The sequence below is a fragment of the Aquimarina sp. 433 genome, assembly GCF_054054605.1.
Window position 1 is genome coordinate 1 of record NZ_JBSWZK010000016.1, and the last position, 47,581, is coordinate 47,581.

Sequence of the window (47,581 nt, forward strand, 5' to 3'; positions counted from 1 at the left end):
GTGATCAATCAGGCTACAGTAACAGGTCAAGATCCAAATGGAGATGATGTGGTTGATGTTTCTGATGATCCTACCAATACAACAGATGTTGATACCGATGGTGATGGAGATGCAGAGGATGAAACCATCACCGCAATAACCTCAGATGAATCAGTAACTGTTTATACGGGAATTAGTCCAAATGGTGACGGGATAAACGACTCCTTGATCATTAGAGGTATCGAGAATCTAGAAAATACCTTAGAGATTTATAATAGATGGGGAGTTATTGTTTTTAGTTCCAGAAATTATGGAAGTAATGATAATTTATTTAGAGGTTTTTCTAACGGTAGAGCTACCATACAAGAAGATAAGCAGCTTCCGGTAGGTACCTATTATTATTTCTTAGAATATACGTTAGAAACGGGAGAAAAGAAAAATAAAACAGGTTTCCTGTATATAAATAGATAAATAATTGATCCGAACACAAATCGTCTATAATCAGGGCTCTTATGATCATTCTTTAAAAATTTAAATAAATGAGAAAAATATTTATACTATTCCTATCCTTTCTTTTGTGGTTTGGTTTTTTTAATAATATCCAAGCACAGCAAGATGCTCAATATACCCAGTATATGTATAATACGATAAGCGTAAATCCTGCATATGCGGGTAGCCGAGGTGTTATGAGTATTATGGGGTTGCATCGTAGTCAATGGGTTGGATTGGATGGAGCTCCAAGAACACAAACCTTAACGTTAAACACTCCAATAGGAGATAATAATCGAGTTGGGTTAGGGTTCTCTATCGTAAATGATGAAATTGGACCTACAGATGAAACCTACTTTGATATTGATTTCTCCTATACGATTCCTACTTCGGACACAGGAAAGTTAAGCTTCGGATTAAAAGCGGGAGGGCATTTACTAAATGTAGATTTCCAAAGATTGTCACAGTTCGAAATTAATGATCCGAATTTTGAGAATAATATCGATAATAAATTTAGTCCAAATGTAGGTGTTGGAATCTACTATCATACAGATAAGTTTTATGCTGGATTGAGTGCTCCTAATTTATTAGAGACAAATCATTTCGACGAAGATGCTACAGTAAATAGTAATGATTCATCAACATTTATTGCAGAAGAACGTATTAATTATTATTTGATAACAGGATACGTTTTTGAGCTAAATGATAATCTAAAATTTAAACCAGCATTATTATCTAAATTAGTATTTGGAGCTCCTTTACAGGTAGATCTATCTGCTAATTTTTTGTTATATGATAAATTAACACTAGGAGCAGCTTATAGATGGAGTGCAGCTTTTAGTGCCATGGCTGGTTTCCAGATTTCAGATTCTTTAATGATTGGATTTGCATATGATAGAGAAACTACCGAATTAGGAAGAACACAATTTAATGATGGAAGTTATGAAGTAATGCTACGTTTTGAATTGTTTAGAAAATATAACAGAATGCTAACTCCTAGATTCTTTTAACCAATAAGATTGTTATGAAAGTTATAAAAACCCTTATAAGTCTATCTTTATGTGTTATTGTATTTGGAGGAATAGAAGCACAGGAAAAAAGACTGGCAAGAGCAGATGAGACTTTTGCTAAATATGCCTTCGTAGATGCTAGAAAAATATATTTAGATGTAGCTGAAAAAGGATACACTTCTTCGGATTTGTATAAGAAAATTGGCGATTCATATTATTTCAATGGCGAATTAGAAAAGTCTATTGATTGGTATGAAAAACTAATGAAGGAGTATTCGGATGATATGGATGTGGAATATTTATTCAGATATTCACAAAGTCTCAAAAGCATAAAGCGTTATGATGATGCCGATGCTATCATGGAAATTTTTTATAAGAAAACAAATACCGATAAAAGAGCCGTTTATTTTGTGAGTACACGAGATTATTTGAGATTTATCGAGATGCAATCTGGAAAATTCACACTCAAAAAAATAGATATTAATTCAAGCGCTTCTGATTATGCTCCAAGTTTTGATAATAGAGGCAATCTTGTATTTGCATCCTCTCGAAGTCAATATAGTTCCATGTCTAAAATAATTCACGAATGGAACGAAATGCCTTTTTTAGATCTTTTTATTTCAGAAGTTGTAGAACCTGATAACGAATTAACTCAACCAAAAAAAATAAAAGGTAAAATAAATACTAAGTTTCATGAATCTTCTACTTCTTTTAGTCCAGATGGACAAACAGTATATTTTACGAGAAATAATTATACGAAAAGAAAAATAGGTTCTGATACAACAGGAACAGTGTTGTTAAAGTTATATAGAGCAACCTTAGAAGGTGATAAGTGGAAGAATATAGAGGAATTACCATTTAATGGTGAGGAGTATTCTGTAGCGCATCCAGCTCTTACTAAAGATGGGAAACAATTATACTTTGCTAGTGATATGCCTGGTACCAAAGGTATGTCTGATCTATATAAGGTAGATGTGTTACCTGATGGAACCTTTGGTACTCCAGTCAATCTCGGAGATAAAATAAATACCGAAGGAAGAGAAACTTTTCCTTATATAAGTGATACAGGAAGACTATATTTTGCAAGCGACGGCCATGTAGGGTTGGGAGGTTTAGATATTTTTGTTACGGTTCCAGAAGAAGAAGGTTTTTCAATTCCTTATAATATAGGAAGACCAGTAAATAGTCCGGATGATGATTTTAGTTTTGTATTAAATGAAATGACCAAAATAGGTTTCTTTGCAAGCAATAGAGAAGGAGGAAAAGGAAATGATGATATTTATAGTTTTAAACAAATAGAAGAGTTAATTACCAGTTGTAGACAGTACGTGTCGGGTGTTGTAACAGATGCCGAATCTGGAGTTATTTTGTCAGAAGCCGATGTGCTTTTACTAGATGAAGACGGAAATGAAATATCCAGAGTAGCAAGTGATGCTAGCGGGGTATATAATTTTGAATTGGAGTGTGAAAAATCATATGTTATTAGGGCGCTTAAAAACAGCTACAACCCATCAGAAAAACTTTTAGAGACCAATACTGCATTAGAGTACACTCATGATGTACCTCTGCAATTGTCTAAAGGAGGATTACAAGAACAAGAAGTGAAACCTGGAGATGATTTAGCTAAAATATTAGACTTGCAAATAATTTATTTTGACTTAGATAAATCTTTCATTCGTCCAGATGCGGAGATAGAACTTCAAAAAATTATTGCCACCATGAAACAATATCCAGAGATAAAAATAGATGTTAGATCACATACAGATAGTCGAGCTCCAGATAGTTATAATATGGCATTGAGTGATCGTCGTGCAAAAAGTACTATAAAGTATATTGTAGAAAAAGGAGGGATTGATAAATCCAGACTTACTGGACGTGGATATGGAGAATCAGCTTTGGTAAATAGATGTGATAATAATGCGCAATGTAGTGAAGCTGAACATCAGAAAAATAGAAGAAGTGAGTTTATTTTACAAAAATAAAATTGAGGCAAGTCAAAACTTGTAGTAGCTAAAAACATCCAAATGAATTGAAAATTAAGTGATTTGTTAATAGGAGCTGATGTAATTTCTAAAAAGGATTGTTTTTTTATTTTTATATGACGATGGGAATAAAAACGTTAAGCAAAATTTTCGTACAAGACTTTTGTGATCTTATATTAGTATAGACCTCTCTATGCGAATGGGTAACGTAAGAGAGGTCTTCCTTATGAAGGAAATAGTTTGATGATCTTTAAGACCATTTTCATTTATAAATTATCAATCTTTTATATTTTAGCACTCTTATGGTAGATATTCAACTATTAGAGTACTTAGAATCTTTTCTTACTCCACGACGTCAGAATCTTAACAAAAATATAATTGCACAAAGAACAAACTATTTTTCTGTAGCTGTAGAAGATGTATATCAGTTACATAATACAAGTGCTGTAATAAGAAGCTGCGATGTTTTTGGAATTCAGAATGTTCATGTAATCGAAGAGATAAATGCTAAACGTATTGATAGAGAAATTGCAATGGGTGCGCAAAAATGGGTAGATATCAATAGGTATACTACCACCCGAGAATGTATAAATACCTTGAAGAGTACAGGATATCAGATTGTGGCAACAACTCCTCATGATAGCTCTGTTGAGTTAAAAGACTTTGATATTAGCAAGCAATCAGTATTTTTCTTTGGTCAAGAACAAGAAGGTCTTAGTGATTTAGTACTAGATGAATCGGATGTTAAATTACATATTCCTATGGTTGGTTTTACCGAAAGTCTTAATATTTCAGTTTCTGCGGCGATAATTTTACAGCATGTAACTTCATTATTAAGAAATTCAGATATTCCTTGGCAATTATCGGAAACAGAAAAGATGGAAAAAAGAATGGATTGGGCCAAAAAAGTGATAAAAAGTCACGAAAAAATTATTGCTAGATACAAAGAAGAGCATAAATAACAAATACTAATTGGTTGATTACGAATAATTAAAAATAGTATTCAAATTCTATAATTTTGCTGTTTTTTTATGTCGTAGTTTATGGGTGAAAAAAGGTTTACACGTAAAAGGTTAATGTGCTTAAATCAAACGATTTAAAATTTAATTCCCTATATTTGAGTAACTTAATACTGTTAAGTACCCATAAAACATCTTTGTCATGAGCAAAAAAAAGTCTCCTACCAGCAAAATGAAAGCACTTATAAAACAAGTGAAAACAGGTTTAAAATCTAATAAAACAACCATCAATTATACATCTGAAGTTGTTCACGATATTTTTCATAAAGGAACAACTACTTCGTAACTAACTAATCCATTTTCCAGGTATTTTTTTAATGTAACGATTTTGAAATACCTGGAATAACATTAAGATTAGTCAAAAATTATTTTTTGACTAGAAAGATGTTTTCTGTAAAATAATTATTGAAATCGTAATTTTCTTTTACCAGGATATTTCTGGAATATGATTGATATCTATAATCATTTACTCTTATCTCCCAGTTTCCTTTTGGTAATTGAAGCGCATATAATCCACTCTCAGACACGTCAGTAAATCGTCTGATACCATTTTTGAATACTTCAATAGTAATCGGAGTAGTGATTTTCTGTAAAGTTGTTTTATCCATAATCTGCCCTTTTACATTATAAAAACTTTGTAACACTGGTTCCTTTTTAGAGGTTTTTGTGCCATTCCAGGAATACCAATAAGAAGAGTTATTCCATACCCATTCACCAGAAAAGGAGTTATTAAAATTAGGGTTATTCATTTCAAAACGAATAATACCATTTTTGTTCATTCGATAATTCTCAAAGGTGCCTTCAAAATATTCCTTCCCATTGATATAATGTCTATATCCATAGATGACACCAATATCACTATAATCTCCATAGATAAGCTGTCCTTTTTCCACTAGTCTTAATTCTCCATAGGTAGAATTCCAGGTTCCAGTCCATTTGATATTGGGATAGAGATTGCTTTTTTCTAATACTTCTGTTTCGTTTAGAAAGATTTCATCATCTTCTTTAGAACAGTTAGAAAAAGAAAAGATGATTAAAAATAAGCTTAGTAATTTTAAGAGTTTCATGCCTTTAGTATTTATTTGAATTACGATACTTAGTGTTCAATATATCTAAAGGTTAACGTATTAGTTAATTTAAATTCTTTTGTAGTTGATCTGGATTATAAAATGTAATTTGAAATATATTTCTAAAACTTGAATTATGGTTACTTGGTTTGAAATTCCGGTTACAGATATGAATCGAGCAAAAGCTTTTTATGAAAAAGTTTTCGATATAGAAATTTATCTTGTTGAAATGGATGGTGTTAAAATGGGGTGGTTTCCTAACAAAAATCAGGTAGGTACGGCTACTGGTACGTTGATTCTTTTAGAAGAGGATTATAAGCCTTCTGCTGATGGAGTAGTAGTATATTTTTCTTCAGAAGATGTAGCTAACGAGATTGCTAGAGTTAATGTCTCAGGAGGAAAAGTACTTATAGATAAAAAATTAATATCAAAAGAAAACGGATTTTTTGCCCAATTTATAGATTCTGAAGGGAATCGTATTGCGCTACATTCTCAGAAGTAATACTAATAAGGATTATTATTTCCTGTCCAGAACTTTATATTCCTCGTAGCAATCGCTAATAGCATCAAGGATTTGAAGATCGTTAGCAAATTTTATAAAATCTACTGAGTAATTACAGTTGCGTAAAATTTCATCAATGTCCAAACGTTCTACTTGCAATAACGCCATAAGAGTAGCACGATCAAATTTAGACTCTAAGAGATTTCTTATTTCATCATCTTTCTTCATCTTTCTAAGTTTCCGAAGTTCATTTGATCGTTTACTAAAAATATTATATAGAAAATCTGCAGGGTTAAAAATAGCACCCAGAACCTTATTTACCGCTCCTGGTTGTTTGCTTCCTCCTTCATAACCAGAATTTAATCCCGAAATACTATATCTATAATTGTTGTAAACCGGGATTTTTTTAGCATCAATCTCTAAATAACCAGTTAACTGAACATCCGCCACTACAACTTCTTCTAGAGCTATTCCAAGTTCTGTCATTTTAATTTTAACATCCCCAAATTTTTTCCAGTCATTCGTTACTCTAACTCTAAGCGCTTTGTATCCTATATAGGTAAAATATAAGGTGTCATTAACTTTTGCTTTAATCTCAAAATTTCCTTCTTTGTCAGAGATAGTACCTATTACCTGACTTAAATTTACTACGTGAACATTTTGTAATTTAATATCCGTAGAGGCATTAAGAACTTGTCCGGATACAGTTTCAGGATCAGTTTCCTGAGCATATATTCCAATACTTAAAACAAGTGTTATGTAGAATAAAATTTTTTTCAAAAGCTCCCTTTTTTTAATAATTAATGATCAACTCTATCTAATATGACGGCTGTTCTATACGAACATAACATAAAAATAGGACCAAAAATCATATAGTTTAGTTAATTCATAAAAAAATTACCTTCGATCACTACGTTTTCTTCGATCTCTTCTTCCGTTATTATTTCCTTTATCACTGCTTTTTTGGTCACGTCGATTTCTTCCTTTAGGTTTAAAACCTTCGCTTCTTCTTTTTCCTTTAAAACCTCCTCCATTGTTATCTCTTCTTCGCTTTCCTCTATTTCTACCAGAATCTTTAGAGATCTCTACGTTCACTTTTCTGCCCTCCATTCTAAAATCTTCAAAAACAGCAAGAATCATATCTTGATGTTCAGAATCAGTATTGAAGAATGAAAAACTTTCTTTTACATCTACGCGACTTACGCCATCTCTCCCTAATCCTAAAGTTTCTTTCAGAAAATCTTTTAAAGTCATCCAATCGAAACCATCTTTTTCTCCTACATTAATAAAGTAACGCGTACTACCATCTCTGCCTTTAGAACTGTCTCCACTATCTCTGGATACATTCAGATCCTTTGCCTTCTTGTAATAATTATGGAAGCGAGAGAATTCTACAGAGAAGAATTTTTTTACCAATTCTTCTTTCGAAAAATCTTCTAGTACTTCATTTATAGATGGCAAGTAGCTATCAATTTCGTGATTTATTTCTGATTTTGCAATATCGTTGGCAAGATGAAATAACTGTACTTGGCAAATTTCTTCTCCACTAGGTATTTCTTTTTCTTCAAACTTCTTTTTGATGATGCGTTCTACAGACTTAATTTTCCTAAGTTCACTTTTCGAAACGATTACCATAGAAACACCACTTTTTCCAGCACGACCTGTTCTTCCGCTTCTATGAGTGTAGGTTTCTATTTCATCTGGTAATTGATAATTAATTACATGGGTAACATCATCAACATCAATTCCACGAGCAGCAACATCCGTAGCAACTAACATTTGTATCTGGCGGTTACGAAAACTTTTCATTACCAAATCTCGCTGATTTTGGCTTAAATCACCATGTAATGCAGCAGCATTGTATCCATCTGTAATAAGATTTTCTGCGACTTTTTGAGTGTCTCTTTTGGTTCTACAAAAGATCACTGAAAAAATATCAGGATTTGCATCTGCTAATCTTTTTAAAGCAGCATAACGATCTCTGGAATTTACAACGTAATACTCATGAGATACGTTTTTAGATCCTGTGTTTTTATGTCCAACCGTTATTTCTTTTGGGTGATTCATAAAACGTTTGGCTATAGTAGCTACCTCTTTAGGCATGGTAGCAGAAAATAACCAAGTATTTTTGTCTTCTGGTGTATGCGCAAGAATGGAATTGATATCTTCATAAAACCCCATGTTTAGCATTTCATCTGCCTCATCTAATACGCAATATCCAATATTAGAAATATTAACCATTTTACGGTTAATCATATCTTGCATTCTTCCAGGAGTAGCAACAATTATTTGAGCACCACGCTTGATCTCTTTAGCTTGTTCCTGAATGCTGGCACCACCATAAATGGCAACGGTTCGTAGTCCGTCGCAAAATTTAGCGTAGTTTTTTAACTCGTTTGTAATTTGTAAACAAAGTTCCCGAGTGGGAGATAGGATAAGTCCTTGTGTAATTCTACTGTTTACATCGATTTTTTCAATTAAAGGAAAACCAAATGCTGCAGTTTTTCCTGTTCCTGTTTGCGCTAATGCGACAATATCAGTATCTTCACTAAGCAAAATAGGGATAGCCTTCTCCTGTACTTCACTAGGGGTCTCAAACCCCATTTCATTCACTGCTTTTATTATAGCTTCTCCGAGGCCTAATGCTTCAAATTTATTCATATATCTAAAATAAGCCGCAAAGGTACGGTTTATTATCTGTCTATAATAATAACGGAGTACTTATTCTGATGTGACAAAAATAATGTTTTTGATCACCAAGTAGGAAATCATTTTTTTATTTAATGATCTCTATTTCAAAAAGTTTGTCCCAGTTTTTTCCTGTAACAAATAATTGCTTTGTATCTTTTTTGTAGGCAATACCATTTAATACATCTAAATTTTCATGCTGACTCACTTTTTCCCTTAATCCAGATAAATTAATAACGGCTTCTAACGCTCCGTTTTTAGGATTAATAATAGCAATACCATCTTTTTGCCAGGTATTCGCATAAATTTTTCCGTCAATCCATTCCAATTCGTTAAACTTAGATTTAACCTTATTATGGGTAGTAACTTCGATATATGATTTTTCAGATAAGTCTTTCGGATCTAATACCCAGATTTTTTCGGTACCATCACTTTTGTATATATAAGTTCCATCATTACACAGTCCCCATCCTTCTTTACTTTTATTATAGGTAAACCCTCCCGTTTTATCTAAAGTACTAAGATTGTATATAAAACCTTCTTTGGACTGCCATGTTAATTGATAGATGTTGTCATTAATAATAGTAATACCTTCGGCAAAATATTTTTTGTCAATATCTTTCTTTATCAGTACTTCTCCAGTAGTATAATTTACTTTTCTCAAAGAAGAAAAGCCATTTTTACCAGTACTCTCATAAAGGGTATCTCCTACAAATTCTAATCCTTGGGTAAATGCTGTTTGATCATGAGGGTATTCTGCGATGATCTTATATTTGTATAGCTTAGGAGGTTTATTGTTGTAAAAGGTTAATTTTTTATAAATATCTTCTTCCTTACCTTCAAAATATACAATTGCTTTTAAAAGATGTTTTCCTAGTCTTTCATCATCAATTTTTTCTACTAATAATGTTTTATCAGTAGTAGTTAGTTTAGTGTCTTCAAAAAAGTAAGTAACGGAGTCAATTTCTAACTTTTTAGGATTAAGAATACTGGCTTTTATGGTTTCTCCAAGCTTAAATTTAGATGTATCACCATCAATTTTTATCGAAAATTGTTTTTTTTTCGCATCAGCATTACTTCCACACGCAAAGGTTAAAAAACATAATACTATGATGACGAATAGGTTACGGTTGTTCATGATATTGGAAATATTTAGAGCAAGATATTTATTTTAATTGGGTTTAAAAAATCATTGTTTTATATAGTAAAGATTGTATCTTTGCAGCGGCAAGTCCTACACAACCAGCTCCTGTTGAATCCTCCAGGGCGGGAACGCAGCAAAGGTATACGGTCGTAGCGGTGTGATGTAGGTAGCTTGCCTTTTTTTGTGCGCAAAAGTTACCTTTTCTAAATGTTTTCGTTTATTTCGTTCTTCTAAATTCATAAATCGTAAATCCAGATGTATATTTGCCAATATGAATACAAATCAAAACGCTAAAGTTGTTTTAATAACAGGTGGCTCATCAGGAATTGGAAAATCCATAGGGCAATTTCTTTCGACTAAAGGATATGTTGTTTATGGAACCAGTAGAAACCCTTCCCGTTACAAAGATTTCAATGATTTTCGCTTGTTACAATTAGATGTTGCTGATAAGAATAGTATTGCTACTGCAGTAAATACCATCCAAAAAGAACAAGGACGATTAGATGTTTTGATCAATAATGCAGGTGCAGGGATTACAGGACCTATGGAAGAAATTCCAGAAGAAGAGATCATCAATAATTTTACTACTAATTATTTTGGACCTATAAATGTAGCCAAATCGGTATTACCTATAATGCGAAAACAAAATAGTGGTTTAATTATCAATATTACATCTATCGCTGGATATATGGGATTGCCGTTTAGAGGTGTGTATAGTGCTTCTAAAGCTGCTCTCGAGGTGACTACAGAGGCGTGGCGAATGGAACTAAAAACCTTTAATATCGAAATGACCAATATAGCTCCTGGTGATTTTGCTACAAATATTGCTGCAGGAAGATATCACGCACCTGTAGTTGATGGTTCTCCATACGAAAAAACATACGGAGATTCTCTGAAATTAATGAATGAACACGTAGATGAAGGAATGGATCCGAATGAAATGGCTAAAGCCGTATATAATGTAATTAACACCTCAAAACCCAAAGTGCATTATAAAGTAGGAGCGTTTATGCAAAAGTTTTCTATCGTTTTAAAAAGAGTTTTGCCCGATAAAGTATATGAGAAATTACTTATGAATCATTATAAATTGTAATTTTGCCCGATTCTAAAAAAGAATCATATAGAACTAGAATTTCAACAAATAATCATAAATCTAAACACAACAATATGAAGTTTTTTATTGATACTGCTAACCTTGATCAGATTAAAGAAGCACAAGATCTTGGAGTACTGGATGGAGTAACTACGAACCCATCATTAATGGCGAAAGAAGGTATCACAGGAAAGGATAATATTATAGAACATTACAAAAAAATATGTGATATAGTAACTGGAGACGTAAGTGCCGAGGTGATCTCTACAGATTTTGAAGGTATTGTAAAAGAAGGAGAGGAGTTAGCAAAACTTCATGACCAGATTATTGTGAAAGTACCTATGATCAAAGAAGGAGTAAAAGCAATAAAATATTTCAGTGATAAGGGTATTAAAACTAATTGTACACTAGTATTTTCTGTAGGACAAGCTTTGTTAGCAGCAAAAGCAGGAGCAACATATGTTTCTCCATTTATAGGAAGATTAGATGATATTTCTACAGATGGTCTTAATCTAATCGCAGAAATAAGAATGGTGTATGATAACTATAACTTCGATACACAAATATTAGCAGCTTCTGTTAGACATACAATGCACGTAATTGATTGTGCAAAAATTGGAGCAGATGTAATGACCGGACCTCTTTCATCTATCGAAGGTTTATTAAAACATCCTTTAACTGATATTGGTTTAGCTAAATTCTTAGCAGACTATAAAAAAGGAAACTAGATTTCTAGTATACTATAAATCGATACTTTATAAAAACTGTTCTTTTAATCGAGAACAGTTTTTTGTTTATCAATACTTGCCATTCTGCTATAACTCATTAATTGTTTTTCAAAAAAGGAAGAAAATAGATCAGCATTAGGATTAATTATTTTTCCTTCTTGATTTACCAGAATTACCTTATTAGTATAATGAATTACTAATTCATCTGAAGAACATTTTGGAAACTTAAATTCATATTCATTTTCCAGATTGTAGTTATGTCGTTTAATAGTTTTTAACCAGTTGTCCGTTTGTTCGTCGTCTGTATTAATAGCTATAAAATCGATATCAGGATATACTTTACTTAAGTGAGTGGTTTTTTTATGAGCTTTTACATAATGATCTTTTCTTTCGATAGACCAAAAATAAAGTGCGGTAACCGGTTTTTCGAAAAGCTCAGATAATTTGGTCATTTCACCATTAGAAGATATAAGATCTTGATCCGGAATAATATTGTTGGGTTTTAGCCTTGCTGTTGCTTTTGCTAATTTTTTAAGTTCTTTCTGAAATTTTTTATTACTACTAATTGATAAATAATGATCTAATACTTTCTGAGATGTATAATCATTTTTGTTGTCCAGTATAAAATTGGTAGTAATACCACGTAGTAAGTTATTCTTAATATAAGATTGTTGTATAACACTGTCCACAAGGTCAAGTTTATACATAGTATATTCTACCTTATTTTTAGAAAAAGATTTTTGATTCATATACTTGGTATATGAAGAATTAGTGAAATAATGATTTAAGAATCTATTATAGGAGTATAACCTCATCAAATCATCTTCGTTATAATTTACTAAATCTCTATATTCAAAGAAGTTTTTAGGAATGTCATTGGCGATATTTCTGCTCTTAAGTCTAGAATACTGATACTTATATAAGTACATTTCATACCTAGAAAAGAAGTCATATTCAAAACTAGATTTACATATTTTCGTGGCAAGGTCACTAAGTGGATACTTATCTGTCAGATTGGTGAATCTTTGAAGTCTCAAATCTAATAACGAATCTTGCTCTTTCTTAAATGCTTTTGGTGTTTTGGTATATCTTCTATTCGATAATTGATTTCTTTCATTTTCGTTTTGTAGAAACATATCAATTAAAAAATTATTTTTTCGAGAGCCTTTTCCAGTAAAAACAAGAGATTCATCAAATTCTAGAGTATTCAAACGCATTAAAATGCTGTCACCTTTTTCTAACAGAATTAATTGATATTCTGGATTATGTCTAAAGGAGTAAAGCCCATCCTTAATATTTTCAATCTTGTGAAGAAATCTGTTGTTTTTGTCTAAATAAATTGTGTCCTGATAATCATCACCTTTAAAAAGAACGACATAATCTGTATTAGGATTTACAATCTCTCCGCCTAAGTATACGTGATTGCTTGTAACCTCTTCGGTAGAGTCGCAACTTAATAAACAACAACTAGATAAGCAGATAAAACAAAAATACTTTAGTCTGAAGAAAAACATTTTGGGCGCTATTATTATACTGACAAACATTCAAAAATAAATGGAAAGACTTTTCTGACTTGTTAAGAATACGTTAATTGTGTTAATATTAGGGTATGACGGGATTTTTTTTGGCTCTTCTAAGATTATTATGAATGAAACTAAATGAAAAGTTAAAAAATAAAATATTGTGTCGATTTTTGACACATCATTGTTCTAAGATCGTATATTTAAAAGGTTGATTAAACCAAATCAATATAATCTTTTAAAACATATTATCATCATGAGAAAAATTTTGAAAATCGAGGGAATTAAACAATTAAACAAAAACGCTCAGAAGTCTGTTTTAGGCGGTTTTATTACAGAGTACGTGTCGTCATGTGGTCCAACGTCGGATGGTTTAGCTTGCTTAACTGGTTTCCCACATTGTCCTACAGGTTTCTGTTCGGGAGGAGTTTGCTCGCCTACAACTAACGGGTAAAAAATCCCTGATTTATTTTCTGTATACAAGAACAAATTTCAGAGAAATAAAAAAAAAGCAGTCAAAACTAAAGTTTGACTGCTTTTTTTTATGAAATAAGCTTTAATTATTAAGTTGATCCTCAATGAAGATGATTATGGATGATTCTGATAAACCCTCAAAAAAGTAAATTATAGACTAGATATATTTGCTCTGTCGTTTTAAATTTTAATCATAATGGTTATTAGATCTATTTTGTAATTAATATTGGATCGGAATAGAAAGATAGTTTGTGTTCATTTTCTATTGATTTTTTATTGTAAAATACTATTTAAAATACCTAAGTATTCTTTTAGGGTTTGAATCCATTTTTCTACTTTTGCCGAAAATACAATTTATTATTATGTTATCAGTTTCTAATCTTTCAGTACAATTCGGTAAGCGGGTTTTATTTGATGAAGTAAATACTACCTTTTCTCAGGGTAACTGTTATGGTATTATCGGGGCTAATGGAGCAGGAAAGTCTACATTTCTAAAAATTCTTTCAGGGGTAATTGAACCTACTTCTGGGCATGTACATTTAGAGCCAGGTAAACGAATGTCGGTATTAGAACAGAATCACTATGCTTATGATGAGCATACAGTATTGGAAACTGTCATTATGGGAAATAAAGAATTGTATAAAATCAAGACGGAAATTGATGCATTATATGCTGATTATACCGATGAAAATGCAGAAAAAATTGGAGAGCTTCAAGTGCAGTTTGAAGAAATGAATGGATGGAACGCGGATAGTGATGCTGCCACCATGCTTTCTAATTTAGGTATTAAAGAAGATCTGCATTATACAAGCATGGCGGATCTTGATACAAAACAAAGAGTACGAGTGCTTCTTGCACAGTGTTTGTTTGGTAATCCAGATGTTCTGATAATGGATGAGCCAACGAATGATCTTGATTATGAAACAATTTCGTGGTTAGAAAACTTTTTAGCTAATTATGATAATACGGTGATTGTAGTTTCTCACGACCGTCACTTCTTAGATTCTGTGTGTACTCATATTTCGGATATTGATTTCGGAAAAATTAATAATTATAGTGGTAACTATACTTTCTGGTATGAATCTTCGCAATTAGCAGCAAGACAAAGAGCGCAGCAGAATAAAAAGGCGGAAGAGAAAAAGAAAGAACTTCAGGAATTTATTGCTCGTTTTAGTGCCAATGTTGCAAAATCAAAACAAGCAACTTCTCGTAAGAAAATGATCGAGAAATTAAATATTGAAGACATTAAACCTTCGAGCCGTCGTTATCCAGCAATTATTTTTGAAAGAGATAGAGAAGCAGGAGACCAAATTCTAAATGTAGAAGGATTAGCAGCTAGTATAGAAGGAGAAATATTGTTCAAAGGAGTAGATATCAATCTAGCAAAAGGAGATAAAGTTGTAGTTTTTTCAAAAGATTCTCGAGCAACCACTGCTTTTTATCAGATTTTAAATGACAAACAAAAGGCCGACGATGGTAAATTCTCATGGGGTATTACCACTTCACAATCGTACTTGCCGGCTGATAATAGCGAGTATTTTCAAAATGACCTGAATTTAGTAGATTGGTTACGTCAGTGGGCTACTACCGAAGAGGAACGTGAAGAAGTTTACATTAGAGGATTTCTAGGAAAAATGATTTTTAGTGGAGAAGAGGCTCTAAAAAAATCAAACGTATTGTCGGGAGGAGAAAAGGTAAGATGTATGTTATCTAAAATGATGATGACAAGAGCAAATGTTCTAATGTTAGATGAACCTACAAACCACTTAGATCTGGAATCTATTACTGCTTTTAACAATTCACTAAAGAACTTTAAAGGAACTATATTGTTCACAACCCATGACCATGAGTTTGCACAGACAGTTGCTAATCGAGTGATAGAATTAACACCTAACGGAGTGATAGATCGTTATACTACTTTTGATGAGTATATGAGCGATAAAAAGATCAAGGAATTACGAGAAAAAATGTATGCTGTGAATGTTTAATAAACAGCTTTTTAAAAAAAAATATTCTAGAAAAAACATCTACAAGAAGTAGGTGTTTTTTTGTTATTGGACTAAACCTTCAAACTTTACAAACATATATTCCTTAATGGCAGATTCGAGTGTTTTTTGGTTGTCGTTAAAAAAGGTATGATCTGTAATCAGTTGCATGATAAAGTACTCATCTAGTTTGATCAATAGTTCTGGAGATACGGTTTTAAAGATCTTATTTTCAATACCGAATATGTAAAATTCTTTTAAATCTTTTAGTAAGCCTTGTAAAAAATGTTCTATGATATCCCAAGCACTCGGATAGTGCATCTGTAATTGTTTTAGATAAAAAGGAGAAATATCTTTTACACCTTCTGCCAATATTTTAGCTAAAGCTTCATACTGATAACCTAAACCCATAATTTCAATAGAAATTTCATTTTTGTACGCCTTAAGTTGATCTACACGCACTTGGGTAACATATTCAAAAATTTCTTCTTTGGTTACAAAGTATTGATAAATAGTCGACTTGCTTTTATTCATCAATTTTGCTAGATCATCCATGGTAAGCTCTCCAAGCTCGGTATTCCTAAGTTTAGGCAATAAAGCTTGTGTCCATTGTTCTACTTTTTTGCTCTTATCTTTTCTTTCTCGATGAATTGATTTTCTTCCCATGCTTGGTAATTTGTAAAAATCGAACTATATTTGGTTAAATAGTTCGAAAAAATACATATCTTTTTTCAAACATAACCATTTGACACGTGAAAAATCAAGCAGTTTGGCAAAAATATTCTGGAAAGGTTGCCTGGCCTACGATAATCTTATTCATCTTTCTGTGTTTAGCGTATATGTTGCTTTGGAAATTTTATAGCAATGGGTTTTCACCAATTTGGACTTCTACTATTGGTGCTGTAATAGCTTACGGAATGTTTACTATAGCGCATGAAGCGAGTCATGGTAATATAGCAGGTGGTGTTTCCTCTTTTGAAAAAATAGAACAGATACTGGGATGGATCTCTAGTTTTTTCTTATTATTTCCATTTTCTGCATTCGTAGTAATTCATTTGAGACATCATGCCCATACCAATGATCCAGAACATGATCCTGATCATTATGTAAATGGTAGTAATCCATTTTCTATATTTTTTAGATGCCTTACATTAATTGGTCATTATTTTGGTTTTACCTTCGGGAAAAATAGTATAAAGAATACCGCTATGCGAAATATCAAAAATCAGTCTTTAGTGTTTTTGATTTTTATAGTAAGTCTTATTAGTACACTAATTGCGATGGGATATGGAAGTGCGTTGTTTTTTGTTTTCATTTTATCTGCACTGATTGCAGCCCCAATATTGGCATTTTCTTTTGATTGGCTGCCACATTATCCTCATAATAATCTTGGTAAGTATCACAATACACGAATTGTAACGATTCCAGGATTAGAATTGGTGTCATTATATCAGAGTTATCATTTGATTCATCATTTATATCCTAGAGTTCCCTTCTATAATTATAAAAGTTGTTTTAAAGATGTGGAGTCACAACTTTTTGAAAAAAAATCAATTATAGAAGGTTTTAGAAATAAGGATTTAGCTCTGTTAGATAAGAAAAATACGTATGAAGATATCATATCCGGAAGTACTTGGAATTACGTGCTTGAAGTTGAAAATGTGTTTCATGAAACCAAAGATGCAGTTAAAATAGTTTTCAAGAATCTAGACCAAATACCTTTTTCTTTTTTGCCAGGACAATATGTTGTAATATCGGATTATGTGAGCGATCAATTAATAAGTAGGTGTTACTCGATATGTGAAGATCCGATTACTGGAAAACTAAGTGTGGTCGTTAAAAAAGTTCCTAAGGGGAAGCTATCTAATCATTTAGTAAACCATATGAAGAGTCATAAAAAGTTGAGAGTTTCTGGTCCTTTCGGTAGATTTTTATTACCAGAAGTATTGGACAAGTCATTTCTCTTTATCGCTGGAGGAAGTGGAATTACTCCAATCATATCAATGATAAAATATGTACTAAGAACATCTAAAAACGAAGTGAAACTATTGTATGGTAACAAAAGTAATGAAGATATTATTTTCGCTAATGAACTACAAGAGCTATCGTCTTTATATCCTAATCGATTTACCTGTATAAAAAGTTTACAGCTTTTAGATAAGGAAACACAGCAAGGTTACTTGCTAGAAACATTAACGGATACTTATTGTTATGTTTGTGGTCCAGCGCCTATGATGGAAGCATCAAAAGAAGTATTAACAGCATTAGGGGTGAACAAAAAGTTGATTCATTTCGAAGAATTTTCTCAAAATATTGAGAAACTATCTGGAAAGACTCAAAGCATCTCAGTAGAAGGAAGAGATCAAAGTTTTATATACGAAGGAGATCAATCCGAAAGTATTTTAGAATCCGCATTACGAAATGAGCAACAGCTTCCTTATGCCTGTAAAAAAGGAGACTGTGGAACCTGCAAAGTACAATTATTACAAGGCCAAGTGCAGTGGAAACCGTATCAGGATATGGTATTACTAGACAATGAAATAGATCAAGGATATATTCTTACTTGTATGTGTACACCAGAAACCGATCTAAAATTAAAATTATGAATATCGAACAGGAATACGATTATATAATTATAGGAAGCGGTTTTGGTGGGTCTGTAAGTGCGTTAAGACTAACCGAAAAAGGTTATAAAGTTTTAGTAATAGAAAAGGGCAAATGGTATCGTCCTGAAGATTTTCCAAAAACAAACTGGAATCTTAAAAAATGGTTGTGGGTGCCTTTTTTAAAATGGTTCGGAATCATGAAAATGTCTTTTTTTAAACATGTAGTAGTAATTTCAGGAACTGGAGTAGGAGGAGGTTCTCTGGTTTATGCAAATACATTACCGGTTCCCAAAAAGGATTTTTTTATTTCCGGAAGTTGGAAAAATCTGGCAGATTGGCAATCCGAACTTGCTCCATTTTATAATATAGCACTAAAAATGCTGGGAGCACAAAAAAATCCCCATTTGTTCGACGGTGACAAAGCTCTTCAAGAATTAGCAACAAGTTTGGATATAAAAAATGATTTTTCTGCAACCGATGTAGCTGTATTTTTTGGCACGCCGAATAAAAAGGTAGCAGATCCATACTTCGATGGAAAAGGCCCAGAAAGAACAGGATGTAATTTTTGTGGAGGTTGTATGACTGGTTGTAGAATTGGTGCTAAAAACACTCTGGATAAAAATTATTTGTATTTGGCACAGCAGCAAGGAGCTCAGATTCTTGCAGAAAATGAAGTGATAGATGTAGTTCCTAACCATGACGAATATACCATTACTTTTAAATCTTCTACAAGATATTTTCCTAGAAAAAAACGTGTGCGTGCTAAAGGAGTTATTTTTTCTGGAGGAGTATTAGGTACTGTAAAACTTCTGCTAAAATTGAAAAAACAATCTTTACCAAGATTATCAGATTACTTGGGAGAGGATATAAGAACAAATAATGAAAGTTTGATAAGTGTTACCAACCTTAACGGCACTAAAGATATGTCTAAAGGTGTGGCAATAGGTTCTATACTTCATACAGATGAGAATAGTCACCTAGAGATCGTAAGGTATGCAAAAGGTTCAGGTTTCTGGCGATTGTCACATTTGCCCTTAACTCATGGTAAGAATACCATAGTAAGAGTGATAAAAATCGTTACAAGTTTTATTAAAAACCCATTATCATATATAAAACTTTATACGGTAAAAGATTGGAGCAAGAGCACAGCAATTTTATTGTTTATGCAAACTTTAGATAGTACCCTGAAATTTAGGCTAAATGCTTTTGGGAAGATGAATACTTCTGTAAATGATGGAGATAAACCAAGCGCATTTATTTCGGAATCTCTGGGGTTAGCAAAACGATATGCCAAAATTACCAAAGGAAAAGAAACTGTTTTTGGATTAGAGCCTTTGGCAGGTATTCCTTCTACAGCACATATATTAGGTGGAGCGGTAATGTCTGATAATCCAAAAAAGGGTGTGATCGATAAGAATAATAAGGTTTTTGGTTATAAAAACATGTATATCTGTGATGGGTCAATGATTTCAGCAAACCCAGGAGTAAATCCATCATTATCGATTACTGCTATAGCAGAGCGGGCAATGAGTAAAATACCGAATAAATCAGATGTGTAAGCTATTGCTTATTATTTTGAAAGTAACGATACAACAGGAAAATACCATATCCTATAAATGAAATAGAAAGTAAAATTCTATAGTTCCATTCCACAGGTGCTGCTTGTAAGTGTTGATATAATCTAAATGTTCCAAATAAGGTTCCAAAAATACCTATGATTAAATCATATTTGTTTTTGGGGGTTCTGTTATTACTTTCTTCCATGGAAGCTAAGATAAACTTTTTTCTATGATAGGAACTGCTTCTTCTACATCCGATTTCTTTACAAAAAGCTGAATGTGATCTGGAATTCCACCACCAAAGCCAGCTGCCATACCTGATTTCATATCATCTCGTGTAATAGAATTTATACCTCCTTCTTGGAGTATATTTTGTAAGAATTGTACGTTAATAAAACTTCCTGTATAGACTCGTTCGTATTCACTATCAAAAAACATAGGTTTTACTTTATGCGTTAAAATATTTACTGTCCCATATAGCAGTATTAAAGTTTTTGCCTAAAGCAAATCCATAAAATAAAACTACAGCGGCAACGGATTTAAACATAAAGAAAAATATCATAACATATTCTGAAGATGTGTTTTCTTTACTAAATAATCCCTGAGGTATCATAAAAGTTAATAATACGCTTACCAGAAATGTAAGTACAATCAGATTTTCAAAACTTTTAAAAAACCACATCATCAATTTTCGAAATGGATGAAGGTCTTCTCCCCATTTGTGTATGAGGTAATAGTAATCATTACCCATTGGAGCAAATAATAAGGGATCATCTGCATTTTCTAACTTAAACAGTTTTGAAGGAGCTATTATCTTGAAGCCTTTTAATTCTAGATCGTGAATTTTTTCCAGGTCTTTTATTTTGGATAATGCTTCTTGTGGAAGTTTACCTTTAAAATATTTAGAAGCTAAAAAACGAAGTCTGTAATCAATACATATTTTTTTGATCTGGTCGATATGATAGATGTTATTACTATCTAAATGATCGAATATAAAATCATTTTTTTCTATTGGCGTTCCGTTTTCTAATGTATCTAGGATTCGGCTATCTTTTTGATCTTCTCTACTAAAGATAGCTTCAACTTGAGATCTCCAATTTGTTTCGTTTTGCTGTTTAGCACGAACTTTTGCCAGCTTTTGTTCAATATTAGTTTTAGGGAATATCATTTTCTTTCTCTTTAGCTCTACTAAATTAAATATTTAGAATCTGGATTCCAAGATTTTAGGGTTTTTAACAACTGTTGAATATAATACTCCAAAATCATCAAAAAAGATGCTTGGTATTAGTTGTAAAAACAAAAAAACTGTCTGGAAAGTTATCTTAAGTCAAGTGTTTAAGGTACAAGAAACTCGATGCTTTCCAGACAGTCTATTTGTAAAATTATGGTATTTAGAATTTATGAGAAGTAATCAAACGATTCTTTTCATTCACAAAAACTACATTGTCAATCTCATCAATCAAATAGTTAGGTGTTTTATCCAATAATTCGATCTGAGCATCCTTAGCTCCTGTTTTCTTATTAATCATATATATGAAGTGCTTTGTTGTATCTCCTTTTACTTTTGTAACAACAAACTTATGAGTTTTAATTGCTTTGGAATTGGAGAACCTGGTTAATGTCACTTCAAATACTGTTGCCATTTGATCGCTATTTGCACCAGTATACATACCCGCAACTACTGTAGATGTGCTATTTCCATCTGTTTGATCTTCGGATCTAAGATATACACCATTAGATAATGCTGTTAATGTATTAATATTATCTAAAGAACCTTGAATATCTAAATCAACACCTACGATATTTAAACCAGTTTGAGCCATATTTAAAAATCCGTCAACTGAGGCAGCTGGGCGATAATATTGAGTGTATTTCAGTTCTCCTTCTGGTGAAAGAAGAGATATATGCTGATCCGCATGTAGTAAATAACCAGAACCGTCTACATATTCTGCAACTAGAGGAGTCTTCTTATTTACTTCTTCTAATTCAACATCTTCTGCAAAAAGTTCAATATCGCCAGTGTTCAGGTCAAACTTGTATCCTTTTTCATTTTCAAATAAAACAACTTTCTGTTCTTTCTCGTCATAGGTAACCGCAGGAATAGATTTAAACTTTACATCTTTGTCCCAGACATCTTTTCCTTTTTCAAAATCTAGAATGTTGGATCTTTCACTGGAGACATACAGTACCCCTTTATTTGTAGTAGTTACGTAGTAAGAATATCCCTTTACTTTACTATCCCATATTTTTTCTCCTTCAGGATTTACAAGCGCAATCTTACCGTCTTTTTCACTTTTTCCTACTGCGATAAAACCTTTCTCATGCGGAATAACTTCGTCTAAGAACTCAATTTTAAAACTTTTTTTCCATTTGAATTCATTGGTTTCTGGTGTGATAATATTAAAACCTTCAGTTTCTACAAGTATAAGGTTGTTATCATTATCAGGTCTTACATCGATAAGAGTTCCACGTAATTTAAGTTTCCCAGGTGTAATATCTTCTCCCGTGGAAGGATTAAGTACGGTTAACACTTTAGATTTACGAATTCCAAGGTAAAGGCTATTATTAATTTCGGAATAGACTAGTGCTTTTATCTTTTTCTTAGCCGTATGATTCCATAAAACTTCTCCAGTATTGAAATCTAAAGTGAAGATTTCATTTTTTATACCTAATATAATATTGTTTTCTTTATTAAAGAAAGGTCCTTGATTTACAAAAGAAGCTCCACTCAATCTCTGAAGAAGTCCTTTGGATTCTCCTAAAGGAGTAACCCAGTTTTTCTTCCAAGTTTTCAAACTAAAAGACATAAGATTACGCTCTTTTTCCTTGATAAGCTCAAATAGAATAATGCCTTTCTCAGGAATTGGAATAAAATTTCGTATTCTGTAGTTGTCATCTTTCGTATCAAAAACAACTTCGCCGTTACTAGAATTGATAATTAATCCTCTAGTTTTTCCAGCTAATGGCATATACTCTACATAAAAAAGAGGTAATCCATCGATGGTAAAGAAAGTGTTCTTGTCGATAGCTTTAAGCTCTTTATTGTGCCATTTGGTTTCACCTGTTTTATGATCTAAACCAACGAGTCCTTTTGCTCCAGAGGCAATGACAGTTCCATCATTAGACTGTTTAATCCATCCAACTTCGTATAAGGATTCTTTTAAATCCACTTGCCATAAAGTTTCTTGTGCATTTAAAAAGCAAAAGCTAGTAACCAGAAATACAATTAGCGCATAATTTTTTTTCATATTCTTAATTTTCAGTTTAAAATTTTTAACAAAAATGCAATTATTATGCATGCACAACAAGACAAATTAGAACTTTAAGAGTTGTTTAAGCCTTAGATTTAAGGTGTTTAGAAACACGATTGCAGGAGGTTTTTTTGCTGTTTGTACGGATGCTAAAGGCTCATAAATATCCTAAGTTAGCATTGTTTATTGTAATAAAACGAAAAAGCCTTTGAGTATATCAAAGGCTTTTATAAAAACTAAGTATTAGCTTCTCATTTATCGTAATTCAGCTCCCAATTTATTTTCGAAATTATGCTGAAGTTTATTCATTATTTTATCAATCTGCTTATCCGTAAGGGTTTTGTGTTCATCTTGTAGTGTAAAACTCACTGCATAAGATTTCTTACCTTTTGGAAGGTTTTTACCTTCGTATACGTCAAATAAATTAATGTTTTTTAGAAGTTTCTTTTCAGTTTGATTTGCAATGGTATGGATTTCCTCAAAAGAAACAGTATTGTCCAACAATAAAGCAAAATCTCTTCGTACTTCAGGGAATTTTGGTATTTCGGTAAATTTAATCTTACTTCTTCTAGCAAATTCTAAAATAGTATCCCATTCAAAATCAGCAAACAAGACCTCTTGAGAAATAGAAAAGTGCTTTAAGACAGATTTTTTTACGATTCCAAATTCTACAAGTTTAGATTTTCCCAAATGATAAGAAACTCCTTCCGAAAAGATGTCGTTTTTAATCGGCGAAGTCTTGGACCTTTTTATTCCTAACCGATCTAGTATAGCTTCTATGATTCCTTTCAGATAAAAGAAATCACTTTTCTCTTGGGTTACTTTCCAACTTTCACTGGTTTTATTTCCAGAGATCACAAGACTTAGGTGTTTATTCTCAATCCTACCACTTTCATAATTGTGATACGTTTTTCCAAATTCGAAGAGTTTAAGGTCGGAACGCTTTCTATTAATGTTATAAGAAACTGCCTCCAATCCGGAAAATAATAGAGATTGACGTAAAACAGCCAAATCATTACTTAAAGGGTTTAGCATTTCTACATTATGATCAGCATTTAATTGCTCTGATAACGAGATGTATTCTGGAGAAGTAAGAGAGTTCGCCAGCATTTCATGAAATCCTTGCCCAACTAACTGATTAGAAATTGTATTCTGTATCGTATGATCAGAAAACTTATCTATATTAGATACCGAAGCATTTAATTTTTGACTAAAATTAATATTATTATATCCATAAACACGTAGTATTTCTTCGATAACATCAGCTTCTCTTTGCACATCATTTCTATAGGATGGAATAGTAAGACCTAATCCTCCTTCAGTTACGCTATTGACTTTAATTTCTAAAGAGCTCAAAATATCCTTGATCGTTTCCTGAGGTAGCTCTTCTCCAATTAATTTGGTAGTATTTTCAAATGATAAGAATACCTGAAAATCCTCTATTTTCTTTGGATATAGGTCTGTAATATCGCTTGTAATATCTCCACCTGCCAATTCCTGAATTAGTAATGCAGCTCTTTTTAGAGCATATTCTGTTATTGTTGGATCAATACCTCTTTCGAATCTAAATGAAGCATCGGTGTTAAGCCCATGACGTTTTGCTGTTTTTCTAACACTTACCGGATTAAAATAAGCACTTTCTAAGAAAATGGACGTTGTAGTTTCTGTAACACCAGAATTGACACCACCAAAAACTCCTGCGATACAAAGAGGTTTTTTTGCATCACAGATCATAAGATCTTCTTCGTGTAATTCTCTTTCTACTTCATCAAGTGTTGTGAATTTTGTACCAGCTTTACAGGTTTTTACTTCGATTTTATTTCCTTCGATATGATTAGCATCAAAAGCATGTAAAGGTTGCCCAAGTTCATGTAAAACATAATTTGTTACATCCACTACATTGTTTTTTGGCGTAAGACCAATTGCCTTAAGACGATGTTGTAGCCAGTTTGGTGATTCTGCTACTTTTAAACCAGATATAGAAACTCCACAATATCTAGGAGCTAACTCATTATTTTTTACTTCTACATCAAATTTGTGAAGTCTATTATCAATTTTGAAATTGCTTACTGAAGGAGTAATCAATTCTAGATTAAGATCTTTTTGTTGTAATCCAGCTTTAAGATCTCTTGCAGTACCCCAATGACTCATAGCGTCTGCACGATTAGGCGTTAACCCAATTTCAAAAACCTGATCATTTTCGATATCAAAAACATCTGCTGCCGGAGTTCCAACAGGAATATCCTTATCCAGCACCATAATTCCATCATGACTTTTGCCTAACCCTAATTCATCTTCTGCGCAAATCATCCCATGACTTTCTTCTCCACGGATTTTACCTTTTTTGATAGTCCATTCTGTTCCTTCACTATCATAAAGCTTGGTTCCGATGGTAGCAACAGGCACTTTTTGGCCTTCTGCAACATTCGGGGCTCCACATACGATCTGTACAGGTTCACCAGTTCCTAGATCTACTTTAGTCACTTTTAGCTTGTCTGCATTCGTGTGTTGCGCGCAGCTGATTACTTGTCCTACTACAACACCTTCTAAACCTCCTTTAATACTTTGGTAAGTCTCTATTCCTTCTATTTCAAGCCCTAAATCCGTAAGTAGTTCTCCAGTTTTTACTGCATCCCAATCAAGCTTAATAAATTGCTTGAGCCAGTTATATGAAATTTTCATTAATGATGATTCTGAAATTAGGCCGTAAAGATACTACTTTGGGGAAAGTTGACAAACAAGATTTCCTTCTTATATCATAGAAAATTACTTCAATTCAATTTTATAGGATTATGAAAAATATTTCAGAAACTTTTCTGTAATTAGAAGAAAAAAACAAAGTAAAGAAATAGTGAGAAGGATAAATTTATTTCATTAAAATCATACACAAATTGATGGTTTTCAATGTAAAAAAATATTTTTTACCTTTGTAAGTGTTATAAAATTATTAAACAAGCCCCGAATGAAATCCTTCAAATTAATAATTGTATTCGTCTTTTCTATTGTTCTTGGAAACCATATAGGTTATTCACAAAATAATAATGCTAAGAACGCAGAGGAATATATTCCTAAAGAAGTAGTAAGTAGAACCAAAAGCAATCCTGGATTTAGTAAGCAAAAGATGAGTAAAACTAATCGTGCGAATGGTTTTGAAAGAGATGCGATTTTTTCTGATAAAGAAAAAAATGCTAGGGCTTTAACCGCTCAAAAATCAAAAAAGAGTGGAAAAGCAAAACTTACCAAAGAACAAGCTAGAAAGAGAAGAGAGGAAAGAGTGAGGGCAATTAAGGAGGAGAATAAAAGAAAAAAGAAGACGACTTCTAAGAGGAATAAGCAATGATGTAATATCATAAAAACTGATAAATTATATAAAACTGTCTGTTTAGATTAAGATATCTTTCCAGACATTTTTTATATTCGCACATATCACACAATTCCTATGAAGAAATTTATTTTACTCTCATTTTCGGTAATAGCACTTTATTCATGCAAAAAAGACGTTTCCAGTAAAAAATCATCCAATGAACCTTTAACATTAAAAAGTGGTTTGTGGAAGGCTTCAATGACCGTTCAGGACAATGAAGAATTACCATTCCTTTTCGAAGTATTTGAAGATCAAACATTACGAATTTTTAATGCAGAAGAGACTATAGATGTTGATGAGGTTACAGTAAAAGGTGATTCTGTGTATATCAAATTCCCTGTTTTTGAAGGATATATCGCTGCAAAATTTAATGATTCTACTACAATTACAGGTAGTTTTATTAAAGAAAGCTTAGATAGAATTGTCCCTTTTAAAGGAGAATTTGGTGTTAAAGATAGATTCGAAATACTAGCAAAACCAACAGCAAATATTCAGGGAAATTGGGAATCAGTATTCAGTCCGGATACTCCAGAAGATAAATACATTGCAAAAGGTATTTTTAAACAAAATGGAAATGTAGTCACAGGAACTTTTAGAACTACTACTGGAGATTATCGCTATTTAGAAGGAGTAATAAATAACAATAAGCTAGAGTTGTCGACTTTTGATGGAGCACACGCATTCTTTTTTAAGGCAGAGGTTACTGATAGTACTATGAACGGGTATTTTTATTCGGGCAATCATTGGAAGGAGCCATTTGTGGCAAAACGAAATGAATCATATGAATTACCTTCAGAAGATTCTCTAACTTTTTTAAAAGAAGGATATGATAAGTTTGCTTTTAGTTTTCCAGATGCAAAGGGAAATCAGGTTTCTCTCGAAGATGAACGTTTTAAAGGGAAAGTAACTTTGGTGCAAATCATGGGGACTTGGTGTCCTAATTGTATGGATGAAACTAAGTTTTATGTGGATTATTATAACAAAAATAAAAATAAGGATATTGAGTTCGTTGCATTAGCATTCGAATATGCGAAGACTTCTGAGAAAGCTTTTAAATCTATCGAAAGAATGAGAACAAAACTTAAGGTAGAATATCCTATTCTTTTAGCGCAATATGGAACATCCAATAAAGAAAAAGCCCAGGAGAAACTACCTATGCTAAACCATGTGTTATCATATCCAACTACCGTATTTATTGATAAAAAGGGATCGGTGAGAAAAATCCATACAGGTTTTAATGGTCCTGCTACTGGTCAGAAGTACCTAGATTTCAAGCAAGAATTTGAAAGTTTTGTTAATCAGCTGTTAAATGAATAAATGATTTAACACTAATTAGTACTTGTTCTTTTTCTTTAACAATCCCGTAACATCAGGATTAAAAATATCGTCTTATCATTGCTTAATTCGTATGATTTTTCTGTCATACGAGCTGAAAGTAAATCATTTATAACTACAGTATTCAAAATTTACTATAGCAATCTAAGGGCACTTTTTAATTGATTGTGTGGTAAATTATAACTGATCTGTAAAAATCTAAAGTAAAACAGATGAAACAATCTAAACTTATCATGACATTGTTGGTGGTATCAACAATGTTGTTTTCAATTGATTCTAAAGCACAATTAAATACACCTGAGGCGAGCCAAAGAGCCAAGGTTTCTCAGCGAGTAGGGATTACAGACATTACGATAGATTATGGGAGACCAAGTGTTAAAGGTCGTGAAGTTTGGGGTAAATTGGTTCCTTACGGTTTTAATAATCTAGGATTTGGTACGTCTAAAGCAGCTCCATGGAGAGCAGGAGCCAATCAGAATTCTACGATAGAATTTTCTCATGATGTAAAGGTAGAAGGAAAAGATATCAAAGCAGGGCTTTATGGTTTGCATATTGCTCTAAAAGAAGATGGAGGTGCAACGGTTATATTTTCTAAGAATTCCTCTTCATGGGGAAGTTATTTTTATGATGAAAAAGAAGATGCTTTAAGAGTCGATGTTAAAACCAATGATGTTCCTCATACAGAGACCTTATTATTTTTATTTCCTTCATTTGATGCTAATAGTACGATTGCAGCTCTACGTTGGGAAAAGAAAGAAATACCATTCAAAATTGAAGTAGATGTAAATGCTATAGTGATGCAAGGATTAAAAGAAGATCTTAGAAGTAATAAGGGATTCACCCAATCTAATTGGGATAATGCTGCTAATTTTGCATTTAATGTAGGAGATTTAGATCAGGCTTTGGAGTGGGTAAATGCTTCAATAAGCGGTAACTTTTTTAGTAAAGAAACATTTGGTAATCTATCATTAAAGTCAAGAATTTTATCCAAACAAGGGAAAACTCAAGAGGCAATGGAAGTAGTAGATAAAGCAGTAGCCAAAGGAAACGCTAGTGAGGTGTTTCAGTTAGGAAATGGGCTTATTGGGCAAGGTCAAAAAGATAAAGCTTTGGAGGTTTTAAAGAATAATGTAAAAAATAGTAATGGTGCTTGGCCTTCTAATTATGGGCTAGCGAGAGCATATGCAGCAACTGGTGATTATAAAAATGCCATAAAATCTATGAACACTGCGATGAGTAAAGCACCAGAAAGATTTAAAAATAGATTGTCTGGAGAATTAGAAAAGCTTAAAAAAGGAGAAGATATAAATTAAATCATTAAAAATAAACCAAGTTTATCAAGGGGTCAGAAAATTTCTGATCCCTTTTTTATGTATTTCAAAATTTAATAGTTAAGGATTTAAGTACTATGGAATAGCAAGTTTTGGCTTCTAGAAAAGGTGTAAAACTTTGACAGTATTACCATATCTTTGCTCCACCAAATTTATATACATGAGTAAAGCTGTTTATATTGCTACTATAGAACCTAATAGTGGTAAATCAATTGTCGTACTAGGATTGATGAGAATGCTACTGGGAAAAGTAGCCAAAGTGGGTTATTTTAGACCTATTATAGATGATCCGAAAGAAGGAGAAATCGATAATCATATCAATACGGTAATTTCACATTTCGAATTAGATATCAATTTTAAAAACACCTACGCTTTTACACGAAGCGAGGTTTTACAAAAATATAACCAAGGTAGATCAGGAGCGATTATTGATGGTATTATTGAGAAGTATAAAAATTTAGAGGAGAAGTTTGATTTTATTCTTGTAGAGGGAACTGATTTTTCTGATGAAGGAAGTATTATAGAATTTGATATCAATGTAATAATTGCCAAAAATTTAGGAATCCCTTCTATTATTGTTGCTAGTGGTGTTGACAAGACGAACGATGAGATTTCTGGAAATTTAAAATTAGCATATGACACCTTTACAAGCAAAGATGCAGAAGTGTTAGCAATAGTGGCTAATAAAGTGGTCGATGGATGTGAGAGAGAGCTGAAAGCAAAGTTAGAAAAGGATTTTGATAATGATATAGAGAAAATTGTAATCCCTAAAATTGGAACTTTAATCAATCCTACTATCAAAGAAATAGTTAAAGAATTAGAAGGAAAAGTTCTTTTTGGGAAAGAATTTTTAAATAATCAAGCGGGGAGTTTTGGTGTTGGAGCAATGCAGTTACGAAATTACCTTACACATCTCAAAGACAATAGTTTAGTTATTACTCCTGGAGATCGAGCGGATATAATTTTAGGAGTATTACAAGCGAATATATCTGATAATTACCCTAAAATTTCTGCGATTATTCTTACTGGAGGAATAATTCCTGAAGAACCAATTTTAAAATTAATTGAAGGAGTTTCACTCTCTGTACCTATTATTTTGGTAGCTCAAGGAACCTTTTCCATAACGAATAGAATTGGTGCTATACGATCAAAAATTTATGCAGATAATCTTCTAAAGATCAATACATCCATTAGTACGTTTGAAAAGTATGTGGATGAGGATCGTTTGGTAGATCCGTTGATAACATTTGAATCAGATAGTTTAACACCAAGTATGTTTCAGTATAACCTTCTGAAACGAGCACTAAAGAATAAAAAACATATTGTTTTGCCTGAAGGTTCTGATGAACGAATTTTAAGGGCTACATACAGGTTGCAAGCTTCTAATGTTGTAGATGTAACGCTCATTGGAGATGAGAAAAAAATAAAAACGAAAGCTACAAAACTTGATATTCCTATAGATTTTGATAAGGTTAAAATAATCTCACCTACGAAATCACCATATTTTGAAGATTATGTGCAAACGTTTTATGAATTGAGGAAACATAAAAATGTAAATCTCGATATGGCTAGAGATATGATGGCGGATGTTTCTTATTTTGGTACTATGATGATCTATAAAGGACATGCAGATGGAATGGTATCAGGCGCGGTTCATACGACACAACATACAATAAGACCAGCTTTACAGTTTATTAAAACCAAACCAGGTGTAAAAGTAGTTTCATCTGTATTTTTTATGTGTTTAGATGATAGAGTTTCTGTTTTTGGGGACTGCGCAATTAATCCAAATCCAAATGCAGAACAATTGGCAGAAATTGCTATTTCTTCTGCTCAATCTGCAGCGGCGTTTGGTATAGAACCAAAAGTTGCCATGTTGTCTTATTCTTCAGGTACTTCTGGAAAGGGAGAAGATGTAGAAACGGTACGAGAGGCTACTAAAATTGTAAAAGAAAAACATCCAGAATTAAAGATTGAAGGTCCTATACAATACGATGCTGCTGTAGATATGCGAGTGGGGCAGAGTAAACTTCCAGATTCTGAAGTAGCTGGACAAGCTAGTGTTTTAATATTTCCTGATCTTAATACTGGTAATAATACTTATAAAGCGGTGCAGCGAGAGACAGGAGCATTAGCCATTGGCCCCATGTTACAAGGATTGAATAAACCAGTAAATGACCTGAGTAGAGGGTGTACTGTGGATGATGTATATAATACCGTAATTATAACGGCAATTCAGGCGCAAGGATTGTAAAATTAGAATAGTATATGAAAATATTAGTACTAAACTCTGGGAGTTCGTCGATAAAGTTTCAATTGTTTCAAATGCCTTCTGAAGAAGTTATATGTTCTGGATTGGTAGAGCGTATTGGATTGGAAAATGCTAAAATAAGTTTTAAAACAGCCAGTCTTAGCATAGAAGATATCGAAGATATTCCTAATCATAAAATAGGATTGCAGTTAGTTGCATCTTATTTATTACATCCCGAAAAAGGAGTTGTTTCAGAATCATCTGAGATTGATATTGTTGGGCATAGAGTAGTTCATGGAGGTAGTACTTTTGCAAAAACGACCGCAATAACTTCAGAAGTGAAAGAAGAGATAGATAGACTTTCCTCTTTGGCACTACTTCATAACCCAGCAAATTTACAAGGTATTTTAGTCTCTGAAGAAATATTTACGGATGCTAAGCAAGTGGCAGTTTTTGATACAGCATTTCATCAAACAATGCCTGTAGAAGCATATAAGTATGCAATTCCTAATGCTTTTTTAGAAGAAAACGACATAAGAGTGTATGGTTTTCATGGAACAAGCCATAAATATGTATCTGAAAAAGCGATAGAGTTTTTAGATAAACAAAACGCAAAGGTTATTACTATTCATTTAGGAAATGGATGCAGTATGACGGCTGTTAAAGATGGAAAAAGTATTGATCATACCTTAGGCTTTGCACCGATGAATGGATTGATCATGGGAACAAGATCTGGTGACATTGATCCTGCAGTAATTTTCTACATGGTAAACTCACTTGGATATTCCTTAGATGAAGTTAATTCGCTATTGCAAAAGGAAAGTGGTATGTTGGGATTAACGGGTTATAGTGATTTACGAGATATTGAATCTGAAGCAGAAAAGGGTAATATCGCTTGTAAGGAAGCATTAGCAATGAACGCATATCGAATCAAAAAGTTTATTGGTGCCTATGCTGCGATCATGAATGGTTTAGATGGTATTGTTTTCACCGCTGGTATTGGAGAGAATTCTGATCTAATGAGAAAATTAGTTTGTGAAGAATTAGGATTTATGGGTATAGTATTAGATGAGGAAAAAAATAAAATCCGCTCTAAAGAAATAAGAGATATTAGTGATGATACTTCTAAAGTTAAAATAGTAATCATACCCACGAATGAAGAATTGGAAATAGCCAAGCAATCATTTCAATTGGTTTCATAATAAAAGAGATTACCAAAACTCTACAATTGGTAATCTCTTAACTTCCTTACTAAATTTGATGCTTATTTATGCCCAAATACATGTGCCATTTGGTTGACAGTAACCAAAATCACAAAATTCAAATCCATTAAACATTTGACAACACTTTCGTGGAGGTCCACAGTATACAAAGCGACGATTTGCAGCTCCTGTTATCTGTTTTTGATCTTTTTTTGTTAATGCTTTAATTCCTTTTAGTTCTAGGATTTTTTTCATTGTGTAAATTATTTAAGTTAATTTTCTGCAACGTACTATACATATCAATAGTATGGTAAATAAAATCTGTTGATATTTGTAAATTTAAAGAACTTATTTAGTGCTTTCAATTCTCTAAACGATTAGTGTTGTTTTGTAAAACAAACATTTATTAAAGAGAGATTTGTTTAGTATAGAATACAACCTCCCCAATTTGTACATCTTCCAGGTTCACAAAAACTTCCACCAGGATAGCTAATGCGACATTTATTTCCTCCTCCTCTAGGGTTTGGGTTACAACAAGTAATACTTGTCATAGCTCCCTTAATTGATCTCTGTTGTGCTTTACTTAATTCTTGAATTCCGCTTAATTCTAAGATTTTTTTCATTGTGTAAGATGTTTTAAAGTTAATCACTTAAAATTAGTTGAATTTTCCCTAATTCAAATACGTGAAAAACTTTTACTTCTTGTGGTTTTAGAGTTTTTAAAATGATAATTGGAAATAAGACAAACGTGAATGCAATACTATTCTTATACTTGGTTGTAGGAAACAACTTATCAACAATGGTTGTAAATCGTTAATTACCTGTTTTTTAATTAGTTATACGTTTCGTAAAGGCTAAATTGAAGATTGTCAACATATTGCGTAATGATTTGATAACATTTGCCTATGGTAAATGTAACAAAATAGTCATAGCTTCGGAACGTTAAAATACACTAACCTAACTCACAACACACGAAATGAAAAAAATACTACTGATGTTAGTAATGGTTTATACCGTTGCTAGTTTTGGTCAAATTCCATCGTATTATAATGATGTGAATCTTTCTTTATCAGGACAAGCTTTAAAAAATGAACTAGCTTCCAAAGTAACAAATACGCAAACAACAATATTATCATATACGCCTGGCGTATGGGATGTTTTAAAACAAACAGATTTAGATCCTTCTAATTCTTCTAGAGTGATATTGATCTATGGCTTCAGTGATACCGATGGCAATTCTACCACTGATAGAACAAGAGGAGTAGATAATAATGGAGGAGGCTCTACGGATTGGAATAGAGAGCATGTGTATCCAAGATCACTAGGAAATCCGAATCTAGGAAGTACAGGTCCTGGTTCCGATGCACATCATTTAAGGCCTTCTGATGTGCAAAGAAATTCTAGTAGAGGAAATAGAAAATTTGCAGATGGTTCTGGTAATTCTGGAGTAACGGCACAGGGATATTGGTATCCTGGAGATGAGTTTAAAGGAGATGTCGCTAGAATGATGATGTTTATGTATATCCGTTATGGTAATCGATGTTTACCTTCTAACGTAGGAGTAGGAACTGCAGTTGCTAACGACACGGATATGATTCAGTTATTCTTAGAGTGGAATGCAGAAGATCCTGTGACTCAGTTAGAATTACAAAGGAATCCGATCATAGAAAATTTACAAGGAAATAGAAATCCTTTTATTGATAATCCGGCATTTGCAACTCAGATTTGGGGTGGACCACAGGCCGAAGATCGTTTTGGGAATACTGGTGGAGATACAGAATCTCCAAGTATACCTGCTGCTTTAACTGCATCTAATATTACGACCACTTCAGCTCAGTTATCCTGGAATGCTTCTTCTGATAATGTCGGAGTTACAGGGTATGATGTATATCGTAATGGATCTTTGTTAAGTTCAACTTCAAATACAAGTTATACTGTAACAGCTTTATCTCCTGCTACAACGTATACCTTTGGGGTAAGAGCCAAAGATGCTGCAGGTAATGTTTCTGGATTAAGTACTTCTATTAATGTCACTACCGAAAATACTTCGGGTGGTGGAAATACATTATGTAGTTCAGATATAACAACGTTTCCTTATAGCCAAGGTTTTGAAAATACTATTGGTCAATGGAGGCAAGCTGGTTCTGGAGATGATTTTAATTGGGCTACACGTTCGGGTAGTACCCCATCATCAGGAACAGGACCAAGTAGTGCAAGCGAAGGATCTTATTATTTGTATATGGAGTCATCTACTCCAAACTACTCAAATAAAAGAGCTATTTTATATTCTCCTTGTTTTGATATTACCAATGAAAGCGAGGCTACCTTTTCTTTTAAATATCATATGTACGGAGCTTCTAATATGGGAAGTCTTTCTCTCGAGGCTAGTCTTAATGGAACAAGCTGGACAACAATTTGGAGTCTTTCTGGAAATCAAGGGAATTCCTGGAACACAGCAAATGTTAGTTTAGAAAATTATGTAGGCCAAAGAGTACAATTGCGTTTTAATGGAGTTACAGGCACTACTTGGCAAGGGGATATGGCTGTAGATGCTATAGAACTGTCTACTTCTGGAAATACAGGAGGTGGATCTACCACTAGTGATGTGAATGTACGAATTACCTTTGATAATTATCCTGAAGAAACAAGCTGGGAAATACGAAATGATAGTAATCAAGTTGTTTTTTCTGGAGGTACGTATGGATCACAAGCAGATGGTTCTACAATCAATTTATCCAGAACTTTAGATAATGGTTGTTATACATTTATTATCTACGACACCTATGGCGACGGTATTTGTTGTAGTTATGGTAACGGTTCTTATGCATTAACGGATGCTACAGGTACTACACTGGTTTCAGGAGGGTCATTTGGATCACAAGAAAGTAATACTTTTTGTGTAGGAAATTCGGTAAGAAGTTCAGTACCTGAATCTAATTTTAAGGAAGTTTCTAATGTTTTTGATTTTAGTTTTTACCCAAATCCAGTGAAAGAAACATTAACGATACAGTCCGAGTATAGTATTTCTGGAAAATATGAAATCATAAATTATACAGGGCAAATACTAAAAACTGGATTAATTACAAAAGATCCTATTAGACTTGAAGGGATATCCTCAGGTATCTATTTTATTAAATTGACGAATGGGGAAGAAAAGTTAGTCAAAAAGTTTACAAAAGAATAATCATCTCTTTTTAAGTGTTATATACATAACCTCTACTTTATAATGAAGTAGAGGTTATTTTTAGTAAGTATAATTTATAATGTAAAGTATATAAAAGTTGAGCTTGTATTTACTTTATTGTAGTTGATGAAGTAATTTTTCTGCCACCAGTTCAGATGATGCTGGATTTTGACCTGTAATTATTAATCCATCTTCAAGGGCATAAGGAGCCCAATCATCTCCTTTAGAATATTCTGCTCCATTGTTTATAAGCATGTCTTCCACTAAAAAAGGAACTATGTCTGTTAGTTGCACAGCAGCTTCTTCAGAGTTAGAAAATCCAGTTACTTTTTTATCTTTTACCAGAGAAACTCCATCAGCGGTTTGTGTGTTTTTAAAAATTGCAGGTGCATGACATACTGCCGCTACAGGTTTGTTCTGATTGTAAAAAGCTTCAATCAGTGAGATTGATTTTTTATCATTAGCTAAATCCCATAATGGTCCGTGACCACCAGGATAAAAAATAGCGTCGTAATCTTCAGCTTTGATTTCTGAAAGTGAGATTGAATTTTTTAGTTTATCCTGTGTTTCTGGATCTTGATCAAACCTTTTAGTAGCATCAGTTTGAAAATCTGGTAATTCACTCTTAGGATCAATTGGAGGTTGTCCGCCTTTTGGAGAAGCAATAGTAATAGCTACCCCTTTATCTTTTAGAAAATAGTAAGGAGCTGCAAATTCTTCTACCCAAAATCCAGTTTTTTCTCCCGTATCTCCTAATTCATCATGACTTGTTAATACGAATAATACATTTTTCATGTTATTTGTTTTTTTAGTTATGCTTTTATCATTATTGTGATTTCCACAAGAAATCAATAGTAGTGAAGCAATAATAAAATAGGTAAGTTTTCTCATTGCTAGTTTCTTTTGAATAGTTGTTATTACATATAACTTTTCAAAATTACTATAATGTGATAACCAAAAAATTGATGTATGATAAGAAATGAATTTAATTTCGTGCTATTTCTTTTCGTATTCGGCTAAGGCTTTCTGAAGTGATACCAAGATAAGAAGCGATATGATAATTTTTGACTAGCTGTTCTATATTTGGATAGGTATTTACAAAATCCAGATATCTTTCTTTTGCTGTTTTGGATAAATCTCCTATGATTCTCCTTTGGAAGGATCCGATGTAAGATTCTGTTTTAAATCTAAAATATTCTTCTATTCCTGGGATCGTGACACAGATTTCATTCATATCATCTCTGGAGAGCTTTAATAAAACAGCATCCTGTAGACATTCTATCTGGAGTATAGCTATTTCCTTTTTAAAAAAAGAAGTGTAATCGCTTATCCACCAATCAGTAATGGCAAACTGTATAGTGTGTTCTTTAGCAGATATATCGGTAAAATAGGATCGCAAACATCCATGAACTACATAATATTGATACGAGGTAGTGTCACCAGGAAATAATAAGTTTTCTCCTTTGGAAATAGTAATCTTAGTAAGTTTTTCATCAATCATTCGTTGATGTTCTTTACCTATATGATAACCTTTGAAGATGTTGGCAATATCCATGTATGGTTAAAGTCTTAGAGTACGTACAAAAGTATAAAATAAGAGTCCGATTACAATTCATAATCGGACTCTGTTTGATATAATAAAGATGTATTTTTTTAATTATTTAGCATTACTGGCATTACAAGCATCGTAACACTTTCTCCTTCATCTAATCCATCTGTCGGAGTTAAGATTCCGGCTCTGTTTGGTAATGACATTTCTAATTGCACATCATCAGCATTTAAGTTATTTAGCATTTCGCTTAAGAAACGAGAATTAAAACCTATCTGCATATCATCTCCTTGGTAATCACAAGTTAGACGCTCTTCAGCTTTATTAGAATAATCGATATCTTCTGCAGAGATATTTAATTCTGCCCCAGCAATTTTTAATCTGATCTGGTGCGTCGTTTTATTCGAGAATATAGAAACTCTACGTACAGAATTTAAGAATTGTGTGCGAGCAATACTAAGCTTGTTAGGGTTTTCTTTAGGGATTACTGCTTCATAATTTGGATATTTACCATCGATAAGTCTACAAATCAATTGTGTTTCATCAAAAGTAAATTTCGCATTAGACTCGTTATATTCTATAAGAACATCAGTATCACTTCCTGCCAATATACCTTTTAGAAGGTTTAGTGGTTTCTTCGGCATAATAAATTCTGCGGACTGAGAAGCTTTTACATCCTCTCTAGAATATTTTACCAGTTTATGAGCATCAGTAGCTACGAAGGTTAAACTCTCTGTAGAAAACTGAAAGAACACTCCACTCATTACAGGTCTAAGGTCATCATTACCTGTAGCAAATATAGTTTTACTAATAGCAGTAGCAAGAATGTCACCCATCACATTCGTAGCACTAGGATCTTCTAATTCTACTGCCTTTGGAAATTCTTCACCATCGGCATAAGCAAGTGCATATTTACCGTGGTTAGAACTAATCTCTATAGTATTATTATCCCCCGCAACAAATGTAAGTGGTTGCTCTGGGAATGTCTTTAATGTTTCTAATAGTAACTTTGCAGGAACAGCAATAATTCCTTCGTCTCCAGATTCTACTTCTAACTTAGCTGACATAGTAGTTTCTAGGTCTGAAGCCGAAACGGTTAAGGAGTTGTTATCTAATTCAAATAAAAAATTATCTAGAATTGGTAAAGTATTGCTGTTATTAATTACTCCACCTAATACTTGAAGTTGTTTTAATAAATACGAACTGGAAACTATGAATTTCACCCGTTTAATTTTTTAGATTAATACTGTTTTGCAGTGGTCATTATAAAAATGGCTAACGCAAATATAATTGTAATCTCCAAGCTTGTTGGCATTCTAAAAACGTTAGTTATTAACAAACGGGTAGGAGTTATCGACTATCCTCGATTGGTTGTTTAGATAACTTAAAAATTCTTTGATATCAAATGATACACTATCGAATGTGATTGTTATTATCTATGAGCTGGTTATGATTTTGAATGCTTAAAAATAGGTTGGCTACCAAGTTTAGAACTACTTTATATAGTGGAAATGTATTAAGATGTTAGTGAAATGTATTTTTGTTAGTTTTCTTCTTAGGATTCGACTGATCGGTAAAATTCTTATTCAGATAATAATGGCATCTAAATTTCAGTATTCCCTATTACTACTATTTCTTGGGCAGTTACTTTTTGCACAGCAAAAGACAAATCCTAATAACCAAAGTGAAGAATTAGGAAAAGTGACCTGGTTACGGGATTATGACAAAGCCTTAGAACTTGCCGAAAAGGAAAACAAGGATGTGTTGATCTTATTTCAGGAAGTGCCAGGTTGCAGTACCTGTCGTAATTTTGGTCATAATGTACTTAGTCATCCATTGATGGTAGAAGCAATTGAAAACTCTTTTATTCCCTTAGCTATTTTTAATAATAAAAAAGGGAAGGATGCAGAAATATTGAAAAAATATAAAGAACCCAGTTGGAATAATCCTGTAGTTCGTATTGTAGATTATAATGGGAATAATATTGTGGAAAGATTAGGTAATGACTATGAAGCGATTTCCTTAACGCAACGCATTATAGAAGCTTTGCAGAAAAGAGGAAAAGTAGTGCCAGAATACATCAACTTATTAGAAAAAGAACTATTAGCCACAAATACCCAAAAGGCTTATTACAGAATGTCTTGTTTTTGGAGTGGTGAAAAAGAATTAGGAAGACTGCCCGAAGTACTTAGTACAGAATCAGGATTCATGGATCATAGTGAAGTAGTAGAAGTGGTTTATAATTCTAATGAAATAACTAAAAAAGAGCTAGATAATTATGCGAAATCTAGTGGGATGAGTTTGATGGATCATAATAAGTCTTACCGATCATCGCCAAAGGATATTCATTACTACTTACAACAAACTAAATTTGTATATCTACCGCTTACAGAACTTCAGAAAACAAAAATAAATAGTGCTCTTGGAGATGGTCGTCCTACACAACAGTTTTTAAGCCCTAAACAAAAGAAATGGCTCCAAAAGATTAAGAGTTCTAGCGAAGTATTATTTACTACAGATTTTGTAAAAGCCTGGGATAAAAAAACAAAAGAAATGGATGGAATCTAAGGTTTTGATAATATTATTCGTCATCCATTAATTTATCCGTATAATGAGCCTTGTGCCTTGGTTGTGCAAATCGTTTTTCGTTATAGGAGTTGGATGTTCCTTTGGCAATGGATAGAGATTTCCAATCTTGATCACAAATCATTTTTCCAAGAAATACAATTTGTCCTATATGATAAGAATAATGAGCTAATTGTCTATTAATAGCCTCAGTAATCGAATGTTCGATATTTCGGATATAGATCGGTTGATCAAAATTTGCGTCATTTACATTATCTAGGGCATCAAATAAACATTGCCATCCTTCATTCCATTTCTCTAATAATTCTTCTTTAGATTGTATATCGTTTTCAAACTCTTGATCACGAGCTCTCCATTCCTTTTCACCATCCGTAGTTAAAAAATCAGTCCATCTGGATTTCATATTACCCCAAAGGTGTTTTACAATAATGGCTATGCTATTACTTTCCTCATTATATTGCCAAAATAACATGTCTTCATCTAATTGGTCTATTGTTCGTTCTCCTAAGGATTTATAGTACAAAAATTGTTTTTTGATTCCTTCTAAATATGATAATCCATTCATATTAAGAAGATAAGCATTTTGATAATGTAGTGGTTTCTAAAATAGTTAAATAACATTTTCATAACACTTTAGAAGTACAACTGATTGTAGATTTATGGAGGAATTTACACTAGATAAAAATGGTGTTCTCGTTAATTCTTAAAACTTAGAGTCTTTTCATAGGTTACTTTTGTTTCCTTTCTCTTTTATAAGTATCTAAAAACAAATCTAAAGGAGCTTGTCGAAGTTTTAATTTATTGGTTTTTAATTTGTTTTCGACAGGCTCAGACTAACAAATACAAGTTTTAAATACTCTTTTGACAGCCTCATCAGTTTTGTGGTTTTAAGTATGCTTACTATCGGGTATATTTTCTTTTTCTCAACCAAAAGAAGAATAGACTAAAAAGTCCAAGAAGAACTAAAGGAACTACGATATTGATAACTTGCCATAAGGTTCGAGTTGCTACCACTTTTTCTATATTTAGAAAAGCAATGTTTATCTCTTTTCCCCTTACTTCGGTTAAACCAGAATCGTCTAGCAAATAATTTACCGTATTTAAAAGAAACTCTTTATTACCATATTGTAGATTTAGATACGGGTCATATCCAAGAGTAATCGGTCTTCCTTTTCTGATTCCATTTTTGATCACATCACCATCCGCAATAACTACCATTTTTGTGTCTTCACTTTGATCTTTATTATCACTTAATGAAAAAGGTTTTACTCTGTCTTTATAAGCTGATTTAAAGTTTCCTTCTAAGAGCACCGCCAGATTATGTGTTCCTTCTGTATAACTTTCCATATCAGGTTTTTGTCCGATGATATTGTCTAGTTTGATTTCTGCAGGAATTCCTTCCAATTTGGAACGTTCGGAGCTCGTTAATAATACGGTCTTTTTTACATCATTTTTAAGCGTGTCGATCTGGTTCGAGAACTCGAACTTTACAGATTCAATATTTTTTACAATTGGGTGATTGCTGTTACTTTTAGTTAGTGATGCATAGTACCAAGGATGAGGTGTAAACTGTGTATTATTTCCTTCTCCAGAGGCAAGCATGAGGGGGGCAGAGTATAAGTCATTTACTAATACTGGATTAATACGTACTCCGTACGAAAATAAAGCATCTCCTAATCGTAGATCTTGCATAAAGGCAATTGCAGATCCTTTGGACTGAGGTTTGAACAAGCTATCAATTTCCATTGCTACAGATTCTACCATCCATAATGATTTACCACCATCCATGATAAACTGGTCCATTACATATTTTTCATTTTCAGAAAATGCTTCCGTCGGTTTTGCATTGATTAGTAAATCAAATTTTTGTAAATCTTCTAAGGTTTTCTTAGGATTCGATGCTACGGAATCTAAAGTAAAAGCGCCAACAAAATAATACTCTTGTAATGTTTTAATAAAATCAGCAATCTTTCCATCCGGCAGTTGTCCGTTTCCTTTAAGTACTGCGATTTTGTGTTTCTTTGGATGGATTAGTTTTTTAAGCGCATCGGCAAAAACATATTCTAACTGCTGTATAGAATTATTTACACGTTCTTCGGTAGTGGCTCCAATGGTGTTTTTTACCAAAGCGACTTTTACACTTCGCTTTTGGTAATTCATGATTGCCCATGGCACTACAGTTTCGATTTCTGTTTTACCACTTTCTTGTACACTTACTTCCATTGGTGTAAGTCCCAGGCGCTGTAATTCTTCGAGTGTTTCTTTTCTAAATTCTTCCTCTTCTAAAGGATTTGTAAAGACGTACTGAATCTTTGGATTAATCGAGTTAAATTCCTCTACTATTTGTTTGGTTTCATTTTGTAATCTTCTGAACTCTGATGGAAAGTCACCATCCAAAAGTATATCAATCGCAATGGGTACTTCGGCTTCTTTTAATAGTTTTTTCGTCGCTTCCGATAGTGTAAATCGCTTATCTGCTGTAAGGTCAAAACGATTATAAAATGACGATCCTAGAAGATTGATAATTACCACTGTAATGGTGGCAAAAGAAGCAAGCTTACTAATGGTTTTCTTAGTATTTTTACTTAGAATAATCGATGTAAGAAATATAAAAATCGAAATGATACTCAAAAAATAGATAATATCTCTGGTATCTAAAATTCCTTGACTAATACGCTCGTAATGTAATTGAATTCCGATTTGTTCTACGGTATAATCACCAGCACCTAATAGTTGGTAATTGGCTAATCCACTAAATCCAAAGTAAAATAGAAAGCACAGAAAAAGTCCTATCAAAAAGGAGACAATTTGGTTATTAGTTAACGATGAAGCAAAGGTTCCTATCGAGGTGTAGGTAGCACCCAATAATAAGAGTGCAATATAGGAACCTATAGTACTACCGCTATCTAAACTTCCAACGGGGTTACCCAATTGATAAACAGTAATAACATACAACAAACTAGGTAGTAATGCGATGCAGATTAATGCTAAGCTTCCTAAATATTTTCCTAGAGCTAGTTGCCAATTTTTAATAGGTTTGGTAAGTAGTAATTCTAAGGTGCCTTGTTTTCTCTCTTCGGCAATACTACGCATGGTTACTGCCGGAATTAAAAACAATAAAATCCAAGGCGCCACTAAAAAGAAAGGCGTTAAACTAGCGAAACCACTATCTAGGATATTAAACTGACCTTTAAAAACCCACAGAAAAAGACCATTAAGAATTAAAAATATACTGATCACTAAATATCCTACAGCGGATGCAAAAAATGTATTAATCTCTTTTCTTATGATTGCAAGCATATGCTGGTACTCTCTTTTGATGTAAGTTATTAGGAGGTGAAAATAAGGATTTTGTTTGTACTGTTCCTATATCTTGGTGTTACAATTCTTCAATTTTTTCCACACTCCAAGCTTCTGGTTTTTGATTGAACTTAGTTTTGGTGTTTGCCCAAATATCTTTAAATAACGCAGAGTTACGATAGTTATTGAGATGTTCTTCAGATTCCCAATGGCTATAGGTGAAAAATTGATTCGTTTGGTGTATATCTCTAATCAGTTTCAGATGTTTACAACCTTCAAAATTTCGGATTTTATCTTTGTTTTTTTCAAAATTTTCTAAAAAAGCGTCTATCTGTTCAGGTACGAAACCTAATTTTACAATGCGTATGATCATTTTTATATAACTGGATGAGCAAAGCTACAAAGTTTTTGCGTTAGGGATAGCAGTGGCATACTTTTTTCTCAATAGAGTTGAATCTTCAGGAAAAAGGGTAAAGAAAAAAGATATAACGGATAGCCCGCTCGAACGCCATTGTTATAATATGATCATTCAAAAGTAATGCTAACCGTGTCTCTAAAATATAATCCAAATAGGCTAGAAGCACCACCAACGGTTCTGGGATTACTCTTGTAGATCGCTAATTCTAAATATCCAGAAGAGTTGAAAACCGCTAATTTCTTACCGTCTTCTTCACGTTTACTTTTCTCTATATCAAAATTGATGGCATCGCTATAACGCTCATAGATTTTGCTAAATACTGCGCTTCTGGCTGTAATCTTAAAGCTTCTTCCTTTGCCAATATCCTCAAAAAGTTTACGAGTGATATTGGTGATAAGGTTGCCATAATTATCGATGTATATAATACTTCCTACGATCTGCTTGTCGCCAAGATTTACGATAGGAGTTATTCCTTTAATAAGTTTTATTTCGGCTGTAGGTTTACCGATTACCTCAAGAGTACCTCCTCGTGCGATATGACAAGCCACCGCTACAAAAACATCAAGTACCGGGAAGTTAGTTCCGATGGCATCATGGATATTGATTTCTACAATTTTTTCGGGTCGAAATTCTGAAGCAATTAAAGAAATCAATCCATTATTGGCGCAGATAAAGTAGTGATCATCTAATAAAACAGCGATATGTTTATTTTCTGGATTGAGTTCACTGTCGATTCCTACGATATGAATACTGCCTTTTGGGAAGCTTTTGTAGGCATTTTGAATAATATATGCTGCTTCTGTAATATGAAAAGGAGAAATCTCGTGCGAAATATCAACAATTGTAGCTTCTGGTAATTCGGTATAGATAGCACCTTTAACCGCAGACACAAAGTGATCTTTGATTCCGAAATCTGTAGTTAAAGTTATTATTGGCATCGATAAGAATTGTTAATATCTTTTGATTATAAGCGCTTAAAAATATGTAAATTTGCTAAGAAGTTATTCAAAGTTTTTTTGAATCGAGAAATCTATTAATAAAAACCTACGAGTTTATCATATTAGACTACTATACGCATTATATGATTATTACTAAAATTCAACTTGTACTATCATTTTCATTTTTGATTCCCCGACAAAAACTTCAAATAATCCCGATAGCCATTGGGAGCACAAACTTAGTCAATCCAAAAAACAAATCATACTAAAAATTACTATAGCTTTTGAACGAACTTATTATTGAACTAACAGAAATCAATCCAAGAGAGTTTTTCGGACTCCAAAACAGTAATATTCAATTATTAAAGAAATATTTTCCTAAACTGAAAATTGTTGCTCGAGGAAGTAAACTAAAGGTATATGGTGATGAAGATATGCTCGAAGAGTTTGATATGCGCCTAAATATGCTTTTAGAGCATTTTGGAAAATACAATAAACTCGATGAAAATGTTATTGAGCGTGTATTAACCAGCGATAGTAAAGCGGATTACGAAACGTCTGTTGGTAGTGGAGAAACCTTGGTACATGGAGTAGGCGGTAGACTAATCAAAGCACAAACAGCTAATCAGCGCAAATTGGTAGAATTGACCAATAAGAATGATATGGTTTTTGCGATTGGTCCTGCAGGAACTGGTAAAACGTATACCGGTGTTGCGCTAGCGGTAAAAGCATTGAAGGAAAAACAAGTACGAAGAATTATACTAACCAGACCAGCAGTTGAAGCTGGTGAAAATCTTGGCTTTTTACCAGGAGATCTAAAAGAAAAACTAGATCCCTATATGCAACCACTGTATGATGCGTTACGGGATATGATTCCTGCAGAAAAGCTAGAGAGTTTTATAGAGAAAGGAGTTATTCAGATAGCACCAATGGCGTTTATGCGTGGTCGTACCTTGGATAACGCATTTGTGATCTTGGATGAAGCACAAAATACTACCCATGCGCAAATGAAGATGTTCTTAACACGAATGGGTAAGAATGCTAAGTTTATGATTACAGGGGATCCAGGACAGATAGATTTACCGCGTAGAGTAACTTCTGGATTAAAAGAAGCTTTGTTGGTATTAAAAGGCATCTCTGGAATCGGAATCATTCATTTGGATGACAAAGATGTAATCCGTCATAAATTGGTGAAAAAGGTAATTGCAGCCTACAAAGAGATCGAAAACCGAAATGGTTAGATGGTAGATTTGTTTTTGAAGTATTGTAACATCTAATTCTGAGTTAAAAAGTAGTACGTTGAAAAGTATATATCATTTTAAGTTCGAGGACTTAATTATTTATAACAAAGCAATCGATTTTGGTGAGTCTGTACATGATCAGGTTCAGGCGTTTCCTAAAGAAGAAGCCAATCGATTAGCATCGCAGTTTACGATAGCGGCTGATGCTATTGCGCTACACATAGCCGAAGGTTCGGCAAGTTCTAATGATCAATTTAATAACTATTTGCAAATCGCTTGGGATCGCGCACATGAGTGTATTGTTTGCAGCACCAAAGCACGATTAAGAGGTTTTATTACCGAAGAACAAGACGAATTGAATAGAGGGGATATCACTGAATTAACCAAAATGATTACCTCTTTTAAAAGACATTTAAAATTAAAGCAACTGGAGAGTAGTAGTAAGTAAAACTTAATATTTATAATAATTCTCCAATAGGAATCACAATGAAGAATACCATCACAAATACCAATTATAATTTTCCGGGTCAGCAATCAGTATATAAAGGAAAAGTAAGAGAAGTTTATAATATTAATGACGAATTGTTAGTCATGATCGCTACCGATCGGTTGTCTGCTTTTGATGTAGTCATGCCAAAAGGAATTCCGTTTAAAGGGCAAATTCTAAATCAGATTGCTACGCAAATGATGAAAGCTACCGAAGATTTAGTGCCTAATTGGTTGATTGCTACACCCGATCCTAATGTAGCGGTTGGGCATTTATGCGAACCTTTTAAGGTAGAAATGGTAATCAGAGGATATCAATCTGGTCATGCTGCCAGAGAATATAAAGCTGGAAAAAGAATGTTGTGTGGTGTTCCTATGCCAGAAGGGATGAAAGAAAATGATAAGTTCCCAGAACCGATTATCACACCATCTACCAAAGCGGATAATGGAGAGCATGATGAGGATATCTCTAGAGAAGAAATTTTGGCTAAAGGCATTGTCTCTGAAGAAGACTATTTGGTATTAGAAGATTACACTCGAAAGTTATTCCGAAGAGGAACTGAAATTGCTGCAGAGCGTGGATTGATCTTGGTAGATACGAAGTATGAGTTTGGAAAAACGAAAGATGGAAAAATTGTCTTAATTGATGAGATCCATACACCAGATTCATCGCGTTATTTTTATGCAGAAGGATACAAAGAACGACAAGAGAATGAAGAACCACAAAAGCAATTGTCTAAAGAGTTTGTTAGACAGTGGCTCATTAGCAACGGTTTCCAAGGGAAAGAGGGACAACAGATTCCTGAAATGTCGGAAGAATACATCAATTCTGTATCTGATCGTTATATAGAACTCTTTGAAAATATTACTGGTACTACCTTTGAAAAAGCAGATGTTTCCAATATCCAGAGTAGGATAGAAGCGAATGTATTGGAGTATTTGAAAGGATAACCGTTTTTAAAGAACCGTCAGTTCTAGTGGTTTTTCGAAATAGAATGTAGAAAAATTATATCGAGATCCTTTTTTAGAATGTTAGGTTTATTACATCTCGATACATTTTTACTCCGCTACGGCTATGTAAAAACACTCGATGAGACGTTGATGATCCTTTAAAATTAGTTCTCTGAAGACTGTATTACTCATTAAATGGTCAGTTCGAGTGGTTTTTCGAAATGGAATGTAGAAAAATTATATCGAGATCCTTTTTTAGAATGTTAGGTTTATTACATCTCGATACATTTTTACTCCGCTACGGCTATGTAAAAACACTCGATGAGACGTTGATGATCCTTTAAAATTA

41 protein-coding genes and 1 other RNA gene are annotated in these 47,581 nt (G+C 33.0%); 22 read left to right on the forward strand and 20 right to left on the reverse strand.

Going from position 1 to position 47,581, the window contains the following annotated elements; genetic code table 11:
* The 5 genes from ACWNT5_RS22820 to ACWNT5_RS22840 all read left to right on the forward strand — a co-directional run.
* A partial coding sequence (locus ACWNT5_RS22820) for a gliding motility-associated C-terminal domain-containing protein (RefSeq protein ID WP_456518661.1) occupies positions 1-450 on the forward strand: 450 nt, incomplete at its 5' end.
* Positions 451-518: 68 nt separating this feature from the next.
* Positions 519-1,478 (forward strand): PorP/SprF family type IX secretion system membrane protein, encoded by a 960-nt coding sequence (locus tag ACWNT5_RS22825; RefSeq protein ID WP_456518662.1) that lies wholly within the window; start codon positions 519-521, stop codon positions 1,476-1,478.
* A 14-nt stretch (positions 1,479-1,492) separates the two neighbouring features.
* Positions 1,493-3,460 carry an OmpA family protein gene (locus ACWNT5_RS22830; RefSeq protein WP_456518663.1) on the forward strand — a complete coding sequence of 656 codons (1,968 nt, stop codon included), beginning with the start codon at positions 1,493-1,495 and terminating at the stop codon, positions 3,458-3,460.
* Between the two features lie 302 nt (positions 3,461-3,762).
* Complete coding sequence (locus tag ACWNT5_RS22835; RefSeq protein ID WP_456518664.1) at positions 3,763-4,422, forward strand: TrmH family RNA methyltransferase; 660 nt, start codon at positions 3,763-3,765, stop codon at positions 4,420-4,422.
* Positions 4,423-4,621: 199 nt separating this feature from the next.
* Complete coding sequence (locus tag ACWNT5_RS22840) at positions 4,622-4,765, forward strand: hypothetical protein (protein ID WP_456518665.1); 144 nt, start codon at positions 4,622-4,624, stop codon at positions 4,763-4,765.
* Positions 4,766-4,844: 79 nt separating this feature from the next.
* Here ACWNT5_RS22840 and ACWNT5_RS22845 read toward each other — a convergent pair whose 3' ends face one another.
* On the reverse strand, positions 4,845-5,546 hold the full coding sequence (locus ACWNT5_RS22845; RefSeq protein WP_456518666.1) for a hypothetical protein: 702 nt from the start codon (positions 5,544-5,546) through the stop codon (positions 4,845-4,847).
* A 136-nt stretch (positions 5,547-5,682) separates the two neighbouring features.
* Here ACWNT5_RS22845 and ACWNT5_RS22850 point away from each other — a divergent pair, with 136 nt between their 5' ends.
* Positions 5,683-6,048, forward strand: coding sequence for a VOC family protein (locus ACWNT5_RS22850; RefSeq protein WP_299610355.1), 366 nt, complete (start codon positions 5,683-5,685; stop codon positions 6,046-6,048).
* Between the two features lie 15 nt (positions 6,049-6,063).
* Here ACWNT5_RS22850 and ACWNT5_RS22855 read toward each other — a convergent pair whose 3' ends face one another.
* From ACWNT5_RS22855 to ACWNT5_RS22865, 3 genes are all read right to left on the reverse strand, one after another.
* Positions 6,064-6,828 carry a carboxypeptidase-like regulatory domain-containing protein gene (locus ACWNT5_RS22855; protein ID WP_456518667.1) on the reverse strand — a complete coding sequence of 255 codons (765 nt, stop codon included), beginning with the start codon at positions 6,826-6,828 and terminating at the stop codon, positions 6,064-6,066.
* A 117-nt stretch (positions 6,829-6,945) separates the two neighbouring features.
* Positions 6,946-8,709 carry a DEAD/DEAH box helicase gene (locus ACWNT5_RS22860; protein ID WP_456518668.1) on the reverse strand — a complete coding sequence of 588 codons (1,764 nt, stop codon included), beginning with the start codon at positions 8,707-8,709 and terminating at the stop codon, positions 6,946-6,948.
* A gap of 115 nt (positions 8,710-8,824) precedes the next feature.
* Entirely contained in the window at positions 8,825-9,874 is a 1,050-nt protein-coding gene (locus tag ACWNT5_RS22865; protein WP_456518669.1) for a glutaminyl-peptide cyclotransferase, read from the reverse strand.
* Between the two features lie 87 nt (positions 9,875-9,961).
* Here ACWNT5_RS22865 and ffs point away from each other — a divergent pair.
* The 3 genes from ffs (at position 9,962) to fsa (ending at position 11,701) form a co-directional block, all read left to right on the forward strand.
* An RNA gene (gene ffs / locus ACWNT5_RS22870) (signal recognition particle sRNA small type) lies at positions 9,962-10,060 on the forward strand.
* A gap of 91 nt (positions 10,061-10,151) precedes the next feature.
* Entirely contained in the window at positions 10,152-10,973 is an 822-nt protein-coding gene (locus tag ACWNT5_RS22875) for an SDR family oxidoreductase (protein ID WP_456518670.1), read from the forward strand.
* Positions 10,974-11,047: 74 nt separating this feature from the next.
* Positions 11,048-11,701: a fructose-6-phosphate aldolase gene (gene fsa / locus ACWNT5_RS22880; RefSeq protein WP_299610369.1), complete on the forward strand. Its 654-nt coding sequence runs from the start codon at positions 11,048-11,050 to the stop codon at positions 11,699-11,701.
* 44 nt (positions 11,702-11,745) lie between these two features.
* Here the strand turns inward: fsa and ACWNT5_RS22885 are convergent, their stop codons facing one another.
* Positions 11,746-13,215 (reverse strand): TlpA family protein disulfide reductase, encoded by a 1,470-nt coding sequence (locus ACWNT5_RS22885; protein WP_456518671.1) that lies wholly within the window; start codon positions 13,213-13,215, stop codon positions 11,746-11,748.
* An 842-nt stretch (positions 13,216-14,057) separates the two neighbouring features.
* Between ACWNT5_RS22885 and ACWNT5_RS22890 the strand changes: the two genes are divergently transcribed.
* A complete protein-coding gene (locus ACWNT5_RS22890) occupies positions 14,058-15,683 on the forward strand; it encodes an ABC-F family ATP-binding cassette domain-containing protein (protein WP_456518672.1) in 1,626 nt (541 codons plus the stop codon).
* A gap of 63 nt (positions 15,684-15,746) precedes the next feature.
* Here the strand turns inward: ACWNT5_RS22890 and ACWNT5_RS22895 are convergent, their stop codons facing one another.
* The gene (locus tag ACWNT5_RS22895; protein WP_456518673.1) at positions 15,747-16,346 is read right to left on the reverse strand and encodes a TetR/AcrR family transcriptional regulator; all 600 of its coding nucleotides are present in this window, start codon (positions 16,344-16,346) and stop codon (positions 15,747-15,749) included.
* Positions 16,347-16,432: 86 nt separating this feature from the next.
* On the opposite strand from ACWNT5_RS22895, the gene ACWNT5_RS22900 reads away from it, so the two are divergent.
* Together ACWNT5_RS22900 and ACWNT5_RS22905 are read left to right on the forward strand one after the other, a co-directional pair.
* Positions 16,433-18,286, forward strand: a complete 1,854-nt coding sequence (locus ACWNT5_RS22900; RefSeq protein WP_456518674.1) for a fatty acid desaturase — start codon at positions 16,433-16,435, stop codon at positions 18,284-18,286.
* A complete protein-coding gene (locus ACWNT5_RS22905) occupies positions 18,283-19,845 on the forward strand; it encodes a GMC family oxidoreductase (RefSeq protein ID WP_456518675.1) in 1,563 nt (520 codons plus the stop codon). The genes ACWNT5_RS22900 and ACWNT5_RS22905 overlap by 4 nt, the downstream gene beginning before the upstream one ends.
* A 1-nt stretch (position 19,846) precedes the next feature.
* Here the strand turns inward: ACWNT5_RS22905 and ACWNT5_RS22910 are convergent, their stop codons facing one another.
* The 5 genes from ACWNT5_RS22910 to pheT all read right to left on the reverse strand — a co-directional run bounded on the left by ACWNT5_RS22910 (position 19,847) and on the right by pheT (position 25,778).
* The gene (locus ACWNT5_RS22910) at positions 19,847-20,050 is read right to left on the reverse strand and encodes a hypothetical protein (protein ID WP_456518676.1); all 204 of its coding nucleotides are present in this window, start codon (positions 20,048-20,050) and stop codon (positions 19,847-19,849) included.
* Between the two features lie 5 nt (positions 20,051-20,055).
* The gene (locus tag ACWNT5_RS22915) at positions 20,056-20,283 is read right to left on the reverse strand and encodes a putative signal transducing protein (protein WP_299610390.1); all 228 of its coding nucleotides are present in this window, start codon (positions 20,281-20,283) and stop codon (positions 20,056-20,058) included.
* Positions 20,284-20,293: 10 nt separating this feature from the next.
* Positions 20,294-21,013 carry a hypothetical protein gene (locus ACWNT5_RS22920; RefSeq protein WP_299902652.1) on the reverse strand — a complete coding sequence of 240 codons (720 nt, stop codon included), beginning with the start codon at positions 21,011-21,013 and terminating at the stop codon, positions 20,294-20,296.
* Between the two features lie 223 nt (positions 21,014-21,236).
* On the reverse strand, positions 21,237-23,093 hold the full coding sequence (locus ACWNT5_RS22925; protein WP_456518677.1) for an outer membrane protein assembly factor BamB family protein: 1,857 nt from the start codon (positions 23,091-23,093) through the stop codon (positions 21,237-21,239).
* 258 nt (positions 23,094-23,351) lie between these two features.
* A complete protein-coding gene (gene pheT, locus ACWNT5_RS22930; RefSeq protein ID WP_456518678.1) occupies positions 23,352-25,778 on the reverse strand; it encodes a phenylalanine--tRNA ligase subunit beta in 2,427 nt (808 codons plus the stop codon).
* Between the two features lie 280 nt (positions 25,779-26,058).
* Between pheT and ACWNT5_RS22935 the strand changes: the two genes are divergently transcribed.
* The 5 genes from ACWNT5_RS22935 (at position 26,059) to ACWNT5_RS22955 (ending at position 32,579) form a co-directional block, all read left to right on the forward strand.
* Positions 26,059-26,436 carry a hypothetical protein gene (locus ACWNT5_RS22935; RefSeq protein ID WP_299610400.1) on the forward strand — a complete coding sequence of 126 codons (378 nt, stop codon included), beginning with the start codon at positions 26,059-26,061 and terminating at the stop codon, positions 26,434-26,436.
* A 99-nt stretch (positions 26,437-26,535) separates the two neighbouring features.
* A complete protein-coding gene (locus ACWNT5_RS22940; RefSeq protein ID WP_299610403.1) occupies positions 26,536-27,777 on the forward strand; it encodes a peroxiredoxin family protein in 1,242 nt (413 codons plus the stop codon).
* A 230-nt stretch (positions 27,778-28,007) separates the two neighbouring features.
* Positions 28,008-29,108 (forward strand): DUF2911 domain-containing protein, encoded by a 1,101-nt coding sequence (locus ACWNT5_RS22945; RefSeq protein ID WP_299610406.1) that lies wholly within the window; start codon positions 28,008-28,010, stop codon positions 29,106-29,108.
* Between the two features lie 178 nt (positions 29,109-29,286).
* Complete coding sequence (gene pta, locus ACWNT5_RS22950) at positions 29,287-31,380, forward strand: phosphate acetyltransferase (protein ID WP_299610408.1); 2,094 nt, start codon at positions 29,287-29,289, stop codon at positions 31,378-31,380.
* Positions 31,381-31,394: 14 nt separating this feature from the next.
* Entirely contained in the window at positions 31,395-32,579 is a 1,185-nt protein-coding gene (locus ACWNT5_RS22955; RefSeq protein ID WP_299610410.1) for an acetate/propionate family kinase, read from the forward strand.
* Positions 32,580-32,645: 66 nt separating this feature from the next.
* Here ACWNT5_RS22955 and ACWNT5_RS22960 read toward each other — a convergent pair whose 3' ends face one another.
* Together ACWNT5_RS22960 and ACWNT5_RS22965 are read right to left on the reverse strand one after the other, a co-directional pair.
* On the reverse strand, positions 32,646-32,834 hold the full coding sequence (locus tag ACWNT5_RS22960) for a hypothetical protein (protein ID WP_299610412.1): 189 nt from the start codon (positions 32,832-32,834) through the stop codon (positions 32,646-32,648).
* Between the two features lie 167 nt (positions 32,835-33,001).
* Positions 33,002-33,202, reverse strand: coding sequence for a hypothetical protein (locus ACWNT5_RS22965; RefSeq protein WP_299610414.1), 201 nt, complete (start codon positions 33,200-33,202; stop codon positions 33,002-33,004).
* Positions 33,203-33,555: 353 nt separating this feature from the next.
* Here ACWNT5_RS22965 and ACWNT5_RS22970 point away from each other — a divergent pair, with 353 nt between their 5' ends.
* On the forward strand, positions 33,556-35,763 hold the full coding sequence (locus tag ACWNT5_RS22970; protein WP_456518679.1) for an endonuclease: 2,208 nt from the start codon (positions 33,556-33,558) through the stop codon (positions 35,761-35,763).
* A 114-nt stretch (positions 35,764-35,877) separates the two neighbouring features.
* On the opposite strand, the gene ACWNT5_RS22975 is transcribed toward ACWNT5_RS22970, so the two are convergent.
* The 3 genes from ACWNT5_RS22975 to dnaN form a co-directional block, all read right to left on the reverse strand.
* On the reverse strand, positions 35,878-36,654 hold the full coding sequence (locus ACWNT5_RS22975) for a type 1 glutamine amidotransferase domain-containing protein (protein ID WP_299610419.1): 777 nt from the start codon (positions 36,652-36,654) through the stop codon (positions 35,878-35,880).
* Positions 36,655-36,748: 94 nt separating this feature from the next.
* Positions 36,749-37,318 carry a Crp/Fnr family transcriptional regulator gene (locus ACWNT5_RS22980; RefSeq protein ID WP_299610422.1) on the reverse strand — a complete coding sequence of 190 codons (570 nt, stop codon included), beginning with the start codon at positions 37,316-37,318 and terminating at the stop codon, positions 36,749-36,751.
* A gap of 98 nt (positions 37,319-37,416) precedes the next feature.
* Positions 37,417-38,535, reverse strand: coding sequence for a DNA polymerase III subunit beta (gene dnaN, locus ACWNT5_RS22985; RefSeq protein ID WP_299610424.1), 1,119 nt, complete (start codon positions 38,533-38,535; stop codon positions 37,417-37,419).
* 373 nt (positions 38,536-38,908) lie between these two features.
* On the opposite strand from dnaN, the gene ACWNT5_RS22990 reads away from it, so the two are divergent.
* Positions 38,909-39,880 carry a VPGUxxT family thioredoxin-like (seleno)protein, type 2 gene (locus tag ACWNT5_RS22990; protein WP_299610426.1) on the forward strand — a complete coding sequence of 324 codons (972 nt, stop codon included), beginning with the start codon at positions 38,909-38,911 and terminating at the stop codon, positions 39,878-39,880.
* 13 nt (positions 39,881-39,893) lie between these two features.
* On the opposite strand, the gene ACWNT5_RS22995 is transcribed toward ACWNT5_RS22990, so the two are convergent.
* The 4 genes from ACWNT5_RS22995 to ACWNT5_RS23010 all read right to left on the reverse strand — a co-directional run bounded on the left by ACWNT5_RS22995 (position 39,894) and on the right by ACWNT5_RS23010 (position 44,554).
* The gene (locus tag ACWNT5_RS22995; protein ID WP_456518680.1) at positions 39,894-40,463 is read right to left on the reverse strand and encodes a DUF1572 family protein; all 570 of its coding nucleotides are present in this window, start codon (positions 40,461-40,463) and stop codon (positions 39,894-39,896) included.
* Between the two features lie 335 nt (positions 40,464-40,798).
* The gene (gene gldG, locus ACWNT5_RS23000) at positions 40,799-43,198 is read right to left on the reverse strand and encodes a gliding motility-associated ABC transporter substrate-binding protein GldG (RefSeq protein WP_299610430.1); all 2,400 of its coding nucleotides are present in this window, start codon (positions 43,196-43,198) and stop codon (positions 40,799-40,801) included.
* A 79-nt stretch (positions 43,199-43,277) separates the two neighbouring features.
* Positions 43,278-43,571, reverse strand: coding sequence for a putative quinol monooxygenase (locus tag ACWNT5_RS23005; protein WP_299610433.1), 294 nt, complete (start codon positions 43,569-43,571; stop codon positions 43,278-43,280).
* A 152-nt stretch (positions 43,572-43,723) separates the two neighbouring features.
* Positions 43,724-44,554, reverse strand: a complete 831-nt coding sequence (locus ACWNT5_RS23010; RefSeq protein ID WP_299610435.1) for an SAM hydrolase/SAM-dependent halogenase family protein — start codon at positions 44,552-44,554, stop codon at positions 43,724-43,726.
* A gap of 284 nt (positions 44,555-44,838) precedes the next feature.
* On the opposite strand from ACWNT5_RS23010, the gene ACWNT5_RS23015 reads away from it, so the two are divergent.
* From ACWNT5_RS23015 to ACWNT5_RS23025, 3 genes are read left to right on the forward strand one after another with little or no spacing between them, the layout of a single operon-like run.
* A complete protein-coding gene (locus tag ACWNT5_RS23015) occupies positions 44,839-45,795 on the forward strand; it encodes a PhoH family protein (protein ID WP_299610437.1) in 957 nt (318 codons plus the stop codon).
* A gap of 58 nt (positions 45,796-45,853) precedes the next feature.
* Positions 45,854-46,243: a four helix bundle protein gene (locus tag ACWNT5_RS23020; protein ID WP_456518681.1), complete on the forward strand. Its 390-nt coding sequence runs from the start codon at positions 45,854-45,856 to the stop codon at positions 46,241-46,243.
* A 38-nt stretch (positions 46,244-46,281) separates the two neighbouring features.
* Complete coding sequence (locus ACWNT5_RS23025) at positions 46,282-47,232, forward strand: phosphoribosylaminoimidazolesuccinocarboxamide synthase (RefSeq protein WP_456518682.1); 951 nt, start codon at positions 46,282-46,284, stop codon at positions 47,230-47,232.
* Positions 47,233-47,581: the final 349 nt, after the last annotated feature.

Excerpts from the sequence above, each read along its gene's own strand:
- ACWNT5_RS22825 (WP_456518662.1), top strand. The coding sequence starts at position 519 with ATGAGAAAAATATTTATACTATTCCTATCCTTTCTTTTGTGGTTTGGT.
- ACWNT5_RS22830 (WP_456518663.1), top strand. The coding sequence starts at position 1,493 with ATGAAAGTTATAAAAACCCTTATAAGTCTATCTTTATGTGTTATTGTA.
- ACWNT5_RS22835 (WP_456518664.1), top strand. The coding sequence starts at position 3,763 with ATGGTAGATATTCAACTATTAGAGTACTTAGAATCTTTTCTTACTCCA.
- ACWNT5_RS22840 (WP_456518665.1), top strand. The coding sequence starts at position 4,622 with ATGAGCAAAAAAAAGTCTCCTACCAGCAAAATGAAAGCACTTATAAAA.
- ACWNT5_RS22845 (WP_456518666.1), bottom strand. The coding sequence starts at position 5,546 with ATGAAACTCTTAAAATTACTAAGCTTATTTTTAATCATCTTTTCTTTT.
- ACWNT5_RS22850 (WP_299610355.1), top strand. The coding sequence starts at position 5,683 with ATGGTTACTTGGTTTGAAATTCCGGTTACAGATATGAATCGAGCAAAA.
- ACWNT5_RS22860 (WP_456518668.1), bottom strand. The coding sequence starts at position 8,709 with ATGAATAAATTTGAAGCATTAGGCCTCGGAGAAGCTATAATAAAAGCA.
- ACWNT5_RS22865 (WP_456518669.1), bottom strand. The coding sequence starts at position 9,874 with ATGAACAACCGTAACCTATTCGTCATCATAGTATTATGTTTTTTAACC.
- ACWNT5_RS22875 (WP_456518670.1), top strand. The coding sequence starts at position 10,152 with ATGAATACAAATCAAAACGCTAAAGTTGTTTTAATAACAGGTGGCTCA.
- fsa (WP_299610369.1), top strand. The coding sequence starts at position 11,048 with ATGAAGTTTTTTATTGATACTGCTAACCTTGATCAGATTAAAGAAGCA.
- ACWNT5_RS22885 (WP_456518671.1), bottom strand. The coding sequence starts at position 13,215 with ATGTTTTTCTTCAGACTAAAGTATTTTTGTTTTATCTGCTTATCTAGT.
- ACWNT5_RS22890 (WP_456518672.1), top strand. The coding sequence starts at position 14,058 with ATGTTATCAGTTTCTAATCTTTCAGTACAATTCGGTAAGCGGGTTTTA.
- ACWNT5_RS22895 (WP_456518673.1), bottom strand. The coding sequence starts at position 16,346 with ATGGGAAGAAAATCAATTCATCGAGAAAGAAAAGATAAGAGCAAAAAA.
- ACWNT5_RS22905 (WP_456518675.1), top strand. The coding sequence starts at position 18,283 with ATGAATATCGAACAGGAATACGATTATATAATTATAGGAAGCGGTTTT.
- ACWNT5_RS22910 (WP_456518676.1), bottom strand. The coding sequence starts at position 20,050 with ATGGAAGAAAGTAATAACAGAACCCCCAAAAACAAATATGATTTAATC.
- ACWNT5_RS22915 (WP_299610390.1), bottom strand. The coding sequence starts at position 20,283 with ATGTTTTTTGATAGTGAATACGAACGAGTCTATACAGGAAGTTTTATT.
- ACWNT5_RS22920 (WP_299902652.1), bottom strand. The coding sequence starts at position 21,013 with ATGATATTCCCTAAAACTAATATTGAACAAAAGCTGGCAAAAGTTCGT.
- ACWNT5_RS22925 (WP_456518677.1), bottom strand. The coding sequence starts at position 23,093 with ATGAAAAAAAATTATGCGCTAATTGTATTTCTGGTTACTAGCTTTTGC.
- pheT (WP_456518678.1), bottom strand. The coding sequence starts at position 25,778 with ATGAAAATTTCATATAACTGGCTCAAGCAATTTATTAAGCTTGATTGG.
- ACWNT5_RS22935 (WP_299610400.1), top strand. The coding sequence starts at position 26,059 with ATGAAATCCTTCAAATTAATAATTGTATTCGTCTTTTCTATTGTTCTT.
- ACWNT5_RS22940 (WP_299610403.1), top strand. The coding sequence starts at position 26,536 with ATGAAGAAATTTATTTTACTCTCATTTTCGGTAATAGCACTTTATTCA.
- ACWNT5_RS22945 (WP_299610406.1), top strand. The coding sequence starts at position 28,008 with ATGAAACAATCTAAACTTATCATGACATTGTTGGTGGTATCAACAATG.
- pta (WP_299610408.1), top strand. The coding sequence starts at position 29,287 with ATGAGTAAAGCTGTTTATATTGCTACTATAGAACCTAATAGTGGTAAA.
- ACWNT5_RS22955 (WP_299610410.1), top strand. The coding sequence starts at position 31,395 with ATGAAAATATTAGTACTAAACTCTGGGAGTTCGTCGATAAAGTTTCAA.
- ACWNT5_RS22960 (WP_299610412.1), bottom strand. The coding sequence starts at position 32,834 with ATGAAAAAAATCCTAGAACTAAAAGGAATTAAAGCATTAACAAAAAAA.
- ACWNT5_RS22965 (WP_299610414.1), bottom strand. The coding sequence starts at position 33,202 with ATGAAAAAAATCTTAGAATTAAGCGGAATTCAAGAATTAAGTAAAGCA.
- ACWNT5_RS22970 (WP_456518679.1), top strand. The coding sequence starts at position 33,556 with ATGAAAAAAATACTACTGATGTTAGTAATGGTTTATACCGTTGCTAGT.
- ACWNT5_RS22975 (WP_299610419.1), bottom strand. The coding sequence starts at position 36,654 with ATGAGAAAACTTACCTATTTTATTATTGCTTCACTACTATTGATTTCT.
- ACWNT5_RS22980 (WP_299610422.1), bottom strand. The coding sequence starts at position 37,318 with ATGGATATTGCCAACATCTTCAAAGGTTATCATATAGGTAAAGAACAT.
- ACWNT5_RS22990 (WP_299610426.1), top strand. The coding sequence starts at position 38,909 with ATGGCATCTAAATTTCAGTATTCCCTATTACTACTATTTCTTGGGCAG.
- ACWNT5_RS22995 (WP_456518680.1), bottom strand. The coding sequence starts at position 40,463 with ATGAATGGATTATCATATTTAGAAGGAATCAAAAAACAATTTTTGTAC.
- gldG (WP_299610430.1), bottom strand. The coding sequence starts at position 43,198 with ATGCTTGCAATCATAAGAAAAGAGATTAATACATTTTTTGCATCCGCT.
- ACWNT5_RS23005 (WP_299610433.1), bottom strand. The coding sequence starts at position 43,571 with ATGATCATACGCATTGTAAAATTAGGTTTCGTACCTGAACAGATAGAC.
- ACWNT5_RS23010 (WP_299610435.1), bottom strand. The coding sequence starts at position 44,554 with ATGCCAATAATAACTTTAACTACAGATTTCGGAATCAAAGATCACTTT.
- ACWNT5_RS23025 (WP_456518682.1), top strand. The coding sequence starts at position 46,282 with ATGAAGAATACCATCACAAATACCAATTATAATTTTCCGGGTCAGCAA.